Annotated in this window: 40 protein-coding genes, 1 pseudogene and 2 other annotated features; of the genes and pseudogenes, 5 read left to right on the top strand and 36 right to left on the bottom strand. The window is 37.4% G+C overall.

Going from position 1 to position 45957, the window contains the following annotated elements; translation table 11 throughout:
• Positions 1–120: 120 nt before the first annotated feature.
• The 8 genes and pseudogenes from FGQ66_RS15730 to FGQ66_RS12840 form a co-directional block, all read right to left on the bottom strand.
• A pseudogene (locus tag FGQ66_RS15730) lies at positions 121–240 on the bottom strand (DUF3788 family protein); the annotation flags it as partial.
• 235 nt (positions 241–475) lie between these two features.
• Positions 476–1210, bottom strand: a complete 735-nt coding sequence (locus tag FGQ66_RS12870) for a hypothetical protein (RefSeq protein WP_138302559.1) — start codon at positions 1208–1210, stop codon at positions 476–478.
• Positions 1211–1281: 71 nt separating this feature from the next.
• On the bottom strand, positions 1282–1695 hold the full coding sequence (locus FGQ66_RS12865; protein ID WP_138302558.1) for an NUDIX domain-containing protein: 414 nt from the start codon (positions 1693–1695) through the stop codon (positions 1282–1284).
• Between the two features lie 118 nt (positions 1696–1813).
• The gene (locus tag FGQ66_RS12860) at positions 1814–2413 is read right to left on the bottom strand and encodes a hypothetical protein (RefSeq protein ID WP_138302557.1); all 600 of its coding nucleotides are present in this window, start codon (positions 2411–2413) and stop codon (positions 1814–1816) included.
• 370 nt (positions 2414–2783) lie between these two features.
• On the bottom strand, positions 2784–4898 hold the full coding sequence (locus tag FGQ66_RS12855; protein WP_230315304.1) for a hypothetical protein: 2115 nt from the start codon (positions 4896–4898) through the stop codon (positions 2784–2786).
• A complete protein-coding gene (locus FGQ66_RS12850; protein WP_005875895.1) occupies positions 4895–5188 on the bottom strand; it encodes a hypothetical protein in 294 nt (97 codons plus the stop codon). The genes FGQ66_RS12855 and FGQ66_RS12850 overlap by 4 nt, the downstream gene beginning before the upstream one ends.
• Before the next feature lie 8 nt (positions 5189–5196).
• The gene (locus tag FGQ66_RS12845) at positions 5197–5841 is read right to left on the bottom strand and encodes a hypothetical protein (RefSeq protein WP_171024618.1); all 645 of its coding nucleotides are present in this window, start codon (positions 5839–5841) and stop codon (positions 5197–5199) included.
• 26 nt (positions 5842–5867) lie between these two features.
• The gene (locus tag FGQ66_RS12840) at positions 5868–6386 is read right to left on the bottom strand and encodes a hypothetical protein (RefSeq protein WP_138302556.1); all 519 of its coding nucleotides are present in this window, start codon (positions 6384–6386) and stop codon (positions 5868–5870) included.
• Between the two features lie 167 nt (positions 6387–6553).
• Here FGQ66_RS12840 and FGQ66_RS12835 point away from each other — a divergent pair, with 167 nt between their 5' ends.
• The 3 genes from FGQ66_RS12835 to FGQ66_RS12825 all read left to right on the top strand — a co-directional run bounded on the left by FGQ66_RS12835 (position 6554) and on the right by FGQ66_RS12825 (position 10753).
• Positions 6554–8080: an AcpB/EbpR/MafR family transcriptional regulator gene (locus tag FGQ66_RS12835; RefSeq protein WP_138302555.1), complete on the top strand. Its 1527-nt coding sequence runs from the start codon at positions 6554–6556 to the stop codon at positions 8078–8080.
• Between the two features lie 75 nt (positions 8081–8155).
• Positions 8156–8396 (top strand) — a binding site (T-box leader).
• Between the two features lie 136 nt (positions 8397–8532).
• On the top strand, positions 8533–9891 hold the full coding sequence (brnQ, locus tag FGQ66_RS12830; protein WP_138302554.1) for a branched-chain amino acid transport system II carrier protein: 1359 nt from the start codon (positions 8533–8535) through the stop codon (positions 9889–9891).
• A 400-nt stretch (positions 9892–10291) separates the two neighbouring features.
• A complete protein-coding gene (locus FGQ66_RS12825; protein WP_138302553.1) occupies positions 10292–10753 on the top strand; it encodes a helix-turn-helix domain-containing protein in 462 nt (153 codons plus the stop codon).
• A gap of 188 nt (positions 10754–10941) precedes the next feature.
• Here FGQ66_RS12825 and FGQ66_RS12820 read toward each other — a convergent pair whose 3' ends face one another.
• From FGQ66_RS12820 to rpsB, 18 genes are all read right to left on the bottom strand, one after another.
• A complete protein-coding gene (locus FGQ66_RS12820) occupies positions 10942–11727 on the bottom strand; it encodes a glucose-1-dehydrogenase (protein WP_138302552.1) in 786 nt (261 codons plus the stop codon).
• A gap of 299 nt (positions 11728–12026) precedes the next feature.
• Positions 12027–12962 (bottom strand): riboflavin biosynthesis protein RibF, encoded by a 936-nt coding sequence (ribF, locus tag FGQ66_RS12815; RefSeq protein ID WP_005875909.1) that lies wholly within the window; start codon positions 12960–12962, stop codon positions 12027–12029.
• A 4-nt stretch (positions 12963–12966) separates the two neighbouring features.
• Positions 12967–13890, bottom strand: coding sequence for a tRNA pseudouridine(55) synthase TruB (gene truB / locus FGQ66_RS12810; protein WP_113845788.1), 924 nt, complete (start codon positions 13888–13890; stop codon positions 12967–12969).
• Positions 13891–14492: 602 nt separating this feature from the next.
• Positions 14493–14840: a 30S ribosome-binding factor RbfA gene (gene rbfA / locus FGQ66_RS12805; protein ID WP_005875913.1), complete on the bottom strand. Its 348-nt coding sequence runs from the start codon at positions 14838–14840 to the stop codon at positions 14493–14495.
• 22 nt (positions 14841–14862) lie between these two features.
• Positions 14863–17142: a translation initiation factor IF-2 gene (gene infB, locus FGQ66_RS12800; protein ID WP_005875915.1), complete on the bottom strand. Its 2280-nt coding sequence runs from the start codon at positions 17140–17142 to the stop codon at positions 14863–14865.
• A gap of 12 nt (positions 17143–17154) precedes the next feature.
• On the bottom strand, positions 17155–17466 hold the full coding sequence (locus FGQ66_RS12795; RefSeq protein WP_005875918.1) for a YlxQ-related RNA-binding protein: 312 nt from the start codon (positions 17464–17466) through the stop codon (positions 17155–17157).
• Entirely contained in the window at positions 17463–17756 is a 294-nt protein-coding gene (gene rnpM / locus FGQ66_RS12790) for an RNase P modulator RnpM (protein ID WP_005875920.1), read from the bottom strand. The genes FGQ66_RS12795 and rnpM overlap by 4 nt, the downstream gene beginning before the upstream one ends.
• A 23-nt stretch (positions 17757–17779) precedes the next feature.
• Entirely contained in the window at positions 17780–18979 is a 1200-nt protein-coding gene (gene nusA / locus FGQ66_RS12785) for a transcription termination factor NusA (protein ID WP_113845794.1), read from the bottom strand.
• 21 nt (positions 18980–19000) lie between these two features.
• On the bottom strand, positions 19001–19474 hold the full coding sequence (gene rimP / locus FGQ66_RS12780; protein ID WP_081134991.1) for a ribosome maturation factor RimP: 474 nt from the start codon (positions 19472–19474) through the stop codon (positions 19001–19003).
• Positions 19475–19617: 143 nt separating this feature from the next.
• A complete protein-coding gene (locus FGQ66_RS12775; protein ID WP_113846257.1) occupies positions 19618–23970 on the bottom strand; it encodes a PolC-type DNA polymerase III in 4353 nt (1450 codons plus the stop codon).
• Positions 23971–24380: 410 nt separating this feature from the next.
• The gene (locus tag FGQ66_RS12770; RefSeq protein WP_113845796.1) at positions 24381–26084 is read right to left on the bottom strand and encodes a proline--tRNA ligase; all 1704 of its coding nucleotides are present in this window, start codon (positions 26082–26084) and stop codon (positions 24381–24383) included.
• Between the two features lie 67 nt (positions 26085–26151).
• Positions 26152–27420, bottom strand: coding sequence for an RIP metalloprotease RseP (gene rseP, locus FGQ66_RS12765; protein WP_005875929.1), 1269 nt, complete (start codon positions 27418–27420; stop codon positions 26152–26154).
• 246 nt (positions 27421–27666) lie between these two features.
• Entirely contained in the window at positions 27667–28467 is an 801-nt protein-coding gene (locus FGQ66_RS12760) for a phosphatidate cytidylyltransferase (RefSeq protein ID WP_005875931.1), read from the bottom strand.
• Positions 28464–29273 (bottom strand): undecaprenyl pyrophosphate synthase, encoded by an 810-nt coding sequence (gene uppS / locus FGQ66_RS12755; protein WP_113845798.1) that lies wholly within the window; start codon positions 29271–29273, stop codon positions 28464–28466. Before uppS ends, FGQ66_RS12760 begins: the two co-directional genes overlap by 4 nt.
• A 342-nt stretch (positions 29274–29615) precedes the next feature.
• A complete protein-coding gene (gene frr / locus FGQ66_RS12750; protein WP_005875935.1) occupies positions 29616–30173 on the bottom strand; it encodes a ribosome recycling factor in 558 nt (185 codons plus the stop codon).
• A 2-nt stretch (positions 30174–30175) separates the two neighbouring features.
• Positions 30176–30898 carry a UMP kinase gene (gene pyrH / locus FGQ66_RS12745; protein WP_005875937.1) on the bottom strand — a complete coding sequence of 241 codons (723 nt, stop codon included), beginning with the start codon at positions 30896–30898 and terminating at the stop codon, positions 30176–30178.
• A gap of 221 nt (positions 30899–31119) precedes the next feature.
• Complete coding sequence (gene tsf / locus FGQ66_RS12740) at positions 31120–32001, bottom strand: translation elongation factor Ts (protein WP_081134988.1); 882 nt, start codon at positions 31999–32001, stop codon at positions 31120–31122.
• A 97-nt stretch (positions 32002–32098) separates the two neighbouring features.
• Positions 32099–32881, bottom strand: a complete 783-nt coding sequence (gene rpsB, locus FGQ66_RS12735) for a 30S ribosomal protein S2 (RefSeq protein ID WP_005875940.1) — start codon at positions 32879–32881, stop codon at positions 32099–32101.
• A gap of 392 nt (positions 32882–33273) precedes the next feature.
• Here rpsB and FGQ66_RS12730 point away from each other — a divergent pair, with 392 nt between their 5' ends.
• Entirely contained in the window at positions 33274–33753 is a 480-nt protein-coding gene (locus FGQ66_RS12730; RefSeq protein ID WP_081134987.1) for an arginine repressor, read from the top strand.
• Between the two features lie 187 nt (positions 33754–33940).
• Here the strand turns inward: FGQ66_RS12730 and argS are convergent, their stop codons facing one another.
• From argS to arcA, 4 genes are all read right to left on the bottom strand, one after another.
• Positions 33941–35632, bottom strand: coding sequence for an arginine--tRNA ligase (gene argS / locus FGQ66_RS12725; RefSeq protein ID WP_005875943.1), 1692 nt, complete (start codon positions 35630–35632; stop codon positions 33941–33943).
• 71 nt (positions 35633–35703) lie between these two features.
• Positions 35704–35904: a binding site (T-box leader), on the bottom strand.
• A 157-nt stretch (positions 35905–36061) separates the two neighbouring features.
• The gene (arcC, locus tag FGQ66_RS12720) at positions 36062–37012 is read right to left on the bottom strand and encodes a carbamate kinase (RefSeq protein WP_016176452.1); all 951 of its coding nucleotides are present in this window, start codon (positions 37010–37012) and stop codon (positions 36062–36064) included.
• A 117-nt stretch (positions 37013–37129) separates the two neighbouring features.
• Positions 37130–38149, bottom strand: coding sequence for an ornithine carbamoyltransferase (argF, locus tag FGQ66_RS12715; protein WP_005875947.1), 1020 nt, complete (start codon positions 38147–38149; stop codon positions 37130–37132).
• Between the two features lie 89 nt (positions 38150–38238).
• On the bottom strand, positions 38239–39468 hold the full coding sequence (gene arcA / locus FGQ66_RS12710; protein ID WP_005875949.1) for an arginine deiminase: 1230 nt from the start codon (positions 39466–39468) through the stop codon (positions 38239–38241).
• 461 nt (positions 39469–39929) lie between these two features.
• On the opposite strand from arcA, the gene FGQ66_RS12705 reads away from it, so the two are divergent.
• Entirely contained in the window at positions 39930–40631 is a 702-nt protein-coding gene (locus FGQ66_RS12705; protein WP_005875951.1) for a Crp/Fnr family transcriptional regulator, read from the top strand.
• A 207-nt stretch (positions 40632–40838) separates the two neighbouring features.
• On the opposite strand, the gene FGQ66_RS15595 is transcribed toward FGQ66_RS12705, so the two are convergent.
• The 6 genes from FGQ66_RS15595 to FGQ66_RS12680 all read right to left on the bottom strand — a co-directional run bounded on the left by FGQ66_RS15595 (position 40839) and on the right by FGQ66_RS12680 (position 45140).
• On the bottom strand, positions 40839–40961 hold the full coding sequence (locus tag FGQ66_RS15595) for a hypothetical protein (RefSeq protein WP_258547482.1): 123 nt from the start codon (positions 40959–40961) through the stop codon (positions 40839–40841).
• Positions 40962–41358: 397 nt separating this feature from the next.
• Entirely contained in the window at positions 41359–42045 is a 687-nt protein-coding gene (locus FGQ66_RS12700; protein WP_227260538.1) for a CpsD/CapB family tyrosine-protein kinase, read from the bottom strand.
• Positions 41975–42832 carry a YveK family protein gene (locus FGQ66_RS12695; protein ID WP_138302551.1) on the bottom strand — a complete coding sequence of 286 codons (858 nt, stop codon included), beginning with the start codon at positions 42830–42832 and terminating at the stop codon, positions 41975–41977. The genes FGQ66_RS12700 and FGQ66_RS12695 overlap by 71 nt, the downstream gene beginning before the upstream one ends.
• Positions 42833–42852: 20 nt before the next feature.
• A complete protein-coding gene (locus FGQ66_RS12690; RefSeq protein WP_230315303.1) occupies positions 42853–43704 on the bottom strand; it encodes a hypothetical protein in 852 nt (283 codons plus the stop codon).
• 178 nt (positions 43705–43882) lie between these two features.
• Positions 43883–44527 (bottom strand): class D sortase, encoded by a 645-nt coding sequence (locus tag FGQ66_RS12685; RefSeq protein ID WP_081134984.1) that lies wholly within the window; start codon positions 44525–44527, stop codon positions 43883–43885.
• A gap of 31 nt (positions 44528–44558) precedes the next feature.
• A complete protein-coding gene (locus FGQ66_RS12680) occupies positions 44559–45140 on the bottom strand; it encodes a hypothetical protein (protein ID WP_081134982.1) in 582 nt (193 codons plus the stop codon).
• Between the last annotated feature and the right edge of the window lie 817 nt (positions 45141–45957).

Genomic DNA, 45957 nt, shown 5'->3' with positions numbered 1-45957 from the left:
AATTTATTAGGCTTATTTCGTATACTTTTTTCTTGATAAAAACCAATAGAAAAAAGTACTTGACTAAACGTAGGAAAAGGAATGTGGGACAAATCTAAAAATCAGTTTTGCTATAGACTCTCGGATAAACGGCGAGAGCAGAAGCAACTCCTTCGGAAATAAGCCGAAATTCACAAAAATTTGAAAAGCAATTTTCGTTAATTTCTTCTTATTTCTCGGAGTTAAACACTTCTGTCCCAGCCTCTCTCAAATAAACGCCGTCCAAAAGTCAGGTTTTTCGGAAATTTCAAAAAAACGAGCAATACAAATAACGTATTGTTCGTTTTTTTCTCAAATTTCTCAAACCTAAACGACTTTTGTCTCGACCTCTTTTTTTGATTCTAGGTTTATCCCCTTGTTTCATCATATTAACCAAGTAATCTCTCTCATCTTGACTATCGATAATTTACTGCAAAATGTCAACGTCTTCCGTTTGTTAATCAAAAATTGGCGTAGCTCTTACCCCGATATAGCGAAACATTCCTTGATTCACCATCTCTATAGCTTTATCGAGTTCAAATATACCATAATAACTTAATAACGATTGCTCGTTTTTTTCTGGATTCAATAAATATTGTTTTATGCTTGCTATTCCTTTATCGTTCATCTTATTCTTGTTGACCTTAGCCAGTGAAAAAGAACTTAGATTTGGTTCATCACTCCCACTGTAGCTTATGATCAAACTTAATTTATCATTTTTTTTACTCGTATAAAGGGAAGCCGCTGCTTCTTTGCTTGCTTCCGATATTTCAGTCGTTTTACACCAATAAAGAGGTCCTTGTCCAAACACCGCAAGAGAATCCAATAATTTTTCAGGGGCTTTTTTATTCAGCTCACTAGTCAGAAAATCATAGGAAATATTTTCACTTGCAGAAGGATCAATAGCCTGATATGTAATATCTGCTTGAGGGGGTTGCGCATCTTTAGGACGAACCTTTTCAAGTCTAAAAAAAACAAGTTGCTTTGGATCATCACTATTTGCATTTTTCATGAATCCTAAATAATAACCATCTAGTTGAGAATAGTTAATGATATTTATTGTTTTACTCTCCTCTTTTACTATATCCTCTTGTTTTATTTTATTAAAAAAATAGAAAATACTCACTGAAAAAAAAGCTATTACTATGATCAAGGACGTATATAAATACTCTTTTTTGCCATTTTTTTTCATACTGTAGACTCCGTTCTAACTCATTTACCTTCGTCTATTTTAACGTAAATTTTATTGTTTGTGCGATTTAATTAAACAAAAAAAGATTGAACTAACTTAAGTGAGTGTGTGAAGCTTTTATTATTATTTTTCCATTTTAAATTATCAGGTATATTTTCTGCTTTTCCCCATCTATAATCCGTATGTTCCTTTGATATTTTCACATCTTTTTCGGTAGTAACCATTAAATATAACTGTTTGTCGATGACTAAATCAGCGTTTATCACTACACTATGTTTTCCAATTGAAAAAATACAATTATGTTCCACTATAATCCCTGTTTCCTCATATACTTCTCTTATAGCAGCATTTACAGACGATTCATTTCGTTTGATTCCACCTGTGATAGGTTGCCAAAAAGTAACAGCAGAATTACTAACTAAAAGTAACAAAAATTGTTTTTCTATTCGGTTGTATATCCAACATTCAATACTCTTTTTCCTCATGTTCTCTCCTGTCTATTTCACTTATTTTTCTAAATTTTGATCGTAAAATGATGAAAATCAACATTCGTGACACATAAAGTTACCCTTGTTCTGAATCACAATACGCAGCAGTTCCTAATTACTTTGTTAGTAAGCGGCTTTCCACAACTGCCCCTACAAGTAAAAACAAAAAGGCGAGTGATAGCATCTTTAATTCAGCAGAAGAATAGCTTATTTCTCTGAAAGAACGTACATGTGTTTTTTTCCCTGTTGTCAGAAGGATTCCTTTATCTATCGTAACACTATTTACCAGAACCAATGCTGAAAATTCCCATAGGGCGGAATACTGCGTGAGTTTAAAAAGATCGAATAATTTTTGGGATAGCACCGCATTCTCTCTCACCACACCAAACGAATTAGAGCCTAGTGTCAACCCAAAAATCGTACCTAAAACAAATAGTACGAGAAAGCCAGAACCTCTATAGGCTTGTTCATCGGTTTTTCTTTTGGAAAATAAATTAGCTACAATGATAGCTAAAATCGACAGGAGATTAAAAAGAAAAATCTGGAGAATACTAAAAAATAGATTTGAAGAAAAGATAATATTTCCACCCGTATTATACTCTCTTAAAAAACCTTCGGATAAAAAATATTGGCCAATAAAAAGAGCGAGAAAAAAAGTGCCAAAAAAAATACTTGCTGATTGAATGATTCTCCTAGAAAATGATGTTTGGTTCATAAAAGTCCTCCGTATTCTATAGATTGCACTACTTAAAGTATACCCTAATACTTAAGATAAATCCTTTTCAATAAAGATAGATATTGAACTACTATATTATTCTCGCTGTCTATCAATGAATCGTGAAATACTCCTATTTTTCCAAACATCTCACCTGCCTCTTCTAACAAAAGTTCACCGAACAGTACCTGATACTTAGTGAGATTTACGTACTCTGTCTATTTTGGTAGTCACGCTCATTCAAGGGTAACGCCACCGCGCCAGTCATCCATGACAGAATCAACCAATATGATTAACTGCGCCTCTCTTCAAAGCCATCAAACGTTGTGACTAAAAAATGAGTCAGAAGAAAAAATCCTCCTGACTCTCTTTATTGTGCTTCAAATTTGAAGATTATCGTGAAGTTACAGTGTGCAGTTTTCTTATAGGAACCATAATAATTTCCTGAAAAGATGAAGTTACCTTTTTCTTGCGCATGTAAAATTCCTAACGTTTGTTTTAATGTCGTATCAACTGCAAATGATTGGTCGAGAAATCCTTCCGATGTGGTTAATTTTAACTCTACACCTGCTTTTTTTTCTTCCGGCGAAGATGCCTGATCTAGCAAGGGAATAGTGGAAGCTGGATCAACTTTGATTTGAGCGATTTGAACATCCACAGGTACAGTAGAATGGTTGACGATCTCATATTTGGGTGAATTCACGGTCCCCTGTTGGATATCCGTAGAACCGAAGATCACTTTTTGCGGAAGTGAAATATCGATCAATTCTTTGGCGTCCAATACATTGATCTGAATCGTCTGTGTCAATTGCCCTATCGCTAATGTTGCGGTGTATGTGCCGAATTTATTTTGGACATTCTGTTTGATTACTTTGATGTCTGATTTTTCTTTTCCTGAGGATATATCCCACGCTTTTGCTTTACTTTTTTTTAGTATAATTTCATCAATCGTCTTTCCATCGACTTCATTAGAATAAAGTGTAAAATTTTGTGCGCTTAGGACATATTGTTTATCGTATATACTATGATCGTCATAAACAAATACACCCACCTTTACTTGGCTTTTATTGCCATTTCGATCTGCTATTTCTACGGTTGTACTGGTTAAGCCTATTTTAGAGGTATCAGGAAGTACAAGATATTTGCAAGAAAGTTTTGTCACATCTTCATTATCTTTTAGATTTGTCACTGTCGTCAGTGGGTCAGTTGGCAAAGATCCATTTAGCGGAACCATTTGTAAAATACCGTCTGCACTTGGGGCAATTATATCAGGTTTGACAATCAAGCTTGCTTTCACCTTTACTGTGTTTTTTGATGCATCTGTAGCAAGAATGGTGACTTCTTGCGTACCACTTTGATACCTATCTGGTTGCTTTTCAAACGAGTATGCAATCCCACCATCGGGATCATTATCCGTAGCAGAAACAATGAAGTCACTTGGATCGATTTTTCCGCCATATTCAATTGTTGCACTCTTTGTTGCTACGTTTGGCGGAGTCGTATCCACTCCCTCGATCGTACTAGTCAATTTTGCTTGATTTTTTGACTGGTCTTCCAGAATCAATTGGATTGGCTGTGTTCCTTTTTTTAACTGTTTAAAATCAAAAGATGATAGAATATCCACCGTTTGCCAATCGTTATCATATGGTTCATAGTCGAAAAGATCGACAAGATTAGGCAATGTTCCTAGTTCCATAGTCAAGGGGTCTTTCAATTTTCCAGTAGGTGGGGTCGTGTCTACTACGGTAAAGGGAATGACTACTGCCTGAGTGTATTTAGTATCTGAAAAGACAAACTTCCCCTGAGTAGCTCCTAATTTACTATCATCTGGTTTTTCCTGCATGTAACTCGTTACGGGGCCTGTATTTCCAGAATAATCTACAAATGTCAGTGGGTCTATCTTTTTGGGATCATAGAGATTCAATTCAATTCGATTGGTAGATTTTGGTGTAACAGTAAACTGTATTCGTTCCACAGTAACGTCTATAGAATCAGTAAATGTCCCAGTTGAGCCAATTTGATCGTTCACGCTCCACCATGTGCCAAGAACCTTTTCTTGTACTCGGAAGCTCCATTCCAAATGGTATTCGATCGTGACCAGTACGTGATCGTTGTTTCCTTTTCCACGTTTCATTTGAATAGTATGATTGGAATAGCTAACTTCGAGTGTATCAGGATCACTGGAAGTGATTTTCGTAATTATCCGTTTAGCAGAACCTGTATAATTGTATTCATTCCGTTCATGATACTGACAACTTTGCTCAAAATCAGGTGAAAAATCTGTTCCTATCGTATATCCTTCTGTCGCAGCAACAGGGGTTTGAGAAAAATAACCCTTCATCATCTGCCATTGGGACTCGGTCACATCCTGTGCCACTTCTCTCGCAGTACTTCCTGAATCACTTGCATAACTATCTGTAGAAAAGGAACAGCAAAAAAACAACACGAAAAAGAGGGTTAAGCCTATTTTTTTTGTTTGATTCATTGATTGTTCCTCCTTATCCAACAAATATCAATTACGATCATCACTAACAATATGCCCAAAATAGAAAGGACAGTAGTACTTCCTGTAACTTCGAATAGTTTTGGAAATGTATTTCTGGAAATGAACTCTGAAACTAATGGTTCATTTTTTACTACAGAAGGATTTCCGATGATCCCTTCAACAGGAATATCTCTATAGGACTCTACTGATTCTGCATAGCTGAAGGAAGGGTGCAAAAAAAGAAAAATAAGTAAGCTCATCACTGAAAAAATTCCTTTTTGCTTTTTCATTATTGCTCCTATTTTACTTCAAATTTCAAAACCATATCATACTGCGGTTGGATCGCTGTTTGACTAAACTGAAATCCTTTTGCTACATTTCCTGTCAATTGAAAAACGAGTTTTTCTCCTTGTGTGGTGATGGCACCTAAATCTGCAGGAAATTGGGCTGGATTCTTCGCGTCAGTTGTGTGTAGAGGAACAACTGTGTTACTTGTCACATTTTTCAAATCCAGGGTAAGCTGATCACTGATTTTTTCAGCATCCGACTTTCCTGTGGCGGGTTTTGCACGATCCTTGAAATCCATAATTGCTATTTCAACACTTTTGGATGAAAGATTTTTGATCTCATAATTTGGTGAGATGATACCTGAGCTAATATCCGTCTGTCCAAATAAGATTTTTGTAGGAATTTCTACATCTACCCAAGCTTTATCTGTGGGTCCTGGATTTGGTAGAGATGGATCAACTGGTTTCGTTGGATCAAATTCTTGAAATGTTCCTTCTGCTGGTAAGGTCGCAGAATCTTGTTTTTTGATTTCTTGTGTCTGCGTATTAGGATCATTTTGACCATTCTCATACGCATAACCTTTTGTTCCACTCAAAATTGCAAAACTACTGAACAGTAGTACGCCGGTAACTTTTATTAAATTTACTTTTTTCACTTTATTTTCCTCCATTTATTCTAAAACTACTGATTGATTGCAAGCTGGCCCACGATAACTGTTTCGCCGACTTTCTGTTTTAGATTTGTAAGTTCATAGTAAATAACATGATGGTTCACTTTATAAACACCCTGTGGTATGGTCTTTTTCAATTCACCATTTTCGACAAACTGTTTCGGTTTGATCATTCCTGAATCATAGATAATCGCTTCTTGGTTTTCGATTGTTGTTTGTACGCGAATTGCATAATGGTTACTGTTTGGGTTTAATATCGTGACTTTCCCCACCTTGTCTGCTTTCTCAAAAAACATATCCGATTCCATTTTTAAGCGAAATTGACTCTTGTCTGCTTGCCCTTGCAAATAAGCCGAAAATTCTTTATCAGACATGTTTTTGACATATTTAGATTCTGCCCCGTTTTTTTGATTTGCTACAACGACTGGTCTTGTGTAATGTATGAAATAATAGTAGTAGCATGCCACCCCAATAAAGCAGCTACACAATAGAACCAAGACTATTCGTTTGACTTTTCTGAATTTTCCCAACTTTTTCTACCTTTCCTCTATTTTTTCGCTCCCTCTGTTGTTATAATCATGTTGGATTTACCTGTATAATTATTTGTCCAACGATGATAAAAATAACTATAAAACAATATTTATTGTCGCGCGAGTTCATTTTCAAACTATCGTTAGATGATAATAGGAGGAAAGTTATGGAAAAATTGTTGGAAAATAAATTATTGAAACATTATTTAATCATTAGTTACTTACTACCCCGAAAATGGGAAAAAATCAGAGATATTGCAAAAACAACAGGATTATCTGAAATTACGATTCGTCAAAATATCAGTGAAATCAACCAGTATATTCTGCCTGCAAAAATAAATAGTAGCCAACAGCGAGGAATACGTCTGTTTCTGCCACCACAGCAAAACGGCTTCTTTATTTTTTCGAAATTGTATAAACAATCATTGCGTTTTACATTATTGGAAGAAATCTTTATCAATCATTATCCTAATCTCACCTCACTGGCTGACAAGCTTTTTTTTAGTACCTCAACATTGAAGAGGAAAATTGCTGAACTTAATCAACTACTTGCTCCCTGTGGTTTATCAGTTGACTCGAGTCAACTAGACATCGTTGGGGATGAACGAAAAATCTGCTGGTTTTTCTTTTGTTTTTTCACTGAGAAATACGGGGTGTCGGATGAATTCATGACTAGTGATACACTGGATTTATTCGATGAAATCTATGAAGAATTCTTTTCTTACTATCCAGAATTGTTTGTTCCTCAACGACAAGTATACGCGTATCGCAATAAATTTCGGATCATGCTCTTTATTTGCTTTTCACGGATTCGCAAAGGTCATCTATTTACTAGCCAAACAAAGCAAACAGTCAGAAAAGATTTCCAATTGTCCCATCAAGTATGCAGTAAAATATATGAAAAATATAAGATAGCTGTAACTCCTCAAATCACTTACCAACTATTTTATGTCTTTTTCAATCAAAATTTTGCTTGGTCGATTGAAGAACTGCGGATAAAATCTCAAAAAAATAATCAAATCAATCAAATTAGATCTGCTCTCTTAGATTTATTGAATACCATTGAACAGCAAGAAAAGCTGACGGTGGAGAATAAAAATGACCTATTGCTTTATTTATATAATGCAACCACCTATGTTTGGGGGCCTGCGACGATTTTGTATAATCCCAATGAAGAATTTTTTAGCCAATTAAATAACTACTATTCTAGTTTTACCCAACGGATCTGCACGATTATCAAAGAATCACTTATGAAAGAACAGTTAGCGATCTATCTAGATACTTCCGTTATCAATAAATATTTATTTATGCTAGTTACCTCTTGGATCAGTTTATCTGAACAGTTAGAAACGATCGCACCTAAAGTGAAGACAGGCTTATTCTTTAATACAAGCTATGAACATAGCCTTTTTCTAAAAAATGATCTCCAATTCCATCTAGGGTTTCGCTTGGATATCCATTCTTTGAATCACCTTACACTGTCTGAAGTATGTCACTCTGCGAATAATTACGATTTACTGGTTACTGATCTTCCATCTTTGAATCTAACAGAGTGCGAAGTCGTTTCTATCCACTCCAATCCTACTCCTGAAGACTTTAAAAATATTTTGCATTCTTACAATCGAATCGTAAACAATCATTGGAACCATGATTTTCTAAAACTTCAAAAACACAACAGCATTTATAAATATTAGAGGAATATATTTTTGTAATTTTCAGATTTTTTTCTGTATAAGCTTGACACTGCATAATAATACAGCTATAATGACAAAAAATCATTGATAGAGAGAGTAACTGATAGATGGAGATAAAGAGAGCGATTGGGTGGTGTGAAATCGTATTTCCTCTATAAGTGAAAGTAGCTCTGGAGATGCACAGGTGACGTAAGAAGTTTGTGACGGTGATCCCCGTTATCGGATAATGCGCTTCATTTTTTAATGAGTCGCTGAGAGATTGTTTGATTTTTCAAACAAAAAAACGGTGGTACCGCAATTGACTATTGCCCGTTGGAATAATTATTATTCCAACGGGCTTTTTTGTATTTACCACCCACAGAAAGGAAGATGGATATGTATCTTAGCAAGGATGATCGAGTCTCATCAAAAATCACATTGCTCATTTTTAACTAAAAAGACAAGGGGTTTTTATGATGGAAAAATTATCTATAAAGAAATTATTATTAGTTGCTTCACTTATTTTTGGTATGTTTTTTGGCGCAGGAAACTTGATTTTCCCAGCACATTTAGGACAGCTTGCTGGCGACCATTGGCTATCTGCTGGTATCGGTTTTTTACTTAGTGCAACATTATTGCCTTTAGCTGCACTCGTTGCACTAAGTAAAACGAAATCGACTGGATTATACGATTTTGCGAAGCATGTCTCTCCATGGTATGGCGTTACTTTTCTGGTTATGAATCATCTTGCCTTAGGGCCAATGTTTGCTACGCCGAGAACTGCTGCTTTAGGTTATCAATTTAGCCTAGGAAATTTTTTGCCTGCTAAATATTCAACGATTGGTTTATTGATTTTTTCTGCTATATTTTTTGGTCTTGCCTATTATCTATCAATTCATGAATCAAATTTACTTAAAATAATTGGGAAGTGGTTAAATCCTTTATTTTTAATAATCTTATTTCTTTTATTCATCGTTGCCTTCCTCTCCCCATTTGGACCACTAGATGGGACACCCATCGCTACTTACCAACATGGCGCCACCACGAATGGCTTTTTAGAAGGCTACAATACAATGGATGCACTGGCCGCTCTAGCTTTTGGTGTTACGATCATTCGTTCACTCCAAGGTATGGGGATCCATAAAGAAGACGCAATTGCCAAAAATACGATCAAAACTGGCTCTCTTGCTATGCTTTTATGTGGCGGGATTTACTTAGGAATCATCGCTTTAGGCTCAATGTCTCTTACACGATTCAGTGTTTCTGAAAATGGTGGGATTGCATTAACACAAATCATTCAAGCTTATTTTGGAAAAGCCGGCTTAGCACTGATGGGAACAATGACGATTTTAGCCGTTTTCACTACTGCTATCGGGTTGATTGCCTCATTTGCTCAAGATTTTTCAGTTTGTTTCCCTATACTTAGTTATAAAGGTTGGCTTCGTGTCACTACGATTCTCTCTTTCACTACTGCTAATTTTGGTTTGAATACGATCATTTCTTGGACAATGCCATTTTTGATGCTCCTTTATCCTTTGGCAATGGCAATGATATTGCCAGCTCTTTGTTCTGGTTTATTCAAGAATCGCAAGATCGTTTATCAAATGACGACACTTTTCACAGTGATTCCAGCACTTTTAGATGGAATCAAAGCTTTACCCGTACAAAACTCTTTCACTTCTGCTTTGACTTCTTGGTATACACATACGATCCCATTTGCTGCGAATGGGCTTGGCTTTATTCTTCCTACTTTCGCAGGGTTCATTCTTGGGTTGCTTCTTTGTCTATTTGAAAAAAACTATTCGTATCAAAAAACGATTTCATCTAAATAAAATAAAGAGGTTGGGACAGAAGTGTTTAACTCCGAGAAATAAGAAGAAATGAACGAAAATTGCTTTTCAAATTTTTGTGAATTTCGGCTTATTTATGAAGGAGTTGCTTCTGCTCCCACCGTTTATTCGGAGTTAGAGTCTGTGGCAAAACTGATTTTTAGTTTTGTCCCACGCTCCTTTTTTCTTTTGCTCTGCTTCTCTATTTTTCAGTATCTTCAAAGATACACAGCTAAGCAACCCTATACTATTTTAATAAGGAGCACTTTTTTAGCCATTACGTGAATACAATGAAAAATGATACAGAATATTTGATGAATAAATAAATGTGATAGCTTGACCTTTTATTGTCAGTTATCAAAAATATCTACCATTTAGTAGGTAACTATTAGGAGAGATATATATGAAAGATTATTATTCCGTACAAGAACTTGCGGAACAGCTGAATGTGACAACGCGTTCTATTCGAAATTATTTACAAGAAGGAAAACTACACGGAACTAAAGCAGGTGGTAAATGGCGTTTTACCGAACAAGATCTATATGATTTTCTATATGGCGTCGAAGAGACCAACCAAGACCAAGAAAACAAGCGGATTTTTGAAGCTCCTGTCACATTAAGATTTTCACTTGTCACTACTGATTTTTATGCAATGCAAAAGTTTAAAGATACTGTTTTTACTTACTATCTAGATGTCTATGCCAATAAAAAAGAGCGTCTACTTCACTATCAACACCTCAAACAGAACCACTATGAACTAACCATTGGGGGCAACTTCAATTATGTGATGAACTTTAGTCATTGGATCTACAAATTACTCCAAAAACAATCATCGATTACCTTGAAAAAAATGGCAAGTTCTTAACAAGAAGAAATACTGCAAAAAACAATTGCTGACACAGATCTAGTTCCTTATACTCTGGTCAGCAATTGCTTTTGATCGCCCCTCGTGTGAGCAAATCATCAACATAGATTAAACACGACTTTAGCTAGAAGAACTTTTTAGGACCTCAACTATTTATTGCAAGATTGATTTCCCATATCTTACTATTCTTAGCCTTTCCCGCCTTGGAAAGAAGGGTATAAGGTCATACCACCATCTACAAATAAGGTGATCCCTGTAACATAACTAGATTCTTCAGAAGCTAACCAAGCAGCCGCAGCGGCAATTTCTTTCGGTTGGCCAACTCGTGCCATCGGTATCATGTTTTCAAGTATTTCTTTTTGCTTTGGATCCTCAAATTTTTCCGCATTGATGGGCGTTTTTATGGCTCCCGGACCAATGCTGTTGATTCGAATATGATCTGGGGCATACTCCATAGCGACAGTTTCCGTAAACAATTTGACTCCACCTTTTGATGCAGCATAGTGGGCAAAAGTTGGCCACGGAATTTGTTCATGGACGGAAGACATATTGATGATATTTCCTTTTCGATTTTCGCCTTTAAAATAATTCAACGCTGCTTTTGTCCCTAAGAATACGCCTGTTAGATTCACTTTGATAACTTTTTCCCAATCTTCTAAGCTTAGTTCATGAGTTGCAGATTGATTTTCCATGCCTGCATTGTTTACCCAAATATCCAGTTGTCCGAATTTATTGAGCGCTGTTTCTAACAGGCGATTGATTCCTTCTTCTGTGCTGACATCTGCTTGAACAGCAACTGCCTCTCCTCCTGCTTCTTTGATTGCAGTAACAGCTTCATCTGCTCCTTCTTTGTCTGAATTGTAATTGACAACGACCTTCATTTTTTCTTTACCAAAACGTTCTGAAATGGCTGTTCCGATTCCTTTTGAACCACCAGTTACTACGGCTACCTTGTTTTCAAGATCTTTATACATCTATATTTCCACCCTTCTTGATCTTTTATGATCAACTTATTTAAAGTGTACTATACGACCTACCATTTCAAGCAAACAATACGCTTACGAATAGTTGCACCAATAACATGCTGTAGTCAAAAAAGGGGATGAAACAAAAGAAATAAATACTTTCGCCTCACACCCTAAACACGAATAAATAGTAGAAGGAGTTTTTCCTTGGAAAAATAAGTCAACAATCCACAAAAGAATGAAAAGTAATTTTTGAGACTCATTTCCTCATAATGAACCATTTATGTCCTAGTTTCTCTTCCTAAAATTTAGTTGAAATAATCCGCTGTCGCTTGTTCATCTGCTTTTAATTGGTCGATCAAAGCTTCCGCACTCGAAAATTTCACTTGATCTCTCAGGAAATGATTCCAACGGATAGTGACATGTTCCCCATAAATATCTTGTGCAAAATCTAAAATATACAGTTCAACAGTCAACTCACGGCCCTCGCCAAAGGTATCATTATGCCCAATCGATCCCATTGCTCTATACCAAGTATCGCCAACTTTGATCTCAGTGACATAAACTCCTTCTTTAGGAAGATGAACGGTACTCTTGACTTTCACGTTAGCTGTAGGAAATCCTAACAAACGACCACGAGCATCACCATGTACGACTACACCTTCTACTTCATAAACTGATCCTAAAAGCTTAGTGACTTCTTCTAATTTGCCATTATCTAATAAGTGACGTATGCGCGTGGAGCTTATTTTTTCTCCTTCGTTTTCTTCCTTCGGGATCGTCACAACTTCAAATCGCTTTTTAGCGTACTGTGGCAAGTGCGCAACATCTGCAATCTCTCTTGGACCATACGTATAATCGAAACCTGAAACAGCATACTTTGCATGTAGTCCCACGATATATTGATCGACAAAATCTTGTGGGGCTAAATGTGCAAACGAAGAAGTAAAATCAATTTCATAGAGATAATCAACACCTAACGCTGCCATTTTTTCTTCTTTCTGTGCTAATGTCGTCAAATATTTAACCTGACTGGGATTGATTTTTTTAAAAACGATTGAAGGATGTTGATTGAAAGTCATCAATGCCAACTTTAATCCTTCTTTTTCCGCAATTTTTTTGCCTGTTTGTATTACTTTTTGATGTCCTTTATGCACACCATCAAAAAAGCCTAATACTAATACAACATCCTCTTTAGGGATCTGGTCCATTTGATAAGGATGTCTGATTTTGATGATTTTCATGTTTTTATACCTCGTTTCTCAACACTTTACTTGGTTTTAATTTGTTTTTTTCTTTAGGGTTCGGTTGGTAAATGCTCACGACTTGGTCACGATAGAAAAGAGCAATTTCCTCTGTGGGCATACGATCCAATTGAAAGACGTTGTATTCAAGACGCATCCCATTTTTAACCTTCTGCCATACATCATCACTGATATCTACCCGTTTGAAGCGAGCAACCCCGACTTCCAATGGCAGCAGATGCGCTTCTATCGTTCCACTTTCCATGTAATCTGCTACTTGCTGCAATGTAATTGCCTGTTCTTTTTTCATTCCGGCACTAGCCGTACGAGTCAAATCTGACATGTGTGCAGGATAGCCTAGTTTTTTCCCTGTATCAACAGCTAATGTTCTGACATAGGTACCCTTGCCGCATTCTACTTCGAAACGCCAAGACAATAGCCCATCTGTTTCATTCCAATGAATATCACTTGCTCGCTCAAAACGATAGATTTGGGCTTTGCGCACTGGTCTTTCTACTGTTTCGTTATTTCTGGCATATTCGTAAAGTCGTTTGCCATTCACTTTTACTGCGGAATACATCGGAGGAATCTGTGTGATTTCTCCAACAAAACTCTCCATCGCAGCATCTATTTGCTCTTCTTCTAAAGGTATACCCACACGTTTGCTCTCTACTTTTTCTCCGGAACGATCTTCGGTAGTTGTACTAAAGCCTAGGGTGATTTCTCCTTCGTATGTTTTACCTGAATCTGTTAAATATTCGATGACTTTCGTCGCTTTTCCAATACAAATCGGCAAAACACCATCTACATCAGGGTCCAATGTTCCGCCATGCCCGATTTTTTTCGTATGTAAAATTTTTCGTAATTTAAATACACAGTCATGACTGGTCATGCCACGTTCTTTCCATAAAGGTAATAAACCATCCATAATTTTTCTCCTTTTCATTTGAGGTATCAACTGTACAATTATAACACATGAAATGTATTTGCTAACGACTTTGAATCGCTTCTCTACGGTTTTTATTCTTTAGCAATACAACTGTAATAAATCTTCATCATCATGTAAATAGCTACTATGGTATGCTTTAATCAAAGGAGGGAACACTATGGAAAATTTTTTCTTTGTACCTTTTGATTGGCTATATGGATGGTTATCAGGCAAATAATCTTTCCCCTAGACTTTAGCGTTGATGAAATGATCCAGTCAGGTCGGAACAGAAGTGCTGAATCGCTCTTCTATTCGAAAAAGATGCTTCTGTTCCCACTGTTTATTCATATTTAAGCTGAAGGGGTTGCTTCTGCTCCCACCGTTTATTCGTTTTTAAAGAATGAGACAAAAGCGTTTCTTACTTTGGTCCCACACACCCTTTTTTTAATAAATACTTATCATTATACGTAGCTTATTAGTTTTTTGCTCTTCTCCTTAACAAGATAGCCAAAAATATAGCAAAAAAACCGTTATTCACTAGGTATCTAAACTTGGTGAATAACGGTTTTAATATTGAACAAATTTGCCTTTAGGAGTAAGATCTAGTCTTTATTCAGGTTTCGTAATAATTGGTCGATATGGTTGCCGTAGACAACTGATTCATCAAGTTCAAAAGTCAATTCAGGTGTCTTATAAATACTCAAGTTATGCCCTAATTCACGGCGAATCAAGCCACTAGCTTTTTCTAAGCCTTCTTTTGCTTTTTTCTTATCCGATGCTAGATCAGATAAGATACTATAATAAATCGTTGCTTGTTGCAGATCTCCAGTTACATGAACATCGGTGATCGTAACATTTTCAACACGAGGATCACGTACTTTTTTACGTAATATATCATTTACTTCTTTTAAAATTTCTTGACCGACTCGGCGGTCACGATAGTTTGCCATATTGAGCGGCCTCCCTATTCATTTAGTCGTTTTTGATTTCTTCCATAATGAATCCTTCAATGACGTCATCTACTTTGATGTCGTTGAATTTTTCGATCATTGCGCCACATTCATAGCCCATTTTCACTTCTTTTACATCATCTTTGAAGCGTTTCAAGCTGGCAAGTTGGCCTTCATAGATAACAATTCCATCACGAATGACACGTACACCGCTATCTCTGCGGATATAGCCTTCTGTCACGTATGCTCCTGCAATCGTTCCGACTTTCGAAACTTTGAATGTTTCACGAACGATCATTTGGCCTGTGATTTTTTCTTCAAATTCTGGATCAAGCATGCCTTTCATCGCTGTTTCGATTTCTTCGATTGCTTTGTAGATGATACGGTGCAAACGAATGTCTACTTCTTCTGCATCTGCTTGACTCTTCGCTTGTGGAGTAGGACGGACATTGAAACCGATGATGATCGCATTACTTGCAGCAGCAAGTGTGACATCACTTTCATTGATCGCACCAACTGCAGAATGGACGATTTTCACACGTACGCCTTCTACATCTATTTTATTCAATGATGCTGCTAATGCTTCGGCAGAACCTTGTACATCAGCCTTGATGATCACATTGACATCTTTCAATTCTCCCTCTTTCAAGCTTTCGAATAAAGTATCCAATGTGACACGGCTTGTAGCAGCACGATGTTCCAATAACGCACGTTTTGCACGTTCTTCACCGGCAGCACGAGCTGTTTTTTCATCTTCAAATACAACGAAATGATCACCAGCTTGTGGTACATCATTTAATCCAGTGATTTCAACTGGTGTTGCTGGACCGGCAGATTTTTCACGGCGGCCTAGATCATTGTTCATCACACGTACACGTCCATAGGTATTCCCTACAACGATCGGATCCCCGACATTCAATGTTCCTTGTTGGACAAGTAATGTAGTTACAGGTCCTTTTCCTTTGTCAAGACGGGCTTCAATAACTGTACCGATTGCTCGTTGTGTAGGATCAGCTTTAAGATCTTCAACTTCAGCAACCAATAAGATCATTTCTAACAATTCATCGATATTTTGGCCAAATTTAGCCGAAATCTCAACAAAGATCGTTTCTCCGCCCCATGCTTCTGGAATCAATTCATATTCACTTAATTCTTGCATGACGTGTTGTGGGTTCGCACCTGGTTTATCGATTTTATTCACAGCAACGATGATTGGCACACCGGCTGCTTTTGCATGGTTGATGGCTTCCACTGTTTGTGGCATCACACCATCATCAGCTGCGACTACTAAAATCGTGATATCTGTGATACTTGCTCCACGCGCACGCATACTTGTAAACGCCGCATGTCCTGGTGTATCTAAGAATGTGATTGGTTTGCCGTCGATATCGATTTGATAGGCACCGATATGCTGCGTGATCCCGCCAGCTTCTCCACTTGTTACACGTGAATGACGTAAGGTATCAAGTAACGTAGTTTTCCCGTGGTCAACGTGTCCCATGATAGTTACAACTGGAGGACGAGATACTAGATTTTCAGGATTTACTTCTTCTGCTTCAAAGAATTTATCGATATCTGCGATATCTACTTGAACTTTTTCTTGAGGTTCCATCCCATAATCTGTTGCTAATAATTCGATCGTATCCTTATCTAAGGATTGGTTTTGATTGACCATTACACCAAGCAAGAATAATTTCTTGATGATCTCAGCTGGTTCACGATGGATTTTTTTAGCGATATCTGCCACATTCATTCCTTCAGTATATTCTAATACTTCTGGTAACTCACGGAATTTACGTGGTGGTACAGCTGGTTTATTTGATGTCTGTTGTTTGCCTTTTTTTCCTTTTTTATTAAAACGATTGCGGTTGTTATTGTTGAATTTTCCGCGATTGTTGTTTGTATTTCTGTTTTGGCTTTGATTTCCACCTTGGCGATTTTGGTTAGTAGCGCCTCCACTATTATTTCGGTTTTGAGTTGTTGATTGGTTTTTTCCTTGATTCACTTGACCGCTCCCTTGACCGCGATCTTGATAGTTGCGGTTATTTTTTTGTTGTTTTGGTTTTGTTTCGTTTTTAGGCTGATCGTTCGGCTGCTTTTTGGCTGGTTTTTGGCTTTCTTGCTGTGCTGTATGCTTATTTCCTTGTGGTTTAAATGCTTGTTGCAGTTTTTTTTCATCACTACTTGTGATGACTCCCATATGATTTTTCACATCAATACCGAGCTTCTGTGCTTTTTCCACAAGGTCTTTACTAGACTTATTCATTTCTTTTGCTAGTTCATAAATTCGTTTATTGCTCATGCAATCACCTTCCTAACCTTCAATTAGCTCCTTGGTTTTCTTCGCAAATCCGTTATCCAGGATCCCAAATACTTTGCGAGGTCTTCCGATCATCTGCGTGATTTCCGCTTCAGAAAATAGCTCAAAGCAAGGAACTTCATAGTATGAACTCTTATCTTTAATCTTTTTCTTCGTGTTTTCACTTGCATCATTCGCGACAAAGACGATTTTGGCTTTGTTTCTGCGGATATCTGCAATCGTTAGCTCTTCGCCCGTGACTAGTTTGCCAGCGCGCATCGCTAATCCAATGAGATTCATGGCTTTTTGCCGATTGACTTCTCTCATTTACCAAATAGCTCTTTTCGTGCTTTTTGGTGTGTAACATACTCTAATAATTCTTGATAAAATTCATCAGTCAAACTCGTTTCAAGTGCTCGATCGAGAATTTTTTTATCCCAAGCTTGTTGTACTTCATCTGGCTCAAGTGAGACATACGCGCCTCGTCCTGGCATTTTCCCAGTTGGATCGATTGATACTTCTCCTTCTTTCGAACGAGTAATACGAATCATCTCTTTTTTTGGTTTCATTTCACCTGAAACGACAGATTTGCGTAAAGGGATTTTCCTTTGTTTCATCTCTTTGCCTCCTAAGCTATCTGTTAAGCATCTTGGTCTGTTTCTTCGATAGTTTTTTCATCGTTGAATGCGATTGTTTCATATTCGTCATCTGTTAAATCAGATTGGATGATTGCTTCATCGTGTGCTTCTGCCACTGATTCATCATTTGCATCTTCAGTTTTATTTGCTTGTTCTTCATAATATGCAGCCATGTCTGACTCTGACTTGATGTCGATCTTATGGTTCGTTAATTTTGCAGCTAATCGTGCATTTTGACCACGTTTACCGATGGCCAATGATAATTGATAATCAGGAACAACGACTGTACAAGCTTTTGGATTTTGTTCATCAAAGATGACATCCATGACTTGCGCTGGGTTCAATGCATTGGCGATGAATACTGCTGGATCTTCGTCCCATTCAACGATATCCATGTTTTCACCTTTTAATTCATTGACGATTGCTTGGACACGTTGCCCTTTCGGACCAACACAAGTTCCTACTGCATCGATATTTTCATCATTTGAGCGTACAGCAACTTTAGAACGGTCACCCGCTTCTCTTGCGACACTGACGATCTCAACGATACCATCGTATACTTCTGGTACTTCTTGTTCAAACAAACGTTTTAAAAGATCTGGATGGCTACGACTAACAAAAACTTGAGGACCTTTTGAAGTATTTTCTACTCGAGAAACATACACTTTGATCCGATCATGCGGTTGATAGAATTCATTCGGCATTTGATCTTGTTTAGATAACACTGCTTCGATTTTTCCAAGATTCACGTAAATGTAACGTTTATCTTGACGTTCAACGATTCCTTGCATGATATCTTTTTCATATGCACTGAACTCATTATAGATAATTGTTCTTTCTGCTTCTCTCACACGTTGCAAGATTACTTGTTTCGCTGTTTGCGCAGCAATGCGGCCAAAATCTTTTGGTGTAACTTCAAATCGGATCGTGTCGCCGATTTCATATGCTGGATTGATCAAAAGTGCATCTTTCAATGATACTTCCAACTGTGAATCCATGACTTCTTCTGTCACTTCTTTCACTGCATAGACGTGGATTTTCCCTTTCTTCTGGTCAAATTCTACTTCTACGTTTTGTGCTTGACCATAATGGCGTTTATATGCAGAAACTAAAGCTGCTTCTAAAGCGTCAATTACGATTTCTTTTGAAATTCCTTTTTCAGCTTCTAATGCATCTAACGCGTTCAACATTTCTTTACTCATTGTTCTGTTTCCTCTCCGTGATTAAAATTGGATTGCTAAGCGAGCTTTGGCAATGTTTTTTCGGTCAAGAATCAATTCTTTTTCCCGTGTTTTTATGCGTATTTTCAATGTAAGCTGGTCAGCATCAAATGACTGAAGAAATCCTTCAAATTGCTTTTCTCCATCCACTGGTTGGTAGAAAGACACATGGATGTATTCACCTAGTGCTTTTTCATAATCTGTTTCTTTTTTTAGCGGACGTTCTGCTCCTGGAGATGACACCTCTAGGAAATATGCTTGTGGGATTGGATCGGGATCTATTGCATCGAGTTTTTCACTTAATTTTTCACTGACATAGACACATTCTTCAATATCGATTCCACCATCTTTATCAATAAATACTCGCAAGAACCAACTTTTTCCTTCTTTCACAAACTCTACTTCTACAAGTTCAAAATTTTGTTCCTCTAAAATCGGAGTCACCATTTCTGTGACTGTTTCAACGACGCTACTCAAGAATTTCGCCTCCTTAAAAATTGAATCCGTAATTCCATTAAAAAGAGTGAGCGAAAAATCCGCTCACTCACAGTTAGTATCATTACCTATAAATAACTATACCATAATTTCTCTGAAATGACAAGCAAGCTCGCTGTTGCCTACTATAACATATCAAAAAGCGACAATTGATTTTCGTCAGGAAGGTCTTTTAATACGCCATTATCATTCATATATTCAATCAAAGTCTTGGATACTTTTCCTCGTGTAGCCAGATCTTCTTTTGATAAGAACGGACCATCTTTCCTGGCTTCGACAATCTGTTTTGCCACGTTGGTACCTAAACTTGGTACAGCACGAAATGGCGCAATCAATGTATCTCCTTCGATTACAAAATTGACCGCATCTGATTTATACAAATCGATCATCCCGAATTTAAAGCCACGTTCTAACATTTCATTGGCCAATTCAAGTACTGTCAATTGATTTTTTTCTTTCACAGAGGCATCCATTCCTTTGTCTGTGATCTCTTTCATGGCTTGTTTGACTGCATCTTTTCCTTTGCACATGGAAACAAGATCAAAATCATCGGCACGAACAGAGAAGTACGCACAATAGTAAAGAATAGGGAAATATACTTTAAAATATGCTACACGTAATGCCATCAATACATACGCAGCCGCATGGGCTTTCGGGAACATGTACTTGATTTTTGAACAAGAATCAATATACCAATCTGGTACATTATTTTCTTTCATCGCATTTAAATATGTCTCACGAAGTTCATCTGGGATTTTGTTCCACAGTCCCTTACGCACGGTTTCCATGATTTTAAATGCCATCCCACTGTCTAATCCGGCATGGATCAGATAGACCATGATGTCATCCCGACAACCAATTACTTCCGCTAGTGTCGCATCCCCACGTTTGATCAATTCTTCCGCATTTCCAAGCCAAACATCTGTCCCATGAGAGAGTCCAGAGATTTGCAGTAATTCAGCGAAAGTAGTTGGATGGGTTTCTTCCAGCATCCCACGAACAAAACGAGTCCCGAATTCGGGGATTCCTAGTGTACCTGTTTTAGAGTTGATTTGTTCTTGTGTCACGTTCAAGACTTCCGGTCCGGCAAATATCCGCATCACTTCTGGATCATCTGTAGGGATCGTTTGTGGATCGATCCCAGATAGATCTTGGAGCATCCGAATAACAGTCGGGTCATCATGTCCAAGAATATCAAGTTTCAATACATTATCATGGATCGAGTGGAAATCAAAGTGGGTCGTTTTCCATTCAGAATTTTGATCATCTGCTGGAAATTGGATGGGGGTGAAATCATAAACATCCATGTAATCAGGAATAACGATGATCCCACCTGGATGCTGACCAGTCGTTCGTTTGACTCCAGTGGCTCCTTTGGCTAAGCGATCGACTTCTGCACTTCGAAATTGCAGATTATGGTCTCTTTCGTAGCCCTTAACAAAGCCATAAGCCGTTTTATCTGCCACCGTACCAATTGTTCCAGCACGATAAACATATTCTTCTCCAAATAATACTTTCGTGTAATTATGGGCTTCTGCTTGATAGTCTCCCGAAAAGTTCAAATCGATATCGGGTACTTTATCACCATGAAATCCTAAGAACGTTTCGAAAGGAATATCATGTCCATCTTTGTTCAATCGAGCACCACATTTTGGGCATTTTTTCTCAGGCATATCGAACCCTGAACCATATGTCCCATCCTCATAGAATTCAGAATACTGACATTCTGGACAATAATAATGTGGGGCTAAAGGATTAACTTCGGTGATCCCAGTCATCGTCGCAACAAAACTTGAGCCTACCGATCCGCGAGAACCAACTAAATAGCCATCTTCATTACTTTTGTGTACGAGTTTTTGAGCAATCAGATAGATAACGGAGAACCCATTCCCGTTAATCGAATTCAATTCCTTTTCCAAACGTTTTTGAATGATCTCTGGTAAAGGATCACCATACAGTTGTTTGGCTTTGGTATAACTCAATTCAGAGATTTCTTCTTCAGAACCAGGGATTTTCGGTGTGTAAAGTTCATCTTTCACAGGAATGACTTCTTCACAGCTATCTGCGATTTTATTTGTATTTTCTACAACGATCTCTTTTGCAAGAGATTCACCTAAGAAATTAAAAGCTGTCAACATCTCATCTGTTGTTCGAAAATGGACATCAGGTAGACTGTGACGGTTCAATGGATTGGCACCTCCCATTGAATTGATCAAGATTTTACGATAAATCGCATCTTCCTCATTTAAGTAATGGACATTCCCTGTTGCCACCACTATTTTGTCTAATGACTTCCCTATTTCAACTAAGTTTTGAATAATTTCCTCTAGATCACGTTCATTCTTTACTAATTCTTGTTCTAGCAAAGGTGCATAGACTGCTTTTGGCATCACTTCGATATAATCATAAAACTTCGCACGATTTCTTGCCTCTTCGACTCCTTTTTGCATCATCGCTTCAAAGATTTCGCCTTTATCACAGGCAGAGCCAATCAATAGGTCATCACGTAATTTATTTAATTGTGACCGTGGGATTCGTGGGACACGTTCAAAATATTCCACGTTAGACATCGAGATCAATTTGAACAAGTCCTTTAACCCGTCTTGATTTTTGGCAATCAGCGTTGCATGGAAAGGTCTTGCTCGTTTATAGGAGTCTCCCTCCCCAATATGTGCATTCAGTTGGTCGTGGTAAAACATGTCATGGTTTTCCATCGCTTCCTTGATAAAGATCCACGCAAGATGACCAGTAGCTTCTGCATCATAAATCGCCCGGTGATGTTGTTCCAAACTGACACCAAATTTCTTAGACAGTACACCCAACCCGAAACGTTTGAATTGAGGATAGAGATAGCGAGCTAATTCTAACGTATCGATTACGGGGTTAGGCGCTTCTGGTATGCCATATTTTGCATAGCTTGTATTTAAAAATCCCATATCGAACGCCGCATTATGCGCTACAAGTATGGTATCTTTTGAGAATTCAAGAAATAGCCGTAAGACTTCTTCTTCCGATTTTGAACCACGTACCATTTCATCGGTAATCCCTGTCAAATCAACAGTTGTTCGTGAAAGTGGATGGCCTGGATCGATGAATTCATCAAAACTAGCAATCACATTTCCTTTGTACATCTTAACCGCAGCTAGTTCGATGATCGTATCGTAAACAGCGGATAGCCCCGTTGTTTCCACGTCAAATACTACATAAGTTCCTTCACTTAAGGATTCATGCACATCATTGTAGGCAATCGGCACGCCATCATCCACAACATTTGCTTCTACCCCATACAAAATTTTCACGCCAGCTTTTTTCCCTGCGCTATGTGCTTCAGGAAATGCCTGTGCGCCGCCATGATCCGTAATGGCAATGGCACGATGGCCCCATTTTCCTGCTTGAGCCACGATATCCGCAATATTATTTGTTGCGTCCATCGTACTCATTTTACTATGGACATGTAACTCTACTCGTTTTTCACCTTCTGGCGCATAATCTTTTCGTGGAGCATGTTTCACTTCTACGATATCCTGTGCATTCATCACTAAGTCACGAACAAAGGTATCTTCTTGGATACTCCCTCTGACTTTCAACCAACTACCTGTGCTGATTGCTTCAAATATTTGTTCATCTTTTTCATTGTTTGAGAATTTTTTGACGATGAAGGACGACGTATAATCAGTGATTTTCAAGGTTAAGATTTTTCGTTTTGAGCGAAGCTCACGTACTTCTTTATCAAATACATACCCTTCTAATGTCACACGACGCTCTTCTTCTACAATATTTACCATTGGTGTAGTTGGTTCATCCGTAGGAATATTTCGTCCCAATTGGATTGGTCCGTCTAAAGCAGGCAACTGCTCTTTCTTTTCTTTTTTCTTTTGTTCATGGACGATCAAGCTTTCTGCCGCTTGCTTCATAAAGGCTTCTGCTTGTTCTTGTTTCCGTTCTTCAAACAGTTTTAACACACGTTCTGCTTGTTGCTCGTCTACTTCTGGCTCGATCCTAAATTTAGGAAATCCGTAGCTGACAAATAAAGACTCTACTAATGGCAAATATTGTTGCTTCAAATAGCTGAGTGCGCCAGTACTGTCGACAGGCAAGATGATTTTATGTTCCTTTAGTATTGGAACTTGTGTTTTTAAGACTTGTTGTGCAAGGGGTGTATCACATTGTTGGCTTTCCAATGCTTGTGCCCAATAATCTTGTAACAACTGTTCGTCAAATTGTTGATTTTCTGCCTTTATATTTAGTTTTACTTGTGCAATATCATGAAAGGCCAATGTCACATGTTGCACTAACGAACGATAAAGCATGATCGGTAAAATTTGAGAAAAGTGTAGCGTAAATTCCCATAAGCGTGATTTACGATGAACGACTACTCGTTCCACTTCGCCAGAAGAAATCAGAGGATGCTGTTTATCCGCTTCTTCCAGTTGGATCTGTTCCAGTAGTTTTTCAAATAACTCTCGTTTTTCTGACAAAACCATACGCCCTTTCTGATGAGAAACAATTAAAAAGCTTTTTTGTTCTCTTCTTTTTTCAGTACTATCTAGTATACTCGTTTTTTATTGATTTTACATTAAAAAATAAGGATGACAAAAGTGGGGTACCTAAAAGAACAAGAAAAAATCGATGAAAACTGCTTTTCAAATTTTTGAGAATTTTGACTTCTTCTAAGAGACTACTTCTTTTCCGCCGTTTACTCGGGTTTAGAGAATGTGGGACAAATCTAAAAATAAGTTTTGCTATAGACTCTCGAATAAACAAAAGTCCAAAAATCAGGTTTTTCGGAAATTTCAAAAAAAACGAGCAATACAAAAAACGTATTGTTCGTTTTTTCTCCAATTTCTCAAGCCTAAATGACTTTTATCTCAATCTCTTCGTTTATCATTTATTGATTTAATAAGATTGGTAGTGTATTGGCTAATTCTTCCTTACGGACTTCAACCATTTCACCTGTTTTCTTGATTTTCACTTCTACGATCCCATCAACTGCTTTTTTACCGATCGTGATTCTGATTGGACAACCGATCAAATCGGAATCTGCGAATTTCACACCTGCACGTTCGTTGCGGTCATCAACCAATACTTGGTAACCGGCTTCTGTCATCGCTTGCTCCACTTCGTTTGTCAAGTTTGTTTGATTTTCGTCTTTCAGATTCATTTGAACGACATGCAGATCGAATGGTGCAATCCCTTTTGGCCAATTGATGCCATTTTCATCAGAATTTTGTTCAACGATTGCAGAAAGTAAACGACTGACGCCGATTCCATAGCAACCCATGATCACAAATTTTTCACGACCATTCTCATCTAAAACAGTTGCTCCCATTGACTCACTGTAGCGCGTGCCTAACTTGAAGATGTGTCCGATCTCGATTCCGCGAGTAAAGGCCAACACACCATTATTGTCTGGAGATGGATCACCTTCTTGCACAAAACGCAGATCTTCATACGAAAGGACTGTAAAATCTCTTTCTGGATTGACATTGATATAATGATAACCTGTTTCATTAGCACCAGTAATAGCATTTGCAAGGTCTTGGACATGTCGGTCAGCATAGACCTTCACATCTTCTGATACGCCCACTGGACCAACAGAACCAAAATCAGCACCTAAAAATTTCGTTGCATCTTCTTCTGTTGCTTCTTCTAGGAAGTCAACGCCTAAGAAGTTCTTCAATTTGACATCATTCACTTCATGATCTCCGCGAACTAGCACAAGTACAGGTTCTTCATCCGCCATGAACAAAACAGATTTGATGATTTTTTGTGGTTCTGTCTCAAAGAAAGCTGCTACTTCTTCAATTGTTTTAACATCAGGTGTAGCTTTCTTTTCCAGTTCAAGTTGCGTTTCATGTGATTTTTTAGAAACATAATAGCTCGTCGCCATTTCTAAGTTTGCTGCATAATCACTTTCAGTTGAATAACAGATCGTATCTTCACCGATTTCTGATATTGCCATGAACTCTTTTGAATCTTTCCCGCCCATTGCACCACCGTCACCGATGATTGCTCGGAATTCAAGTCCACAGCGTTTAAAGATTTCAGTATAAGCTTTTTCGTAGTCTTTGTACGCTTCATCTAGACTTTCTTCAGAAGCATGGAATGAGTAAGCATCTTTCATGATGAATTCCCGACCACGTAATAAACCGAAACGAGGACGTTTTTCATCTCGGTATTTTGTTTGGATCTGATAAAGATTCAATGGTAATTTTTTATATGAATTGATTTCATTACGAATCAAATCAGTAAATGTTTCTTCATGTGTTGGGCCTAAGATCATTTTACGATCATTACGATCATTTAGACGATACAAGTTTGGGCCATATGTTTCATAACGACCGGATTCTTCCCACAATTCTGCTGGTAAAATCGCCGGCATCAACATTTCAACTGCGCCGATCTTTTCAAATTCTTCTCGCATGATCGCTTTTAGTTTTTCTAACACACGATTTGCTAGTGGTAAATAAGAGTAGATTCCTGCAGATACTTGACGAATGTATCCAGCTCTCAATAAAATTTGATGACTTAATACTTCTGCATCATTTGGAACCTCTCTTAACGTAGGAATCAACATTTTTGATTGTCTCATTCTATATACTCCTCTATTCCTCAATAATAATCTATCGTTTGTAATTATACCCTATTTGTCAACTTTTTTAGAAAAAGAATCGTTGAATATCATTCCAAGTGACCAATACCATCAATAGCATCAATAACCCAAATCCTGCCAAAGTGATAAAGCCTTCTTTTTCTTGACTGAGAGGTTTTCCTCTCACACCTTCAAAGATGTTCAAGACGATTTTCCCACCATCTAATGCAGGAATCGGCAGTAAATTAACGATTCCTAGATTCATAGAAAGCAGGGCCATCAAGCTAATGACAGTCATCACACCTTGATTAGCAGCTTCAGAAGAAAGCTGGAACATCATCACGGGTCCACCTAATTTATCTAAGCTAAAGCCTGTGAACAATGAGCCTAACGCTTTGAATATCTCCATTGAACTACTGAATGCTCGACGGGCTCCACCAACTATTTTATCCAAAAAGCCAGTCTTCATTGGTGCTTGAATCCCTAGTTGGCCGACTTCTTTCCCATTGGCTTCAACTGCTTTCGGTGTTACGTCAAGCTGCTGTGTTTTGCCGTCACGTCTTACTTCAACATCTAATTTTTTTCCAGGATTTTCGGTGATCTCTGACGTCAAATCGTTCCATGAATGAACAGACTTGCCATCAATCGATACTATTTCATCATTTTCTTTCAACCCAGCAGCTGCGGCTGCGCCATTCGGCAAGACTTTTCCAATTTGATTGGTATCCGTTACTTGCACGCCACCTTGCATGAACGCAAGGATAATGAACAACAGGATCGCTAAAATAAAATTATTCATCGGCCCAGCGAAATTAGTCAGCATCCGTTGCCATAATTTCGCTGACTGGAATTGAACATCTCTAGGCGCAATTCGGATCTCTGTACCGTCCGCTTCAATGATGGACGCATCGTGTTCGACGTGATAGGTGACTTCCTGTGTTTCATCTCCATTCACATAACCTGTGATCGTTAAGTCGTCTTCAAGATCGTATGCGATCAATTCTAATGGAATCCCATTGGGCAGTTGCACTTTTTTGCTTACATTGATTTTCTCCACGATACCATCAGAATTTAACAAAAGAGATAACGGCATTCCAGGGGCCATTTCTGTTTCATCGTCTCCGTTTCCTGCCATTCTCACATAACCGCCGATCGGCAATAAACGCAATGTATAGGTAGTTCCGTCCTTTGCTTGGTGTCCATAGATTTTCGGACCCATTCCAATAGCAAACTCACGAACGAGAATTCCTGATCGTTTCGCAAAGAAGAAATGTCCAAACTCATGTACAATGACCAAAATACCGAAGACAATAATAAATGTGATAATTGTTTTCATTTTGCATTCTCCTTTACACGCTTTTCCTTTAACATTGAAACTCTTGATAAATAAAACACTTTAATTTTACCATATTATCAGCTGTTCACCAATAGTATCAGTGAGTTATAGAGAAAAAATCGGCCTTTGCTTTTAGTTTATTAAAATAACCACTTCGCTCTTATCAACTAGTCACATCATCTACAGTAACTAGGTTTCTAAAAACGATTTGTATCTAAAACTAAAGCAAAGACCCATAGCTTCTTATTAAATTAATCCAAATAAATGCATGATCGGAAAGACGAACAACAGACTATCGAATCGGTCTAAGATTCCCCCATGCCCCGGTAAAATATTGCCAGAATCTTTTACATCATAGTGTCGTTTGATCGATGATTCGACTAGATCACCAAACTGGCCAACAATCGATAACAGGATCGTTAACAACAACATGACAAATAGTCCATGGCCAAACAATTCAGTCGACGGATAGAGTAAAAAGTAAAGAATAGCAACTACTAAAGCACTCCCAATACCGCCTAATGCGCCTTCAATGGTTTTGTTCGGTGAGACATCTGGACTTAATTTATGCTTTCCGTATTTTCGTCCGACCATATAGGCACCGATGTCGGTTGCCCAAACAATGAACAGACCAAATAGCAAAACAGGCAGTCCTTCTGTCCGCGCATTGACAAAATTCTGGAAGCCCATCCCAACATATAAACTCACGATTACTGGAAAGCCAGCTTCATCTATCGTATACGTATTTTTGGAAATGACTGCGGTGCCTAATAAGATCATCACAATCAGATAAAACAACATAAATGTATCCGTACCTTCTGATAAAAAGAAAAACCAACGTTCTTTAGGTAATACTAAAACAACTGCGCCAATCGCTGCTAATATCCCTTCAAAACTTAATAATGTCAATCCTTTCATCCTAAACAACTCATATACTCCGATAACAGCTAATAGAGCTGCTACTAATTCAACAGCCAGGCCCCCTAGCCAAAGAATCGGGATAAATAACGCCAATGCTACGACAGCAGTGATCACTCGTTGTCTCATGACTGATCTCCTTCTTTCTCCTTGTTTTTCACACCGCCAAAACGACGATCTCTATTTTGAAATGAAGCAATCGCCTCTTCTAGATGTGCTCCATCAAAATCAGGCCATAATGCTTTGGTAAAGTACAATTCACTATAGGCAAGTTGCCAAAGTAAAAAGTTGCTGATTCTTTCTTCTCCGCTTGTCCGAATGACAAGTTCAGGATCTCGAAGTTCAGTTGGTAAAAAACCCGTCATGAGATGTTCAGCAATCAGTGTATCATCGATCTCTTCAATTGATTTTTCTTCATTTTTGACTTCAGTAGCAATTGCTTTGACAGCCGTCACGATTTCCGCTCTACTTCCGTAGTTCAAAGCAAAGTTGAGTACCATCCCTGTATTGTCTTTTGTTTGTTCGATCGCACGTTTCACTGCATCCTGTGTATGTTCAGGTAATAGATCTTCATACCCCATCACATGGACCTTCACATTTTCCTTGATCAGCTCAGGTACAAATGTATCAAAAAAGTCAACGGGAAGCTGCATCAAAAAGCTTACTTCATCCTTGGGCCTTTTCCAGTTTTCTGTGGAGAACGCATAAAGAGTCAATACTTTGACGCCTAATCTGGATGCTTGTTTTGTTACTTTTTTTACTGTTTCCATACCTTCTTTATGTCCAGCCACACGAGGCAATCGTCGGTTTTGTGCCCATCGCCCATTGCCATCCATAATGATTGCTATGTGTTGCGGAATTGGGCCATCACTATTGAAACGAAGCTCACTTTTTTCTTGAATATATTTGTTTTTTTGCGGAAAAAAACGTAACATTCTTTTTCCTCCTATACTAAAAAATTACCACTATCTCTGCTATTATAGCAATATATATAGTCATTTCCTACGGTCTAGCGGTTTTTTTTCTTTTTTTCACTAAGATTTTTCATTTTTTTAACTTTTGATTGCTATTTATAAAATAAAGAAGCCACTTCTCTTATCAAAGTTTCTCTTTTACACTTCCTATTGAGTAGTGCCAGAACTTCAAAAAGAAAGCTGGTTCCTCTCGTTAACAGCTTTCACTATTGGCGAGATGAGCCAGCTTTTTCTACTCTCTGATCGATACACTGATCAAGAGACTCTTAGTTAAAAAAACATCGATTGATTTTTAAATAACACTTAAACTTCTAATAGTTCTTTTTCTTTTTCAGCAGCGATTTTATCTACTTCTTTGATACTATTGTCAGTCAAGGTCTGTACTTCTTTTTCTAGACCACGTAGATCATCTTCTGTGATGTCTCCATTTTTTTGTTGTTTTTTATATTCATCAATTGCGTCACGACGAATATTACGTACAGCGATTTTTGCATTTTCTGCTTCTTTTTTTACGTCTTTCGCTAATTCTTTACGACGTTCTTCTGTTAATTGCGGAATCACTAAACGGATCACATTCCCATCATTTGTTGGGCTGATACCGATATCACTTGTCATGATTGCTTTTTCTACATCTTGAAGAATACTTTTATCAAATGGTGTGATCATCAAAATGCGTGCTTCTGGAATTTGGATAGAAGCCATTTGGTTTAGTGGTGTAGGTACTCCGTAATAATTTACAGTGATACGGTCCAATAAGCTTGCATTGGCACGTCCTGCACGGATCTGTCCTAATTCACGTTGTAGATTTTGTGCTGCTTTATGCATTTTTTCTTTTGCTTCTGTCATAATTGCATCTGCCATTTTTATTTCCCCCTAACTGTAGTTCCGATATTTTCGCCTAAGATAGCGCGTCGGATATTTCCATGTTCATTCAAATTGAAGACAAGTAGTGGAATATCATTGTCCATGCTCAATGAGCTGGCAGTTGAATCCATCACTTGCAATCCTTTTGAGATAACTTCTAAATGAGTCAATTCTTCAAATTTAACTGCGTTGGCATCCACTTTTGGATCAGCTGAATAAACACCGTCAACATTGTTTTTAGCCATTAAAATAACGTCAGCTCCGATTTCAGCTGCTCGTAGTGCTGCTGTAGTATCTGTTGAAAAGTAAGGATTCCCTGTACCACCTGCAAAAATGACGATCCGTCCCTTTTCTAAATGACGTTCTGCTTTTCTGCGGATATAAGGTTCCGCGATCTGGCGCATTTCGATTGAAGTTTGTACACGCGTTGGTACACCAACATTTTCTAACGTGTCTTGTAATGCTAAGGCATTCATCACCGTTGCCAGCATACCCATGTAATCTGCTTGAGCACGTTCCATCCCCATTTGAGCACCGATCTGTCCGCGCCAAATATTACCGCCACCAACAACGATTGCCATTTCAACGCCTAGTTCGTGCACCTCTTTGATTTCTTGGATAATTTCTTTGATGACTGGCGGTTTAATACCAAACCCTTCATCTCCAGCTAAAGCTTCTCCACTTAATTTTAAGACTACACGCTGATATTTCGGTGTGACCATGTTCATTCCTCCAATATTTTCTATTGCTATTTTACCATAACCAGATAATTTAGCCACTAAAGTCGAGCATTTTCTTTCTATGCCTAAAAAAAAGAGCTGTGACATACGTCGCTGCTCCTTGTTAAATTTCAGCTAAGCGTTGTTTCTAAACATCAGCTTCCAAGAACGATTCTTGAAAAGCTTTGATGTTTAGAGAACAGACGCTAAATAACTCTTGTGAATTATTTTTTCACTTGACTCATTACTTCTTCTACAAAGTTGTCTTCGCGTTTTTCGATACCTTCGCCGACTTCGAAACGTACGAATGTTTTCACAGTAGCACCTTTAGATGCAACATATTTTTCAACAGTCATATCAGGATCTTTAACGAAAGGTTGGTCAACCAATGCGATTTCTGCTTTGAATTTCTTCAAGCGGCCTTCAACCATTTTTTCAACGATTTTTGCAGGTTTGCCTTCGTTAAGTGCTTGTTCAGTAAGAACAGTTTTTTCATGTTCTAATTCTTCTTCTGGGATTTGAGTTTCGTTTACGTAACGAGGGTTGATAGCTGCTACGTGCATTGCTACATCTCTGGCAACAGTTTCGTCAGTTGTACCTTCCAAAACAGTTAATACAGCGATACGTCCGCCCATGTGTAAGTAGCCACCGAATGCTGCATTGTCATCTTTTTCAACAACTTCGAAACGACGGAAGCTGATTTTTTCACCGATAACTTGCGTTGCTTCGATCAAATCAGATTCGATTGTTCCTTTTTCTGTTTTGATTTTCATAGCTGCATCCATGTCTGCAGGTTTGTTTTCTGCAACAAGTTCAGCGATTTCTTTTACTAAATCTTGGAACATTTCATTTTTAGAAACAAAGTCAGTTTCTGAGTTTACTTCAACGATTGCAGCAGTGTTACCTTTCACTGCTACTGAAGCTAAACCTTCTGCTGCGATACGGTCATTTTTCTTCGCTGCTTTAGCCATTCCTTTTTCACGTAAAAGATCAACTGCTTTTTCCATGTCGCCTTCTACTTCAACTAATGCTCTTTTCGCATCCATCATACCTACGCCTGTCATTTCGCGTAGTTCTTTTACCATTTTAGCTGTTACGTCTGCCATTTTTTGTATCCTCCTGTATTTTCTTTTTAAAAAAAGCTGTTTCAAAGGAGAGTGAGGCTTGTCGCCTAGCCTTTGAAACAGCTCCATCATTTAAGAATTATTCTGCTGAAGAGTTGTCGCCTTCAACAACGTCAACGATTTCTTCGATTGATGTTGCAGTGTTTTCTGCTACAAAATCTTCTTCAACTACTTGATCTTCACCTTGGTTTCCTTCGATGAATGCATCAGCCATTTTTGAAGTGATCAATTTAACGGCACGGATTGCATCGTCATTTGAAGGGATAACTACGTCGATTTCATCTGGATCGCAGTTTGTATCAACCATAGCTACGATAGGGATATTTAATTTATGCGCTTCTTGAACAGCGATACGTTCTTTACGAGGGTCAACGATGTACATTACATCTGGAATTCTTGGCATATCAGCGATACCGCCTAAGAATTTTTCAAGACGTTCACGTTGTTTGTTCAAACCAGCAACTTCTTTTTTAGGTAGAACTTCAAAAGTTCCGTCTTCTTCCATTGCATTGATTTGTTTCAAACGGCTGATACGTTTTTGGATTGTATCCCAGTTAGTCAATGTTCCACCTAACCAACGATGGTTAACGTAGTATTGTCCAGCACGTGTTGCTTCATCTTTGATTGCTTCTTGTGCTTGTTTTTTAGTACCTACAAATAAAGCTACGCCGCCTTCTTCTGCAACGTTTTTCATGTAGTCGTAAGCTGCATCTACTAACTTAACTGTTTTTTGTAAGTCGATGATGTAGATTCCGTTTCTTTCTGTGAAGATATATTTCTTCATTTTTGGGTTCCAGCGACGTGTTTGGTGACCAAAGTGTACGCCAGCTTCTAGTAATTGTTTCATTGAAATTACTGCCATTTTTTGTTTCCTCCGATTTGGTTTTATTTTCCCTCTTCTTGTCTTCTACCTCGCTGACAAACTTTTGCAAGCACCTATCAACGATCCAACGAGAATGTGGATTTATTGATGCAGTTCAGCATCCTCGAGTATTATACAAGCAACTGACTTGCTACGCAATACTTAATAAGGATTTTCTGCTCAACATTCAATATTTTACCTGATATACTGTTAAATATCAAGAAAAATCTCATTCTTTATTTATAACTTTTAATCTTCCTGTTTTAAAATGATAGCGCAACCATAAAAGGAGCCTTATTTACTAGAGTTATCTCATAAAACAAATTATTATTGGGAAATTCTTTTATTTTTTGATATGATACATGTGAAATCTTTCGTAAAGGAGAAAGAATATGCGTAAAGCTGAGCGACATTTATTGATTAAACAGGTGATCGATGAATTTACGATCCGTACACAAGAAGAATTGTTAGCAAAATTGAGTGACTACGGTGTTAATGCTACTCAAGCAACGATTTCTCGCGATATCCGTGATTTAAAAATCGTCAAAGCCCCTGACGAGAATGGCATTTCACGCTTTGTGTTCTTTCAGGGAAAAGAAGGATCAGAAGCAAAAAACGAGGATGAAAAACGGCTGATCCAAATGATCGAAGATATTGTTTTAAAAGTGGAACGCGTCCACTTTTTGACAATCGTTCATACTTTACCGGACAACGCCCCTCTTTTCGCTGCTGTGTTGGATGAAATCAAACCACCTCACATCGTTAGCACAATTGCCGGGTTCGATACTACGATCATCATTTCTCAAAACGAAGCGGATGCACAATTAGTTGAAGACTTTTTACATCATCCAAAAGATGCATCTATTTTTTAGTTCAGTAAGGGCTTATTGTATTTAGGATGTCCGTTCTCCCCTTGCTTACCTCATTCAAAAGAGCCGTCCATCACAAACTAGAGGGTCGTGATGGACGGCTTTTTTTGGCTATTTAAAACAAAAACATTTGATTCACTCATCTGTTCTTCTGATGAGTTTTGGTACTTTCTAATGGAATCGTGCCTTTTTACATTTTATCTGGCGCATGTAGACCAAGTAAGCGTAAATCTTCTTTCAAAAGCACTGATACTGCATACACAAGAGCTAAGCGAGATTCTTTTTGATCATCCTCCGCCAAGATTTTTGTATGTGCGTAATATTTATTGAACGCTTGTGCTAATTTGATTGCATGTTTTGCGATGATTGAAGGTTCATATTTTTCACCAGCTGATAGTACTGTTTCTGGATATTTTTGGATCAGCTTCACTACTTCCCAGCTATTTTCATCATCTAATGCATATGTGTGTTCTTCTGATGGTTTAAATCCTGCTTTTTCCATCAAGCTGATGGCACGAGCATGTGTATATTGTACATATGGGCCAGTTTCACCTTCAAAACGAACAACTTCTTCAAGATTGAAGTCAAAGGTATTCAAACGATCATTTTTTAAATCATGGAAAATAACCGCGCCTACCCCAACTTGTTTAGCTACAACATCTTTATTTGCCAGATCAGGATTTTTCTCACTGATTTGTTCTTTTGCTGATTGAATTGCTTCATTAAGCACTTCTTCCAATAAAACGATCTTTCCTTTACGTGTTGATAATTTCTTACCACCTTGAGTGATCAATCCAAATGGAATATGATGCATATCATCTGACCAGTCAAATCCTAATTCTTTCAAGACAGCTTTTAATTGTTTGAAATGGTAACTTTGTTCATTCCCAACAACGTATAGAGATTGCTTGAAGTCATACGTACGTTTGCGATAAAGAGCAGCTGCCAAATCACGAGTGATGTATAGCGTTGCACCATCTGATTTTTTGATCAGTGCTGGATTCAAATCGTATTCTGAAAGGTCAACGATTTCCGCACCTTTATCTTCGTTCAATAAATGTTTTTCTTCTAAAAGTTCAACGATCTCATCCATCTTATCATTGTAGAATGCTTCTCCATTCAATGAATCAAAGCGAACTTCTAACAGGTCATAGATTTTGTTGAACTCTTTCATTGACTCATCGCGGAACCATTGCCATAGTTCGATTGCTTCTTTGTCGCCTTCTTCTAAACGTTTGAACCAAGAACGCGCTTCGTCATTCAATTCTGGTTCTGTTTCTGCTACTTCATGGAATTGGACATACAAACGTAATAATTCATTGATTGGTTCAGATTTTACTGCTTCTTCTGATCCCCATTTTTTATAGGCAACGATCAATTTACCAAACTGTGTGCCCCAGTCACCTAGGTGATTGATACGGATTGGTTGATACCCTAATTTTTCCATAATAAATCCAATGGAATTTCCGATAACAGTAGAACGCAAATGTCCCATAGAAATTGGTTTTGCGATATTTGGTGAAGACATGTCGATCGGTACACTTCCATTATTGCCGATCGTGCTGTCTCCGTAGTGTTCTTTTTCTTTTACGACAGAAGCTAGAACATCTTTACTGATCACTGCTTTGTTCATAAAGAAATTCAAATATGGGCCCACAACTTCGATTTTTTCAAAATTAGTTGAATCGATTTTTTCGGCTAAATCTGCCGCGATTTGCTGTGGTGCCTTTCGATAGATTTTTGCTAATGAGAAAGCAGGAAATGCCACATCTCCATGATCCGCAGATTTTGGATTTTCCAATAGTTTCTCTACTTCTTCGAGTGTTAAATCTTCTTTAACGACATCATAAACGGCTTTTGCAACCACATCTTTATTGTTCATTTGACTTCCTCCTATTGATACTTGGTTTGCTAAAAACAAAAAAAATCTCTAGTAATTATACATGTATAATTACTAGAGACGAGTTATCCCGCGGTACCACTCCAATTGTCCTATTCTTTAGGACCCACTTTATCTGTTAACGGCAGATGACCGTCTGTCTCAGACAGAGTTCTCCAAGTGCGCTTCATTGTATTTTCTTCGTTTGGCTTCCACCAGCTCCAAACTCGCTTTGATCAGATCTATACAATTACTCTCTTGTTCAGCAAACTGTAACTTATTAAACTTAACATGAATTATAACAGATAAAAAAATTAATGGCTAGGATTTCTTATAAAAAAATGTCCAGAAGGCCTAAAGGAGAATAAATTCCGACTGGACATTTTTTAGCAAAGTGAATGTTCTAAGGAGTCTCAATTGCTCTTACGCAGTTCATTTGTCTGCTACAATGATCGTTCCTTCTTCAGATGCTAGAAGATTTTCAATGTTCTCTAGTGAAGTAATGATAGCCTTCCCATCTGGTTTTGCTTCAACAAATGCAATGGCTGCTTCAACTTTAGGCAACATACTTCCTGGTGCAAATTGATTTTCATCAATATATTGTTTCATTTCTGATACTGTAACAGTTTCCAGTTTCTTTTGATCTGGTTTTTGATAATTTACATAGACATTATCGACACCTGTCAAAACAATCAATAGATCTGCATCAATGATCTCCGCTAACTTTTCAGAGGCAAAATCTTTATCGATGACTGCTTCTCTTCCTTCAAGACCAGTGGCTGTTTCTACCACTGGGATACCTCCGCCACCAACAGAAACAGTGATGACACCTTGTTCAACTAGTGCTTTGATAACTCGAGCTTCTTTGATTGAGATTGGTTTAGGGGAAGCAACCACTTTTCTCCATCCACGGCCTGCATCTTCTTTAAAGGTAGCAGCTGAGTCTGATTCCATTTGGCCTTTTGCTTCTTCTTCGGTGAAGAATGGTCCAACAGGCTTCGTTGGATTTTTGAAGGATGGGTCATTTTCATCAACGATTACTTGAGTGACTAAAGAAACAACATCCTTATCGATATTTTTTTCTTTGAGAACTTCACCCATAGCATTTTGCAACCAATAGCCGATAGAACCTTCCGTCATTGCGACACAAGTATCTAAAGGCATTGCTGGAGTTTTTTCTGAATCGGCAGCTTGTTGTTGGATCAATAAATTCCCAACTTGAGGTCCGTTCCCATGTGAGATGATCAGTTCATCTCCTTGTTCAATGAATTTCACTAAATATTTTGCTGTTTCCTTCAGTGCATCTTGTTGTGCTTTTGCGCTAGCATCAGTAGATAAAATTGCGTTGCCTCCTAATGCGACAACTACTTTACGATTGGCCATATTTCGTCTTCCTTTCTTCAGATAATTCTGAATTTTTCCGATGACAAAACAAGCCAGCAATTTGCTACAATGAGGAAAGCTGACTCGTTTTATCGATGAGATGAATGTGGTTAAACGTTAGACACGAGGGATGAACAAGTTTCCAAGTGTCGCTGCCATGATTGCTTTGATCGAATGCATACGATTTTCTGCTTGATCAAATTGGCGAGCATATTTACTGCGGAATACTTCGTCCGTTACTTCCATTTCTGTAATACCAAAACGTTCTTTCATTTGTTCACCGTAAACTGTGTTTGTATCGTGGAATGCTGGTAAGCAGTGTAAGAAAATCAAACGGTCTGTGTTATGTGTTTTTTCAACCATTTCCATGTTGATTTGATAAGGTTTCAACAATTTGATTCTTTCTTCAAATTTATCTTCTTCACCCATTGATACCCAAACATCTGAGTAAAGGACATCTGCTCCGTCCACACCTTTGTCGACGTCATCAGTGATCATTAATTTTGCACCAGATTTAGCAGCGAATCCTTCTGCCATCTTCACGATTTCTTCTTCTGGCTGTAAGTCTTTAGGTGCGACAATACGCATATTTGTTCCTAAAATAGCACCAGTTACAAGCAATGAATTAGCCATGTTGTTACGGCCGTCTCCACAGTAAGCCACTGTAATACCTTCAACAGTTCCAAAGTTTTCTTGGATAGTCAAGAAGTCAGCGATCATTTGCGTTGGGTGCCATTCATCTGTTAAACCATTCCATACAGGTACGCCTGAGAATTCAGCAAGTTCTTCAACCATTTTTTGGCTAAAGCCACGGAATTCAATACCGTCAAACATTCGACCTAATACTTTGGCAGTATCTTCAGTTGATTCTTTTTTGCCTAATTGGATGTCGTTTGCACCAAGATATTCAGGATGTGCACCTAGATCGATTGCTGCAGTAGTAAATGCTGAACGTGTACGAGTAGAAGTTTTTTCGAATAGAAGAGCAATATTTTTCCCTTCTAAGTAGTGATGAGGAATCCCGCGTTTTTTCAAATCTTTTAAGTGTTCAGAAAAATCGATCAAATACTGTAATTCTTCTTTTGTAAAATCTTTTTCTGCTAATAAACTTCTTCCTTGAAATACTGATTCTTTCATAACTAACATTCTCCTTTAGGTTGTTTTATTTAGTTTTTAAAGAGGAAACCCAGCGACAGCTGACAGTTAGACTGCCACTGGGAAACAAACTATTTCAAATCTTCACGTACTAATGGTTGGCTCATGCAGCGAGGACCGCCACGGCCACGTGACAATTCACTTGAATTGATTTCCAACACTTTGATACCATAGCTGCGTAACAATTCGTTAGAAACATAGTTACGGTTGTAAGTCACCACAACTCCAGGAGCGATTGCTAACGTATTTGAGCCGTCATTCCATTGTTCACGAGGAGCAACGATGGCATCGCCATTTCCGGTTGGGATCAAGACTAGATCGTCTAAGCCTAACGCTTCTTTCATTGTCGCATGAAGATCATCTGAGTGACTGATTTTAATGTCATCACCTGCAGGCTCGATCGTAAAGACATCGATTTTTCCTTCTTTGCTTTGGATCGCTGGATGAATCGTGAATTTATCGTGATCAACCATTGTAAATACCGTATCCAAATGCATCATTGCGCGGTTATTTGGAATCTTGATAGCCAATACTTTTTCAAATCCTGAATTTTTTTCGAATAAGTGACGTGCTAATTTTTCTAGCGCTTTGGCACTGGTACGTTGAGAAATCCCGACTGCGACTACTTTATCGCTTAGGATCAATTCATCGCCGCCTTCGATATGATCTGGGTTTTCACGATCTAACCAAACTTCTACCCCTTTGTTAGCGAAGCGAGGATGATGTTTCAAAATATATTCTGTAAACATCGATTCGCGTCGGCGAGCTTCAAATGTCATTTTGTTGACAGTCATCCCATTTCCCATTGATGCGGAAGGGTCGCGAGTGAAGTAAAGGTTTGGCATTGGATCCATATAAAACGGATAATCGTCATCAGCTGATAAGTCGTATAAACTATTTGAACGGACTTCGATATCTTTCGTACGTACCCCAGCCATGATTTTATCTACCATTTCTTGTGTTTCCATTGATAGAAGGAACTCATGAAGACCGTCTCTTACAGCAGCCGATGCAATGTGTGATTCGTCTAACATTTTGTTCAAGAATTGCTCTTTCACATTACCTGCATCGATTGCTTCTGCTGCTAATTTTTCCAGATACAAAGTTTCGACGCCTTCATTTTGCAATGTTTTTGCAAAATTATCATGTTCTTCTTGTGCGATTGGTAGATAGGGAATATCATCGAACAACAAACGGTCCATGATGTCTGGTGTTAAATTTTCCACTTCTTGTCCAGGTCGTTTCAATAAAACTGTCTTTAACTTTCCTATCTCAGAGAAAACGTGAATAGGTTTTTCCATGTTGTGTTGCCTCCTTCGTTTTGATTACATACTTAGAATACAGCCCTTTTGTAATCTCTTTCATAATTTCATCTCATCTAAAACGAGAGTTTTTTCACATTATTAAAGGATAATTAAATAATTAAACGTTTTTACATTTTTTATCAACTTTTCTCTCTTTATTTATACTGAAATCACTATCAAAAAAATATTTATTCATAAAAAAATATTTTTTGAATAAGCTAAAAAATACTTCTTTTTCAATCATGTTAGCGATTACTTTATTAGTGATTATTGTTTTTTATACAGAATAAACAGGTGAAAAACGACATTATTCAAATCGAATGTATAATTTTTACATAATAACAAAAAAATTTTTTTATAAAGAAAAAAAACAGAAATTTTTATCCAAAGTAATAACTTTACTTTTTTCGAAAAAAAAGCCACAATATTAATAGTTAAAAGTAAGGAGCGGAAATTTTATGCGGGTAAATAGAATTGATTTTCACTTTTCAAAACTACGGTATCAACCTGATTTTGAAAACTTTACTGATGATGAATTTGAGCAGATAAAAGAACATGCAATCCTTCGTTCTTATAAAAAGGGACAAATTCTCTTTGATGAAGGAGACGAACGCCAACGTCTCTATATTCTTACAGAAGGTCTAGTTCGTTTAGAACGCTATGATGAAAGCGCCACGTATTATTATTATGACTATGTTGCTGCAAACAACCTCTTTCCTATGTCTGGAATTTTTGAAGAAAGCACTTATACCTACACAGCACAAGCAATGACTGACATCGAGACATTCTCTTTTCCAGTTTCTTTTTACGAAAAAATTGCTAAAAAAAATTCAAAATATCTGATTTATATGATCCATAAATTATCCAAAGTTGTTGAGATGCATGAACTTCGGATTCAAATCGGGTTGACTTCTAGCGCGTTCGACAGAGTGAAACAAAACTTATTTGTTTTAAAAGAAGAGCTAGGTGTTCCTACAGAAGATGGGCATATCCATATTCCTTACCCTATTACATTAAAAGAACTAGCTGTAAATAGTGGTACAACAAGAGAAACGGCAGGACAAGTAATCAAGCAATTAAAGGATTCAGGATTACTGGATTATGAAAAGAAACGATTTACTTTTTGCAAAGCGGCGGTCACGCCGGCATTAAGAGAATAACTATGAAGAGAATATGGGACAAATCTAATGATTAGTTTTGCTACAGACCATAAGTCCGAATAAACAGCGTCCAAAAGTCAGTTTTTTCGGAAATTTCAAAAAAACGAGCAATACAAAAAAACGTATTGTTCGTTTTTTTCTCCAATTTTTCAAATCTAAACGACTTTTATCTCGACCTTTTTTTATCTCAACCATTCAATGTATCGACTACTTCACTTTTTTGAAGAAATAATCGATTACTGGGTTCACCTTACTTACTGCAGTCAAACTGAAATAGATCAAAAATCCCATACTGACTTGGAAAAGGTTTGTAAGTAATGTTGGTGTCATTGGGTAAATACTATCCTTGTTCCCACCATCATGATCACAGCAGAAGAAAAAAATAAACCAATCTACCTTAGGTTTGAAGCAACCATCTGGACCAAATGATGTGCAATCAATTTTTCACTTAACTATTGTACTTTTTTTACCATAGATTCCTGCTAAGCTAAAGGCCTTAATTGTGCTAAACATCCCATATTCAGATAAGGAAGTAGGTAATTTGGATTTTCTCGGATTGATCGATTCCACTCAGAGTTTACAATAATGGGAATGATGCCTATCGTTCGAATACAGAAGCTAATCTATGTATTAGAGAACCTTCATATCTACTTTACTATCATTTCACGATTAAAACCGTGGGCTTTCTCGTTCAGAAGTTCTGTAAATCGACCATTTTATCCTCCGTTCATCGATGATAATAGTAATAATCGTATTCACTGCTTTTCTTCACACCGTTATAAACGATACCTAATATATTGGCTTTTGCAATGGCTAAAAGTTTTTTTGCTTTCAGTAGATCTTTTTTGATCGTTTTTCGCTCACGAACGACTAGCACTACTCCATCTGTTTTGGCTGATAATATTTGGGCATCAGTTACCGAGGCTACAGGTGGCGTATCAAAAATAATCAAGTCATATTGCTTTTTTAGCTCCGCAATGATATCCATCATGCGTTTAGAATCCAACATTTCTGAAGGATTTGGTGGTTTAGGTCCACTTGTCATCACCCATAAATTGTCGATCATCGTTTCAACAATACATTCCTGAATATCCTTTTCTTTGGAGCCTAATAAATTAGTTAATCCATTAATATTTGACAAATGAAATGTTAAAGCAACACTAGGTTTTCTTAAATCCGCATCTACTAGTAAGACTTTCTTTCCACTATTCGCAAAAACTACCGCTAGATTTGCTGAGGTTGTCGACTTCCCTTCACCTGGACCTGATGAAGTAACTACCAATGTTTTCAACTCTTGATCAATTGAAGTAAATTGGATATTTGAGCGTATCGCTCGGTATTGCTCAGGAATCGTAGCCGTTTGATCTGCTACGCTGATCAGCGAAACAGGCATAATCATGTTTTTCTTTTTCATCCAAACGCTCCTTAGACTTGATTTTGTTGTATTCGACTCTCTTTATTTCTTTATTTTCTGTTGTTCTATTTGTTACCTGAACAGCTCGTCCTTTATCAAGTTCTTTACTATTCATTTCGTTGACTGTACCCAAAATAGGAAGTGCAAGTGTTTCTGTAATAAAACGTTCATCTTTGACTGTTTTATCAAGAATTTCCAGTAAAAATACAATTCCTATCCCTAATGCTAGACCAAACAAACCTCCAATAACCATGTTTAATTTTTTATTAGGCGAAACTGGCATCGCATTACTTTGCGCCTGTGAGGTGACTGTTACTCTACTCACATCCAAAACTTCTGTTGCTTTTTCTTTGAAGATCGTTGCAAGAATATTGGAAATAGCAGCTGATTTTTCCGGGTCATCAGTCGTTACCTTTATTTGAAACATCTGAGAATCCGCTGACTGGATGACATTTATCATCTCCGTCAGTTCACTTTTTGTCGCTTGGTAAGTTCTCTCAGACAATAATTTTTCATTTACTGCATTGAGGACGACATCTCCTAAAATCATATCTTTATATGTATTAATCAATAGTACATTCGCATGTACATCTGATTGGAGATTCACAACCGTACTATTATTTTTTGATTGAACGATCAATTCAGTTGATGCACTGAATTTAGGTGTAATAAAAAAATGAGTGACTGCCAATGCCCCTGCCAATCCTACTACTGTAGTCAGGATGATCAGCAATAATCGCTTCTTCAATAAGATGAACATTTCTCCCAAGCTGACCATTTCTTCCATTCTTTCGCCACCTTTTCTACTTAATTTTTGCTGGTTATTGTTTTTCGTCTGGTATATTCACTCCCCCAAAAGCAAATGATACTAATGCATAATATAACTCCCCCCCATTTGATGAACATCAAAATAAAATGATTCACATATGTCGTAAGAAAAAGATAAAGCGGTTTCGAAGAAATCCCTATTCTTTCAACGATTTGGTTTACATATAAAATAAGCGGAAGTGTCACTAACATTAAACTTGAACTACAAAGAATGTATGCTAAATAACGTAATACTCGATGCCAAAAACGTCTATTCAGAGAAAGGATGAACGCAAACAAACTGAAAGATACCGTCAAAGAAAACACAATGAATAAATCGATCATTTTTTTATAAGCAAGCAATTTCTTCCCATATATATTGAGCGAACGCATTTCAATCGCTTGTTGTACAGTAGTTACAGCTGATGCTTGTAGTGTCTCTATCGTCAATTGGACTGGCCCATCAAGTGGATAATTCTTATTTTTTGCATAATCCACAATTTTTTCTTTCACTGTTTGTTGCACTATGCTTGATCCTTTTATTTGAAAAACTGAATCTGAATACAAACTATGAATATAGCTCATGATGTTCTCTTCGACCTGTTTTTCTGTTACTACACTACTCAATACGTTTTCTGGGATATTGCTTCCTCTTCCAAGATCACTTATCGTATGATTAATCTCAGCCGTTACTATTTCAACATAATTTGACGATGCAACAGTATTTTCCATAAATAGTTGATTACATAATGTCATTCTAATGATTGTCAAAGTACACGCAAAATACACACTAAGAGAGCAGAGAAACGCTACGATCATTCTTGCTACTTTTCGCCATTTTTTTTTGCTCATTTTCTATTTTTCCAAAAATAAATTATCCACTTTTATTCTAAATGTTCTGAATAACGAAATACAATTTCCAAAACGTTTAGATGATCTATGTAATAATTAACTTCGGCGAGTCCTCCTTACGCTCTAATCTAACTTGAGAAAAAGCATACCTAAAATTGGGATATTTTTACCCAGATAATCATTTATGTTCTTGAATCAATGGACCTTTTATAAGATCAGCAAAAACGAATAGTCGTTGATCTGTCAGCCCAATACTATCGATGGGATAGCAAGTATAAAGGATCAATTTAGGTTGCTCTTTTTGTGTCAGTAATAATTTGATTTCTTCAGCATTTTTATCAAGCACGGCTATTTTATAAATCTGATAACTATAATCGCCATAACTTGCTATTATTTGGATCACATCGCTTTTTTTTATTGCGATCAATTTACCAAATTCATCTGCATTATGTCCTGCTACTAGAGTAGTCCCCAATTCGCCTGGATAGACCGAACCCATATATTGTCCAGCACCTTGACGTAGTATTTCAGCTGAATCTCCGTAATACAAAGGCACATCCAGACTTACCGAGTCTGCTACTACTCTTCCATATCGATAACCAGCTCGAGGATAAACAATTTGACTGGAAAAAATTGTTTGTTCATTGGTTTCGATCGTTTGCCTGTCTAATTCAGGCAATGTCTGCTCATTTTTTTCAAATTTTGGAAGCTCAGACAGAAGAAATAGTTGTAACGAAGACGAAGTAAAATGAATGACAGGTCGCCCTACGATATATACGAGAGAATAGCCACACAATAAGAAAAGGATTGGGATCACTATCATCCCCCCGATCCTTTTTAATTTTTTTTGTTTTCTATGCAAGTTTTACTTTCTTACCGATTATGAACGCTCCTGTTGCGGTCAATAGCAATAAGCCAATTGCAAGAAAACTAGATATATGTACTGCGCCCGTTTGTTTGATTGGCTGCTCCGAACTAAAAACAGCTGAAGTCGTACCGTCTGGATTTTGAGTGCCTAATTCGACATGCCCCTCATTCCAACTTAGAACAACCAAACCCAACACGTCTGCTGATTCTGTGATAAGTCGCTGAAGTTCTACAACAGAATCTCTCGGAATGCGCTTAATTAATTCATCCAAAGAATGAACATTAGACAAGTCGGTATCTAAATTTTTGATCAACGATTTTGCTTGCCGAATATTATTGATCACAACCAGTGTTTGCGATTCCGCTAAATCATTTTGCTTTAAATAATTTTCTGTTTGTGTGATGTATGTTTCTGGAACTTGAAATTCATTTCCTTGGACTTCAAGTTTCTGAGTTAATTCATCCAAAATCAATTGCTCTTTTACCGAAATAGCCCCAGCAGCAGCTACAGAACTCGTAAAAAAGAAACTCAGTAACACTACTAATACATACTTTCCAACGTTTTTCATTTTGATTGGACCTCCTTTTTTTAAATTTGAAAGGCTTATACCCCCGAAATAAAAAAATAACATATATAAGCATCTCTACAATTTTATATTAGCATATACCTTTCTTTAAGACAATTGGATAAATAACGAATCCAAAAATAACAAACGCAATAAAATAGCTATACACACAAAAAATAAAAATAGAAAATGAATTCCAACTCTTTTTAATAAATCACAACACAAATATTATCAAGTATTATAAAAATAACAACAATTACTTTAAAAAACGGAAAAATAATCGTATTATTTATATAAAAAAACCGAAAGAATCTCATAAAAGACTAAAACTTATCTTATCCTTAGTTTATCTGTTATTTATATTTTATGTACGTATCGATCAGAAATTATTCGAACAAAAATTTCCATATCAAGAAATTTTTATTCCCATTTTTTTGATTTTATTACTTCTTCATTTTTTCTAAAAAACTAATTATTTATATGAGTACTAAGCGCACCTTATTCCATCGTGATAAAAATATTTTGACTAACTATTTCCTTGACCCTCTCAAAGAGAACTAGATCATGAGCACGTTGGTTGTAAATAGCCTGAAAAACGTGACGGATCAACCATCACTAAACCCCTTATAGAAATCATGCTCGTTGAATGAAGTAGAATATAAAAAAGTATGTGGGAAAAATCTAAAAATCAGTTTCGCTACAGACTCTCGAATAAACAAGTCAGGTTTTTCGGAAATTTTAAAAAAAACATACTAAGATTAGAGGGTAAATTCATCGACGGATGAAATTACCCTCTAACGCTCTTTTAAGCGTATAGTTG

Origin of the sequence: Enterococcus sp. BSD2780061688st2 D3 (assembly GCF_005844145.1) — a bacterium.
Classification (GTDB): Bacteria; Bacillota; Bacilli; order Lactobacillales; family Enterococcaceae; genus Enterococcus_B; species Enterococcus_B durans.
This window is presented reverse-complemented; position numbering and strand designations above follow the sequence as displayed.

Coding starts and splice junctions, on each gene's coding strand:
- FGQ66_RS12870 (WP_138302559.1), bottom strand. CDS start 1,210: ATGAAAAAAAATGGCAAAAAAGAGTATTTATATACGTCCTTGATCATA.
- FGQ66_RS12865 (WP_138302558.1), bottom strand. CDS start 1,695: ATGAGGAAAAAGAGTATTGAATGTTGGATATACAACCGAATAGAAAAA.
- FGQ66_RS12860 (WP_138302557.1), bottom strand. CDS start 2,413: ATGAACCAAACATCATTTTCTAGGAGAATCATTCAATCAGCAAGTATT.
- FGQ66_RS12855 (WP_230315304.1), bottom strand. CDS start 4,898: ATGAATCAAACAAAAAAAATAGGCTTAACCCTCTTTTTCGTGTTGTTT.
- FGQ66_RS12850 (WP_005875895.1), bottom strand. CDS start 5,188: ATGAAAAAGCAAAAAGGAATTTTTTCAGTGATGAGCTTACTTATTTTT.
- FGQ66_RS12835 (WP_138302555.1), top strand. CDS start 6,554: ATGGAAAAATTGTTGGAAAATAAATTATTGAAACATTATTTAATCATT.
- brnQ (WP_138302554.1), top strand. CDS start 8,533: ATGATGGAAAAATTATCTATAAAGAAATTATTATTAGTTGCTTCACTT.
- FGQ66_RS12825 (WP_138302553.1), top strand. CDS start 10,292: ATGAAAGATTATTATTCCGTACAAGAACTTGCGGAACAGCTGAATGTG.
- FGQ66_RS12820 (WP_138302552.1), bottom strand. CDS start 11,727: ATGTATAAAGATCTTGAAAACAAGGTAGCCGTAGTAACTGGTGGTTCA.
- ribF (WP_005875909.1), bottom strand. CDS start 12,962: ATGAAAATCATCAAAATCAGACATCCTTATCAAATGGACCAGATCCCT.
- truB (WP_113845788.1), bottom strand. CDS start 13,890: ATGGATGGTTTATTACCTTTATGGAAAGAACGTGGCATGACCAGTCAT.
- rbfA (WP_005875913.1), bottom strand. CDS start 14,840: ATGGCAAACTATCGTGACCGCCGAGTCGGTCAAGAAATTTTAAAAGAA.
- infB (WP_005875915.1), bottom strand. CDS start 17,142: ATGAGCAATAAACGAATTTATGAACTAGCAAAAGAAATGAATAAGTCT.
- FGQ66_RS12795 (WP_005875918.1), bottom strand. CDS start 17,466: ATGAGAGAAGTCAATCGGCAAAAAGCCATGAATCTCATTGGATTAGCG.
- rnpM (WP_005875920.1), bottom strand. CDS start 17,756: ATGAAACAAAGGAAAATCCCTTTACGCAAATCTGTCGTTTCAGGTGAA.
- nusA (WP_113845794.1), bottom strand. CDS start 18,979: ATGAGTAAAGAAATGTTGAACGCGTTAGATGCATTAGAAGCTGAAAAA.
- FGQ66_RS12770 (WP_113845796.1), bottom strand. CDS start 26,084: ATGAGACAATCAAAAATGTTGATTCCTACGTTAAGAGAGGTTCCAAAT.
- rseP (WP_005875929.1), bottom strand. CDS start 27,420: ATGAAAACAATTATCACATTTATTATTGTCTTCGGTATTTTGGTCATT.
- FGQ66_RS12760 (WP_005875931.1), bottom strand. CDS start 28,467: ATGAGACAACGAGTGATCACTGCTGTCGTAGCATTGGCGTTATTTATC.
- uppS (WP_113845798.1), bottom strand. CDS start 29,273: ATGTTACGTTTTTTTCCGCAAAAAAACAAATATATTCAAGAAAAAAGT.
- frr (WP_005875935.1), bottom strand. CDS start 30,173: ATGGCAGATGCAATTATGACAGAAGCAAAAGAAAAAATGCATAAAGCA.
- pyrH (WP_005875937.1), bottom strand. CDS start 30,898: ATGGTCACACCGAAATATCAGCGTGTAGTCTTAAAATTAAGTGGAGAA.
- tsf (WP_081134988.1), bottom strand. CDS start 32,001: ATGGCAGACGTAACAGCTAAAATGGTAAAAGAACTACGCGAAATGACA.
- rpsB (WP_005875940.1), bottom strand. CDS start 32,881: ATGGCAGTAATTTCAATGAAACAATTACTAGAAGCTGGCGTACACTTT.
- FGQ66_RS12730 (WP_081134987.1), top strand. CDS start 33,274: ATGCGTAAAGCTGAGCGACATTTATTGATTAAACAGGTGATCGATGAA.
- argS (WP_005875943.1), bottom strand. CDS start 35,632: ATGAACAATAAAGATGTGGTTGCAAAAGCCGTTTATGATGTCGTTAAA.
- arcC (WP_016176452.1), bottom strand. CDS start 37,012: ATGGCCAATCGTAAAGTAGTTGTCGCATTAGGAGGCAACGCAATTTTA.
- argF (WP_005875947.1), bottom strand. CDS start 38,149: ATGAAAGAATCAGTATTTCAAGGAAGAAGTTTATTAGCAGAAAAAGAT.
- arcA (WP_005875949.1), bottom strand. CDS start 39,468: ATGGAAAAACCTATTCACGTTTTCTCTGAGATAGGAAAGTTAAAGACA.
- FGQ66_RS12705 (WP_005875951.1), top strand. CDS start 39,930: ATGCGGGTAAATAGAATTGATTTTCACTTTTCAAAACTACGGTATCAA.
- FGQ66_RS15595 (WP_258547482.1), bottom strand. CDS start 40,961: ATGACACCAACATTACTTACAAACCTTTTCCAAGTCAGTATGGGATTT.
- FGQ66_RS12700 (WP_227260538.1), bottom strand. CDS start 42,045: ATGAAAAAGAAAAACATGATTATGCCTGTTTCGCTGATCAGCGTAGCA.
- FGQ66_RS12695 (WP_138302551.1), bottom strand. CDS start 42,832: ATGGAAGAAATGGTCAGCTTGGGAGAAATGTTCATCTTATTGAAGAAG.
- FGQ66_RS12690 (WP_230315303.1), bottom strand. CDS start 43,704: ATGAGCAAAAAAAAATGGCGAAAAGTAGCAAGAATGATCGTAGCGTTT.
- FGQ66_RS12685 (WP_081134984.1), bottom strand. CDS start 44,527: ATGATAGTGATCCCAATCCTTTTCTTATTGTGTGGCTATTCTCTCGTA.
- FGQ66_RS12680 (WP_081134982.1), bottom strand. CDS start 45,140: ATGAAAAACGTTGGAAAGTATGTATTAGTAGTGTTACTGAGTTTCTTT.